Raw genomic sequence first — 50,450 nt, forward strand, 5'->3', positions numbered from 1 at the left:
GATGCCCTGTTCCGATTGTTCTATTCGCAAGCAAATCTTTTGTCTTTTGGGGGAGATACCAAGTATACCTTTGTATTGTTTGGTGGAATTCTGGGCAGTATCTATAGTTTTCTCCAGTTTATTGCAGCCCCCGTATGGGGAAGGTTTTCTGACCATTCGGGAAGGCGTGCTATCTTACTTTTCACCACCCTTGGTAACACTCTAGGATACATCCTTTGGTTGTTTTCTTCTCAGTTTTGGATGTTTGTTCTCAGTCGCGTGATTACAGGAATGATGGGTGGGAATTTGTCTGTAGCCTCTGCTGCCATGGCAGACCAGACCGATGAAAAGTCTAGAGCGGCGGGAATGGGCTTTTTAGGTGCTGGGATTGGACTTGGGTTTGTCATGGGTCCACTCCTTGGGGGAATCAGTTCCCAGTGGACATTTTTAGATTTTTTACACGAAGAGGGTAGCGCTGTTGTTTTTCCGGCTTCAGCCCTTTTTGCTATTTTGGTCTCTCTACTGACAGTCATCTTGGTGTTTGTATTTTTACCAAAGACCAAACCAGAAGTGGTTCCAGAAAAAGAAATCCATCCCTTCCTCTCTTTAAAGAAAATTGAATCTCGCAATTTAGTTCGTATTTCTCTATTGAACTTACTTTTTGTTCTTAGTTTTTCGGGATTTGAATTTGTTGTGAATTTTTTCCTATCGGATCGTTTTCAATTTTCTCCCAAAGAAATTGGATTCACTTTTTTATACATCGGAATCATCATCATACTGGTGCAAGGTGGTGTGGTTCGTCGATTGTCTGGGAAAGTTTCGGAAAAACGAATTTCTCTTTATGGAGCGGTTCTTGTTGTGATCGGAATGGGACTACTAGTGAGTTTTGGAACAAGTTTTACTGGACTTTTTATATCTTTATTCTTTTTGGCTTTTGGAAGTGCACTGGTCAATCCCGGCCTTTCTTCCTTTGCCTCTCTAGAAAGTGGGAAAGGTGATTTGGGAAAATCTCTTGGACTCTTTCGAAGTTTTGGATCCCTCGGAAGAGCCGTGTCTCCTATCGTATTCTCTTTGTTATACTTTCAAAAGGGACCTAGTTTGGCCTTTTTTGTTTCCTTTATCCTTCTTATTGGATTTGGGATTTTACTTTTTATGCAAAAAGAAAAAACAACTTAAAGAAAAGATTCTAACTTTGCGCGAAGCATAGGAAACATTACTTTTTCATCCAACTTCTCTCCTGTGAGGGAAGTGCGGAGAAGAAAACTATCTCGAATGTTGCCGTCAAAACTATTGGCGGTAAAACTAATGATGTCAATTCCTAAGTGGAAGAGAGACTCGGTAATTTGAAATAGAATTCCCGGTGTATCTTTCATGCGCAGATCCATAACCGTAAAGTCAGAAGAAATGGGATTGTAGAGTTTAAGTGTGGCTTCCGAATCTCCAATCTTACGTACTAAAACTTCTTCTTTTGCATTCTCGCGCAGATACATAGCCACAGTTTTTCCTTCGTAAAAGAGAGAATAGAGATCGGTTCGGATTTGACTCAAAAGTTCTTCTGTCATCTCCCCACCGTCCCAACTGCGAATCACAAATAGGTCTTGGACATGCCCATCACTTGCAGTTTCTGCTACTGCTTCTAAAATTTCCCAACCATGGTTGTAGAGCACGGAGGTGACCCGGTAAAGGATTCCCAAGTCATCCTGGGAAAGGGAAATTTTAAGAAGGGTCGTGTCTTTTCTTGGAACACAAGAAACATGAAGGATGGGTTTTTTGATTTCTTGCATAGTTTGCGCCATAGAACTCTCCCTTAAAATCGGCATTCTGCTTAGAACGTGAACAATCGGTGATTGGAAATGCCCAGACCGGTTCTAAAAAAGCCGTTCGCTAACGGAATTGCAAAAAGAGTGCCAAGTAGTCGTTAGTTAAAAGGAAAATTTTGCTCCCAACATGACTGATTGGACGTTCTGTGCGACTATGGCTTCTACAGTTAGTTTTGTAATGAGAGCATTGATTTCGATCCCTGCAATGAGGAAGTTTGTGGTGTTCGGTGCTTGTGCTTTACCACTAAGGTCCATCGTTAGAGTTCCTGTTTTGGATTGGCCGAGAGCGGATGCGGGGATGAGGGCTGCAATTTCAGGAGAGAGTGATGCGGAGATAGCAGCAGAATCCAAGGCTAAAGTGAGAGGACCTGACCTTGTTAGGTTCAGCGAGGAACTTCCGAAATTCATCGAAGCACCTGCACCAGCAAAGATCGTGAAGAAATAGAACATTCTAAATCCTGTACGAATGTCCAAAGGGACACTGGTAACCGTACTAGAGTAGTTAAACGTTGTGGCACCCCCCCAGGTTCCGATTGCGGGACCCAACGTCAGGGTTTGAGTTTTATTGTCGTTATAGGTAACATCGATGACTTGTCTTTGGTAGTGGAGCCCAAGTCCCATAGAGATCCCTGAGAATTCAAAAAGCCCAATCCCATCGGAATAGTTTTCTATGATATGGAATCGTAAGGTAAAACCACCAGTGGTAATGTCTCCCCCAAGCTCTACATTTTTATTTTGTGCTTCGATAGCTTTTTGTACGTCACCTTGAGCAAAGTTAAATTTGAATCCGTGAAGGTATAAATTGAATCTATGAAGGAAGGTTTTTAGTTCTGGTTCTGTATCAGAAGGTCCCCCTCCCATAAGCCAACCCAAATTGACCGCCACAACAAAGTTAGGTGCAAGGGAGGCGCCAACATTGGGGAGTTTCTGAAAACTCAAATTTTGGTAAGCAACATTGATATCTTCTTTTTGTTGACCAGCAATGGCAAGACCAGCTCCGACTTGGAACCGGTTCACAATTCCTGGACCCATCATCGAAGAATTGATATTAGAAATGACAGCGGCCTCTGACATGGTCGCAAGCACTTTGTCTGTGTATTGGATTTGTAGCGCTGTGTCTAAACTATTGATTTGGGATTGGATGGTTGTGGGTAGGATGGTGCAAGCATCCCCCGTACAAGTTACTTTTGCCTGCAAGGAAACGTTTATAAGGAGGCTTGCGCTGATTGTTAGGAAAAGGATACCAATACGGAATTTCATTTCGCCCCCATTGTACCAAATATCGGAGATTGGTCTATGCTTTCTTAACAAATGGAGGTGGTTCTATTTCCTAGTTTACAAGTCAGAATTTCTGTAGAATATTAGGACTATGGCACCCATCCAAGAAAAACGGAAACATGTCCGAGTACAACCACTAGAAAAAGAGCCAGTTGAAATCCATCTGATGGGAACTGCCCTTTTAGATGTTTTAAATGCAAGTGACATAAGTTTAGGAGGGGTTGGGATCATTGCCCCTAATCATTTTGATGAATGGGATATGAATGAAACGGTGGAGATCCTTGTGGCACTTCCAGGGGACCTGGAAGACTTTTTGGCTCGAGGTGTAATCAAACAAATTGGCAAAAAATCGAAAGAATCAGGAGTTTACGGCGTACAATTTACAGAAATTGGCCCTAAAGGAAAACAAGACCTCCAAGTTTATGTCAACAGAATGATCAGACAAGGCCGTGAGGTAAAATAGACAAGTCGGATAAAACAGATCTGATAAAAAATGATGATAGATTTTTACTCTATTATTTATTTCCTGCTATATTGTTAGAATTATTCTAATAATAATTGTTTACAGTTAAGATAGAATGTTAGCATATATGAATGTTCTAGGATTTTTATATGACAATGTTTCGATTATCAGGTGTCTCAAGGTTAGATCAACTTAAAATATATACTCCAATCTTTTTGCGAACTTTAGAAGATTCTCATAAACGAGAATTGATGATCACTGATCAAGCTTCAAAAATTCTTTCTACATTAAGAAAACTTTGTGTGCCTGATTTGAATCAAAGTTATTTCGCCTTTCAATTAAACGTAGATACGATCAAAGAAAATGAATTAAAAGTATATGGGAAAACGATGATTTCCCTTGTTCAAAATCTTTTAGACAATCAGCTAGCGATGCCGATTTTCTATTTAACTAGAATTGATGAAGTAGAGGCTGCAAATCAAATTCCTACGTTCCAATCAATGGTTGGGCCCATTCAAGTTGAGTTGGCCATTGTATCTTATTCTGGCGATCGGTTTGAAGAAAAATATGCTTTAGCCTTTAATGCAATAGCCGCAAGGTCCTTCGTAAATCTTCAAAATTTTTTGGTTGATAATTTTCAATGGGAAGCTGCTGATTTTTTCCAAATTCCAAGAGAACTTTTAAATACAAAACCTAATTCAATTATCCGTAAATTATTGGAAGAATTTGAAACTCCGTTTGGTATTCAATTAGAATTTAAAGAAGAGTTAATTGATTATCTGGAACAAGGATTTTTAAATTCTGAAATTTACTATTTCATACCCTCTGCTGGTTGGATTTACTTTGATACAACAGATGCGATTCAAAAAGAAGAGGAGTTTTGCCCTTTCTTTGAACAAATAATTGTCCCTAACCTTTTAGAATTAGAACCAAATCTCAAAGAACCTTTTGATTTAATGAAAATCAAACTTTCTGAATCAAAGTTTGATGAATTAAGGAGTAAAACTTACCTTCCTCAAATTGATTTTATGGAAACTGTAGAATCACAAATAGATAAAGAAAATGTTCCTATTATGGAGTTCGTAAAAATTTATCGTTTGCTTTGTTTTAAGGCGGAAGAAATTTCTGAAGAAAAAGCAGAAAGAGAAGCAAAACAACATTTTGATATTTTATATACAATGATGAAGATGGGTGATAATTTCATTAGTCGATTTTTATTGATTGGTCAGGATTTGTATTCAGGAAGGGACCGTGTCATTGAAGCACTTAAAAATGCAGATGATATCATGTATTGTGAATATTATTTTAATTCAATATTTTACTGGGTATTTCTTTCGAAGGATGTAGTTTCTGCTAATATCGTTATGGATAAAGTCATCGAACAATATTATGAAGGTGATCATACTTTATATATATTCGAAACTATGATGGAAAAATATCCAAATGTTAAAAAAAATTTTCTATCAAATCGGAAGTTTAAGTCCTTATATAAAGATGCAAAAAATAAAGTTTATTGGAAACAAGTTTCACTGATTCAGCGATTGTTCCGATTTTTTATCGGTGATGAATTTCCTGTAGAATGGGAGAAAAATATCCTATCTAAAGTCAAATATAGCCAAATGAAAGCTAAGTATCTTCCAAGAACTAATAAAACTAAAGCCAGCTGAATTCGATCCAGTAGTGAATATTGTCTTGTCAAATTTTTCTATTTTCTTCTATTGATAAATAACCGTTAGGGGTGCTTGGTTTCGATACTTTCCGATTTTTTGAGAGTGGGAACCGGCTGAGAAATACCCTTTTTGAACCTGATCCTGGTAATGCTTGCGAAGGGAAACGAGAAAAGTCCGAAGTTTTTTAGGATAGTTTTTATCCTTTAATGTTTTGTATTTGTATCCTTTGTTTTTCTGACCACTTCCTAGTTTCTGTTCCGGCCAAGGAAATCAAACTATGGAAACCAATTCCCAAGCTCCGATCGCTATTCCAGAAAACATAATTACCCTTTCTGACAATACCAAGTTCCGATCCTACCGAACCGAAGGTGTGTTTTGTATTCATGAAGAAGAATACGATTATAAAAAAGGGATTCCGAAACTCCGAGAGTCTTGGATCCAAACAAGAGAATCGAGGGGGGATCGAAACCATTCCCAACTTTATTATGCCAAGAGGGACATTCTCACAGAAGAGATGATTTATGTGGCTAAAAGGGAAGGGATGGCACCTGAGTTTGTATTGAATGAAGTGAAAATTGGTCGAGCTATCATTCCATCAAACAAACGTCATACGGAACTCGAGCCTATGATCATTGGTAAAAAGTTTTTGGTGAAAATCAATGCCAATATTGGGAATTCAGCCATTCTTTCCTCGATTGATGATGAAGTAGAAAAACTCAGATGGTCACTGCACTGGGGAGCCGATACGGTGATGGATTTGTCTACGGGAAAAAATATCCATGAAACCAGAGAATGGATCATCAGAAATTCTCCAGTTCCCATTGGAACAGTTCCTCTTTACCAAACTTTAGAAAAGGTAAAAGGAAAAGTGGAAGATTTAAACATCGGTGTATTTTTAGAAACCTTAGAAGAACAAGCCGAACAAGGAGTAGATTATTTTACCATCCACGCCGGAGTGTTACGGGATTACATCCACCTCACAAACAAACGGATTACTGGGATTGTGTCCAGGGGTGGTTCCATCCTTGCCAAATGGTGTAACCATCATAAAAAAGAAAATTTCCTCTATGAACATTTTGATGCGATCTCCAAGGTCATGCAAAAATACGGGGTTTCCTATTCTTTGGGTGATGGACTTAGACCCGGATGTATCAATGATGCCAACGACGAAGCCCAGTTTGCTGAGTTAAGAACCTTGGGGGAGCTTACCAAAAGAGCCTGGGCGGATGATGTCCAAGTGATGGTAGAAGGGCCGGGCCATGTTCCAATGCACCTCATTAAGGAAAATGTTCGCTTGCAAGAAGAGGTTTGTATGGAAGCTCCCTTTTATACCCTCGGACCCCTTGTCACAGACATTGCTCCCGGATATGACCATATCACCTCAGCGATTGGGGCTGCTATGATTGCTTGGTATGGAACGGCTATGCTTTGTTATGTGACTCCCAAAGAACATCTGGGCCTTCCGAATAAACAAGACGTAAAGGATGGAGTGATTGCATATAAAATTGCAGCCCATGCCGCCGACCTTGCCAAAGGCCATCCCGGTGCCAAAGAAAGAGACGATTTACTGAGTAAAGCCAGATTTGAATTTCGATGGGAAGACCAATTTGCTTTGTCCCTCGATCCGGAACTCGCACGTTCCTATCATGATGAATCCCTCCCACAAGATGGAATGAAAAAAGCCCACTTCTGTTCTATGTGTGGCCCTCATTTTTGTTCGATGCGACTGACTACAGACCTGCGAAAAGAAACTGCGGAAGAGGAAGCAACTATAGATAGCTCTAAAGTTTAGTATGAAATATATTTGCCGATGATTTCGATACGAATTGAGTCGGCTCTTTTCAGATATAAGCAATCTCCTTAAAGCAAAAACCCGGCCAAATGCGCCGGGTTCTTTCTTTGAAAACTTTTGGTTTCCCATTTTTGAAAAATGGGATTTGAGAGAAGGATCTAAATTATAATCCTAAACTGCGACCAATGATTTCTTTCATAATCTCTGTGGTTCCTGCATAAATGGTTTGGATCCTTGCATCGAGGTAAGCTCTTGCAATTGGATACTCCATCATATAACCGTAACCACCAAAGAATTGTAAACACTCGTCTGTATGACGTTTTTGCATCTCCGTTGTATACCATTTGCACATGGAGGCTTCCGCAGTTGTATTTTCGCCTTTCATGTGTTCCATGACAACTTTATCGCAGAAAACTTGCGCCATTTCTAGTTCTGTTGCCATTTCCGCCATTTTGAATTTGGTGTTTTGGAAGGAACCGATTTTTTGGCCAAAGGCTTTTCTTTCTTTGATGTATTGGAGAGTGATTTTTTGAACGAGTCTTGTTGCCTCTACCGCTGCTACAGAAAGTACTAAACGTTCTTGTGCTAGTTTTTGCATGAGGTAACGAAACCCTTGCCCTTGTTTGCCGATGAGGTTTGTTTTTGGGACAATCACATCATTGAAATACAACTCAGAAGTGTCTTGGGCTTTGAGACCAATTTTATCTAGGTTACGGCCTCTTTCAAAACCTTTCATTCCTTCTTCGATCATCACAAGGGAAATGGTTCCATTGTCGTGTTTGACGGCAGTTATGATGAGGTCAGCCAGTTGTCCGTTGGAGATAAATGTTTTTTGTCCATTCACCACAAAATGATCACCCATATCAACGGCACTCGTGCGTAGAGACTTTAGATCCGAACCTGCTCCCGGTTCTGTCATCGCCACGGCAAGAATGGATTCCCCAGAGGCACATTTAGGCAACCAACGTTTTTTTTGTTCGTCGTTTGCATACGTGGAGATGTATGGGGCAATCACGTCATTATGAAGAGAGATAAAGAATCCACTATTTCCCACTCGGGAAGATTCTTCAATGATGATGATATTGTAAAGAAAGTCAGCACCGGAACCACCATACTCGGTAGGAACATCCGGGCAGAGGAGGCCATTGTCGCCTGCCTTTCTCCAAACTTCTTTGGGTACGATATGGTTTTTTTCCCATTCTTCGTGGTGTGGTTTAACTTCAGTTTCAAAAAATTTCCGAGCCATCTCGCGGAATTGATGGTGTTCTTCAGTAAAAGGGAGGATACGCTCCATATGATTTGTGACTCCTTGATATGGAAATGTTACAGAAATGGCGAAATGAGGTCAATTATAAACAGTGTTCAGCTTCATGTACACACCGGGATTTTTCTTAATGTACTGAATGGCGTCTTCTTCGGAGAGGACGTAGAGTTCCGTTCCCGGCCAGGCGATAAAACTAAAATTGGAAGGAAGGTTTTTGGTGAGAGAATAGATCTCTCCCACAAAGTCCCCGGCACCCAGTTCCCGAATGGTTTTGTGGTTTTGCATGACCACAACCGTTCCCGAACGAACAATAAAGGCATTGTGGAAGGTATGGCCTTCTTCAATCAGGGAGGCTTCCTTTTTTACAGTTTCTAGTTTTAAGATAAGTTCCAATTGAGTGACTTGGTAACTGGTAAGACCCCGAAAGGTTTGGGATTCAGTGAGTGTTTTCCAGGTATTGGTTTCCCGGATGCTATTGAGTTTGATTAGGTTTTCGTGGAGTTTGGATCCGCGGATGAACTGGAAAAAACGAGTTTTTTCAATGGTGAGGGCGAGAACATCGGTTTCCGCATACACATCAGCTTGGCGGGCGGTATCCAAAATCAGCGAGGCTTCTCCAAAGTATTCGTAAGTTCCGTATCGTTTTATGGCCGAATGGTCTCCAGAAAGGCCTTCGAAACGAACATTCCCGGAAGCGATGATAAAAAACCTGTCCCCGTGAGTTCCTTTTTTGATGATTTGTTCTCCGCGACGAAACCTTTCTTCCTTCACAATTTGTAAAAATTCTTTGGCCTTCTCAATGGGGAATCCAGAGAAAATATCAATTTGGGAAAGGATTTCTAAAAGTTGGAAAGCCTCTTGGTGTTTTGGAGGAGTGATTTCCGGATACAAAGTATTTTCGATTCCAAACTTAGCGAGAGTTAGGTGGTTCCCTTCCGGCATATCTTTGGCTGCGATATGATAGACAGTGATTCGTTTTTGTACCTCTTCCGGTAGGGAAGCCAGATAACTGATCTTTGTGTGGAGGGGAGGGACTCCCGCTTCATGGTAGATAATTTTACGATCCCAAGGAAAATCTTTTAAGAACTGGTATCTGGTTTCAGGAAACACTCCTTTTTTGTACATCTCTTCGAAGGCTTCTGGGTCATTTAGGTGGTCAGAGGTATAATAAAAGGATTGGTCTTGGAAAAAAAATTCAAATCCCACAGAAGGAATGGAATGGAGCGCATAGTGAAAATAAAATTCTCCCCCGTTGATGATGGTAGGCCTTCCAATCACAACAGGAATAAAATCAAATAGGTCTGTGATTTCACGGCGCGGAATCTTTGTTAGACTGCAATATTTTTTAAGAAAGGATTCCATCACGGTGGCTGTGGCATAAATCGTGATTTTGGATTCTTCTAAAATCTTTTGGAAGGTTCCCGCATCATGGTCTGCATGGCAGTGGGTAAGGATGATGGAGTTGATAAACTTTGGATTTACATTGGATTCGCGTAACCACTCGGTGGAGTTGACTGGGGGATCGACCATAATCCCTTGGCCATTCAGCCAAATGATAAACCCAGAAGTGTTGTCTGTGGGGTCGAAACCATGTGAAGGCCCAAGGCAGGTGATTCCGATGAGAGGGGGTTGGAAAGGTTCTTCTAATCTTTTTCCGATATCATACTTCACATGGAAGTCGACCTCACCAGGAGTTTTAATTTTTTTATCCCCATCCACAATGAGAAATTCATTCGAGGGAAGTTGTTCGATGGTGATCTTTCCAAACTGAGCTTTGTGGTTTTCATCAAAGAGAACAAACTCTACTACCTCTTCCATGGTTTTGTAACTACGGAAATGTGCCATTTCTGCTTTGATGTCGGGGAAACCAAAACTTTCCGTTCCATCAATAAACTCAGAAGCAAGGTTTAGTTCTTGAGGTCCCATAAGTGACTCCCCGAGAACAATCGTTAGCTGTTCTTTTTGTTCAGGGGAACAAACGATAAATGTTTTTTTGCCACCACGAAAGAAGAAGTTGAAGTAAATGGGAAATTCTAACTCCGCTATGGAGATCCCTTTTTCGACATGGAAGAATTTATTCGGGAGTACAAACACCAGAGGGGTTTTCTTTTCCAACCCCATGGTGTCTTTAATTGTTTCGGGAGGGGATCCAATTTGGATGTACCCTTCCGAGGTATCGACTAAATATCCCCCTCTAGGGAGAGCGGTAAAACCATTCGGTTCAGAACTGACCATTAGGGGATAATTTATTTCCTACTTGTGATTTTCTATAAATTTTTTAATTTGCGGTTTTGGTAAAGCACCAATTGCTTTATCTACTAAAACTCCGTCTTTATAGAGAAGAAGGGTTGGAATGGATTGGATTCCCAATTCTTGTGCCGTCTTCTGATTGAAATCAACATTTAGCTTTGTAATTTTGATATCAGCCATTTCATGCGATAGTTCATCTAGAACTGGAGCCACCATTCGACAAGGTCCGCACCATTCCGCCCAACAATCCACTAAAACTACGCCTTTAGCAGTTTCTGCTTTGAAATTGGCGTCAGTGATTTCCGTTAGTGCCATATTTCGAAATCTCCTTTTGAAAAGTATTGCCCTTTCTATAAACTAGACTGGGGATTCTAGGGAAAATCGTCGATTATTGTTTCTTTTTTTTCTTTTTATCGTCGGATTCGAGGTCAGCGATCTTTTGTTGGAAGGACTCAATCAGAGTTTTTGTTTTTTCCAAATCTTCATTTTCACCAGTAATTTGGAAAATTTTGCGGTTCATCTCCAACATTTCCACAGAATGTTTCAAATCTGTGGAATCTTGTGTAGACATTTCAAATTTTGTCCTATAATCCTGGGCCGCTTGGTTAGCAAGTTCTATGACAAGGTTGAAGTGTTCTTTGCGGATGTAGTAGTAAGGATTTTCTAGATCTTGCTCTCTTTCATACGCAATAAAATCAAAAAGGTTCTTAGTACAGGCAGCAATGCGAAAATTGATATCGGGCCAAGACCATTTCCATTTGGAGTTAGTTCCAAAAGCAGCGATGGTTTTTTTCATCGCTTGCAGGAGTCCTTTGATTAGGTTCAATCTCTGGGTGGGGGTGAATCTTTCTATTTTTGCGAGCAGTTCTTTGTTTTCAGAAAGAGATCCATCAATGTTATTTCCTACTGTTTTTTCAATATAGGAAATGGTGTTATAAATTTCTTTTCGTGCTGTCTCAAGATAGTTGTTATTATTGATTTCTAAGATGGCTGTAGACAGTTCATTGATCACAATACAGGTGTTAATTGTTTTGATAGAATTGATAGCAAGGGAAAGATTGAAATAAGGTTCCATCTCCTTACTTTTTTTGGCTTGGGCTTTGTAGATATTGGCTTCTTTTTTCAGTTCTTCTAGGTAGTTTTTGAAATCTACTAGTTTGTCGTTGAAGTCAGCCTTTTTTTCCTTTGTAATTGCCATAGTCTGGTATCATTTTCGGCAGAATCGATTCGTTTTGTCCATAAAAAACATCGACCCGAGGGACATCTTACCGAAACTGGAATAGAATGGAAAACTCTCCCAGGAAGCAAAGGGACCTGCTCGATCTACTCGATACCTACAAATACATGAACCAGGCAATTTTCTGGGATTTTTTGGATTTGGATGGTCGTTGGGATTTTGCGAACGGTTGGTTGCATTTGAACCATCCGGAAGACGAGTGGAGGGTGAGGGCTTCGGAACAATTCCCCCCCATACGCCCAGAAGGCACTGACCACTAGAGTCCATTTGGATTTCTAAGGGTCAGTCATGCCAAGATTTCCAAGACCAACATTTCGGCCTTGGAAATGAATCTACCTTAATAAGTAATCTTTAAGTCAGAGATATCAATGAACTTTCTAAACAGAAGGCTATTGGTTGGTTTCTTTGTATCAAATACAAGGACTGCCACTTTGTTGAAATTGAGAAAGTTGGGTCGGTACTGAGTGTAATGGTGGCTTGTGATGGTAGCTCGATACTTGTTATTATAAATTGTATATGTATGTTTGGGAAGAGTTTCATGCACTTGGCGTTTTCTCTCATCCTCAGTTTGCGCTACATAGTTATACACTACTTGTTTTTCTTTTGTAGGACCTGTTTCTCCAAATAGGGTAAAGGGGAGTGCTTTCGCATTGTTTTTGCAAAGGTAATCGACTACTTCAGTGAATGTAGGTTCTGGCATTTCTGCTTCAAAACCTGCATAGTGACGTTTTTCCACTTCTGCCTTTTTCTTTGCATAAGTTTCTTCCCCCCAGATTTCTTTGGCAGTCACTGGTGTTGGCATTACATTCGAAAAGTATAAAGTTCTTTCGTCTTTTTCTGGATCTGCCTTTCTCCATGCAGGATAAGGAATCAGTCTTCTTTCATCCGGATTCGTTCTGTCACCTTCGTATCCAGCAAGAACGTAAATAGCATACTCGTTGTTTTCTGGAACTCTAGATTCCAATTCAACTTGGACATCCAAAAATTCGCCTTTTCCTGTATCAGCATGTCGTCTAACAAAGTTTACACCTTTTAGGCGGATCCTTGCATCATACATAGAAAGTGGATACAAGTCGCGGTTGTCTTTGGAGGCAACTGTCCCTTGAGTCCCCGTAGGATTCCCTGATTCTTGTGCGAATAGAGCACAAGTGAGTAGGGTGAATGAAATGGCGAATATTGTTTTGTTCATGTTCCGACTACCAATTTGGTTTATACAGATAGTATCGAAGAAAAGTCCCAGAAAAATTAGGGAAATTAGGCTTTTTTCGGGCGATTGTTCTCGTCCACGAAGACTACCTTGGGTTGGTAATCCAAAGGAAGCTCTTTTTCGTCCACTTGGCCGTAAGTGATGATGATGACTTTGTCCCCTTTCATCCCGAGTCTTGCCGCAGCCCCGTTCAAACAAATGGTCCCCGAGCCCCGTTCTCCCACAATCAAGTAGGTTTCGAACCGAGCTCCGTTATTGACGTTCACCACGCTCACTTGTTCATAAGGTTTCATCCCGGCCAGATCCATTAGGTCCTGGTCAACGGTGAGACTACCTTCGTAGTGGAGTTCCGCCTCGGTGACGACGGCTCTATGGATTTTGCCTTTGCAAACAGTGATGATCATTCTGACCTCTCAAATAAAACTCTAAACATTTTGCCTGATAGATTCAAAAGGCTTTTTTGGACGAGAACATGGATTTTCGTATTGATCCGATCTACAGAAAAAGGAATGGAATCGAAGAGGGGAGTGACTACATAATTTTCGTAGAGGTTGGGGTAGTGACGATTTTCATCGACCACACGGCCACGGAAAGCTTCCACAACCTTCATCATCACCCGTTTGTCTTCCCGGGACAGGACAAGCCCATCCATAGGTTTTAGGAACCGTAAAGTAAACCCTTGGATTCCATTTCCCGCTATTTTGGGAATGGCGTCAATATGGCCTCTTTCTTTTAGAAATAAAAGAGCTTCGTTCAGTTTGACGGGGTAAGGGGAGTCTTCTAAGTGGATATAGTCTCCTCTTGTGATCATCTCCGCGTGTTTTTGGAAATGAACACCATCCGAATAGTAAAGGAGTTTCGCCAAATCGAGGCGGGCTCTACCATTGGGTGATTTTTCGAGGATCCAAAGGATCGCATGATAAAGTTTCTCCATCGAAAAGGACTTCCTTCTTACCTGTTTCCTTCGATTGTTCCGTACATAAGATACGTGAAATTCCAGGAAAATTCCAGGAAAAATCGAAGGGAATCCATGCTCTTTTTAGAACACAGTCCATGTTTAACAGGGGGCATAGGTGCGAAAGCGGAAAATCTTTTGGTTTCCCCAGAGGTGCTATCCTCTTTGGGTGTGGACCTGGTCACCTTGCATCGAGGGGGAGACTTTACTGCCCATGAACCTGGCCAAATTGTGGGGTACTTGCAGATTGATTTGAAAAAAAGAAACTTAAGTTTAGGTGATTTTTTGAGGAACTTAAACCAAAGTTTGGTGATTGCGGTTCGAGAGACTTGGGGACTCGCTATGGAAGAAAACCCAAAAGCCCCAGGATTGTATTTGGGAGAAGAACCCAAAAGGAAACTCATCTCAGAAGGGATTTATGCAAAGTCTTACTTTACTAGTTTTGGATTTGCACTGAATGCTGTGAATGATCTAAAAACATTCGGTCTCATCAATCCTTGCGGTGCTAAATCTGAAGACATGACTTCGCTACTTCGGTTGGGAAAAGCTGAGGATTTCCCGAAGAAACGCACGCAGTTTGTTTTGAATTTTGCTAATACATTTCTAGACTTACTTCCTTAATTTCCTTTGTATTTTCCTCGGTAAATCCATCCAATCGGCCGAAAGGTATAAGGGGGATCTATGAAATATTCACGTTTTTTTCTATCCTTTATTCTTTTCTTTTTCCTCTGTGAGACCTTGGCCCTAAGCGCCGTGGTTTGGACTTTTTATGAATCTTTGCAGAATGCCCTGACCCAAGAGCAGTTTGTTTCTGACCATAGAGCTAGGGATTTAACACTGGCTCTGGCTAAAAGTTCCGAAGGGCGACTACAGAACGAAGGTTATGTGGAACTGGAAAAGATGTTCCATCGTTATGTGGAACAATCTAAAAATGATCCCGAAGAGTTTCGGATCAAAAAGATCAGTTTGTATTCTGTGGATGCCACTCTTCTTGTTTCTACAGACACCATTTACACACCAGATGAATTGAAAAATCGAAAACCAGATGAGATACTTCTCCATTCTACTTTCTTCAAAAAAGGAATTCGAATGAAAAAGTGGCAATGGTCGGAAGCAGAAAATGGAGAAAATCCTGTTCTTAATTCCAAACGAGATCCGAAAGTGCGCTCTGGTTTTGAATGGGTACTTTCTTATTTGCCACTAGCAAAGTCTAATACAGTAAGGCTTACCTCACCTCTGTACAAACCAGGAACATTGGATGTATCAGGTCTTGTGATTTTGGTTTATGAAAGAGGGAACTTAGGTTTACTTTTTGAAAATCAATGGAAACTAGTGGAGTGGATGGTTTTTAATTACATATTATTCGCTTTTGTTGTGAGTTTGATTTTGACAGGGGCCTTTGTTGCCTATACAATGTTAGTTGCTAAGGATTCTAATGTAACTCCAAAGGAATCTTTAGGTTTGCCCCTTTTCGAGAAAAAAACTTTAGAGACTTTCGAAACAAAAGAGAGTCAAGTAGAGTCGATTGTCGACTTAACAGAAGAACCAAACAAGGAAGCCGTTGTGACAAAAGGAGCGGCAAGTGAAGTGGAAATTCTATCAGAAGGATCACTTCTCTCAACTGTTTCCCCTGATTCTCACCAAACTCCCGTTCGTGATGCGATCTTTTTAGGATAGAATATGGAACCCAAAGATAAAGTATTTTCAATTCAACTGAAAGGTGGTTTGGACGGAACCAGTGCCGAGGATTTCTATCGTTACTTTGAATCCCAATTAGACAAAGGATACCGGAAGTTTTTATTCCAATTTGGCGCATTAGATTTTATCACTTCCAATGGAATCAGTATTCTTGTTAAAATCCATAAACAGATCACAAAGATAGGTGCGGTGTATGCCATTTATGGTGTGAAACAAGAAATCGAAGATGTTTTGAGTCTTGTGGGACTTTTTGATCGCCTTCCCATCTTTAGAGGCCACAACCAAGCAGAATCCTTTCTTTTGCAAATGGATCCCAAACAAACCGGTTCCAAAGAAACAAAACCATCACCTGTAGAAGCCACTCCATCCGTAACTCCAGCAAACGAAAACCGAATCCGTTTTTATTTTACAGGAAAATCCAAAGACAGAGATTCTTCTCTTGGTTCGAAAGAACCCATTTCCCAACTAGAATCCATTTCTGATGGAGAAGAAACAGAACAGGCTATCACGGCTAAAACCAGTTCTTCTCCGATGGAAACGGTTTTGGAAGAAAAACTCAATAGCCTTCGATTGGAAATCAAAGAGACTTTGAATCATGAATTGGAAAGAAGATTTGCAGTTTATAAAACCGCTCCCGAATCAGAAGAAAAACGGGTTACAATTCCGAGTTACATCCAATCTAAAACCAAACAATTGGAAACTGTCGAACGGATCATCCAATGCGAAGTTTGTGGGGCAAGGCTTAGGCTTCATAAATTTGGAAAACATGAATGCCCAGGTTGTTCCACTCAGTTCGAAATGAGTCCGAATGGTTCTATACGTTTTCTTGAAAAATTGAATCCCCTCTAAATTCTGGTCTTATGACAAAACAAGCCAAGGGAAGTGAGTCAAGCACCAGACGTTCGCTTGCCCTTTCTTTTTATACCTTTTTATCTCGCATTTTAGGCCTTATTCGAGACCACTTTATGGCTGTTAGTTTTGGAACAGGAATGGTTGCTTCTGCCTTTAGTGTGGCCTACCGCCTTCCCAATATGTTTCGTAACCTACTTGCGGAAGGGACCTTAAGCCAATCCTTTATGCCGATTTTTTCTGAATATGAAAAGATGGGTGTTGAGGAAGCGCGGGTGATGTCGGGAACGGTTCTTAGTTTTTTATTTCTTTGTTTGTCGGTTTTTGTGGCAGTGTTTTGGTTTTTTGCCGCTGGGTTTTTACCGGCACTTGTGGGAGGATCGCCAGAATATGGGGCTCTCGTTGTAGAACTTTCGCTCGTATTATTTTTTCTCATCATGACGGCAAGTTTGTCTTCGATTTTTATGTCGATTTCGAACTCTCATCATAATTACTTTGTTCCTTCTCTTTCCCCGATTATCCTTAACTTCAGTTATCTGATTGTTTTTATTTTTGTTTTTCCTTTTTATCACGAGATCCGAGACAAAGTTTTTGTTTTGGCTTATGGAATTGTGACGGGAGGTGTGTTACAACTTCTGGTACAAACTTGGTATGTTTACAAAAATGGATATGGTCCTATCTTCGGATTGAACTTCCGTCATCCGGCCATTCGTAAAATCTTCAAACTGATGTTACCGGCGGCCCTGGGGGGAAGTTTTTATCAAATTGGACTTCTTGTGGACATCTTTCTTGCCAACTACATCCAAAATCAAAACCCAGGACTTGGGGCAGTCGTGAGTTTGGATTATTCCCAAAGGTTAGTCCAACTTCCTACAGGAATCATTGGGGTGGCACTGGCAACAACCATCCTTCCCTCCTTATTGAAAGACCTCCGCGAGGGACGGGAGGAAAATGTTCCAAAAGAAATTGCGGATGTTTTGTCTTTTGCTTTCTTTTTAACTCTACCGGCAAGCATTGGTTTGGCGGTTCTCGGGGAAACGGTTTTGGATTCTATTTATTATGGGGGGCGCTGGGACCATTTGGCAACAATGACTGCGCTTTATCCATTGGTATTTTATTCATTCGCCATTCCGTTTTACAGCATCAATAAAGTTTTGGTTTCTTCTTATTATGCTTTTTCGGATACAAAAACCCCTTTGCGAATTCAACTAGTTTCCTTTCTCTTAAGTGTAGTGGTAAGTATTGGGCTTATGTATTTTTTAAAACATTCCGCCATTGCTTTGGCCTCAGCTCTCACTGCTTCTGTGACTTCTTCGCTACTGCTATTTTATTTAAAATCGCACCAAGTAAAAATTCCCTTCCTTACGGTTTGGCTTCGGATTTTGAAAATGGTACCGGCACTTTTTGGACTTCTTTTTTGGCTTGTTTTGTCGGAGTGGGTAGGAAAACCCATTTTGGTAACTTACCTTTCAGATGGTTGGGATCTTGGTTTTGCCAATGTGAGCAGGATTTGTCTTGTGGTATCCATTCTTCCGGCTGTAATCATTTACTTTACAGTGGCAAATCTCACAAAACTTTCCGAAGCAGAGATCATTTTAGGAAGGTTCTTACGCAGATTTCGAAAAAATTCACTATAATATCAAATTCGCAGAACTAGAGTTTGGTGAAAATGGTTTGTGGCATTCTAATCATTTAATAAGAAGCAGCTGTCTCAACTAAAAAGGTCTATCTCTATTGGTTCAAAACAAACTTTGATAGACCTTCTTACATTATTTAAATCACGAACTAGCCAGTTTTTGGTTTTACTTCTTACTTCGGAGAAAGTTTGGAAACCACTCCTTCGCAGCGTGCGCAAAGTGTTCCTTCTTTTTCGGAAACATGACGCCAACAGCGTGGGCATTCGTGAAGGTGAGGTTTACGAATTTGGATGGAATCCTTTTCTCCCTTCCATTCCGAAAACACTTCTCTAATACCACCGGCAACGAGCGTCACTTCGGATACGACAAAGAAGAGGCTTAAGTCTTCTTTGGAAAAACCAGTATCTTTGAGTAAATCTCCAGTGACCAAAACTTCGGCTTCCAAAGACTTTCCTAGTTTTCCTAATTTCCTTGCTTCCTCTAAGGCTTTTTGGACAAATTCTTTGGTTTGGAAGACGGGTGCCAGTTTAGATTCTAAATCGGAATCAATCCAAAGATTTAAGTCGGAAAAGTCGGAATAAAAAACGGAATCTTTTGCGCCAAATTCCTTCCATACCTCTTCTGTTGTGAAAGATAGGATAGGTGCTAAGATTTTGGTTAGTGTTTCTAAAATCAAGGCAAGTGTATATTCAGAAGACTTTCTTGTTTTTGAATCCTTAGCATCACAGTACATTCTGTCCCGGATGATTTCAAAATAGTCCTGAGAAAGATCCACAGTACAAAATACCAAAACTCGATGATAGACTTGGTGGAAGTGGTAGTTCTCGTAGAGTTTTTTAACATCCTCATTGAGTTTGGCAAGTTTATGTAGATAGTATCTATCGATCGGTTCTAACGCATCTTTTTTTAAGTTCCAAGTCAGTGCTTCTGCATTGGTATTGCCTAAGAGATAACGGAATGTGTTTCGAATTTTGCGATAGGCTTCCGCCACAGTTTTGATGGAGTCTTTTCCGATTTTGACATCATCTCTAAAGTCTTGGGTAGCAACCCAAAGCCTTAGGATATCAGCCCCGTATTGGTTGATGATATCGGTTGTGGGATTGATTACGTTTCCAAGGGATTTGGACATGGCATGTCCTTTTTCATCTAACACATAACCGTGGGTGAGGACAGATTTATAGGGTGGTTTTTTCCGGATCGCCATAGAAGGCCAAAGAGAAGATTGAAACCATCCCCTGTGTTGGTCAGAACCTTCTAAATATAAATCGGCAGGTTCGCAGTCAAGAGAATCACCAAATACGGCAAAGCTAGAAACGCCAGAGTCAAACCAAACATCCAAAATATCTTTGTCTTGTTTGAGTTCTTCCGACCCACATTTAGAACATTTGGTTCCTTCGGGCAAAAGGTCTTTTGCTTCTCTTTCATACCAAACTTCGATTCCTTCTTTTTTCACAATTTGGATGAAATGTTGGATGGTTTTGTCATCTAAGTGAGTAAACCCGCAAGACTTACAAGTAAACGAGGGAATGGGTACTCCCCAATTTCTTTGTCTCGACAAACACCAGTCAGGTCTAGATTCCACCATAGAACGGATACGAGTGATCCCCCAATCCGGAATCCATTGGACTTTGTCTATGGCCTTCAATGATTCTTCTCTAAGGCCTGCATGGTCGATGGAAAAAAACCATTGTGGAGTGGCCCGAAAGATAAGAGGTTTTTTACTCCTCCAACTATGTGGGTAGGAGTGAGTGAATTCGGAGTAGTGGACGAGTGCATTTTTTTCTCTGAGGAGATCCACGATTTTAGGATTGGCATCCCAAATTTTGATTCCCTTCATCATTTCAAATTCGTCCGTATAACGGCCGTAATCATCTACAGGAGATAGGGGAGGAAGGCCTGCCGCAGTTCCTACACGGTAGTCGTCGGTTCCGTGGCCTGGAGCCGTGTGAACACAACCTGTTCCCGCGTCCAATGTGACATGATTTCCAAAGAGTGGGATGGAGTCTCTCTCGATAAACGGATGTAAGAAGGTCATTTTTCCCAGATCGGCACTTGTTAAAGATTTAATTTTTGTAAGTGTAATTCCCGTTTTTTGTTCCACAGCTTCTTTTAAGCCGTCCGCAACGATGAGCCTACCATGACTGTCCGATTGGAAAAGAGAGTAGTCTAAATTTTCATTAAAACAAATGGCAAGGTTTGCGGGAAGTGTCCAAGGAGTGGTGGTCCAAATCAGGCAATATGTATCTTTTTCACCCTTCACAGCAAACTTTACATAGATGGAAGGAGAGACATGGTTTTGGTATTCGATCTCCGCTTCGGCATGTGCTGTCGCTAGATCAATACACCAATACACAGGTTTTTTTCCTTTGTAGATATATCCTTTTTCAAAAAGAGATCCAAAAACTTCTACAATCCTTGCTTCAAACTCAGGCGCCATGGTGAGATACTTTCTATCTTCTTCCCAGAAACATAAAAATCGACTGAGGTCATCCCCTTGTTTGCCAACAAATTCTGTGGCATACTCACGACATTTTTTTCTGAGGTCACTCGGACTTGTGTTTCTTGCTTCTTTGCCAAGATTCTTTAACACCTGTACTTCGATCGGGAGTCCGTGACAATCCCATCCAGGAATCATGTCGGCGTGAAAGCCAGCAAGAGATTTGGATTTCACAATGATATCTTTTAGAATTTTATTGAGAGAATGGCCCACATGGAAATTTCCATTGGCGTAAGGGGGCCCATCGTGTAATACAAACGAAGGTTTGGATTTACGAATTTCCTTCATGGTTTGGAAGACTTTTTTCTCTTTCCAAATCTTAATTTGACCAGGTTCCCGATTTGCCAGGTCGGCTTTCATGGGGAAGGAGGTCTCTGGGAGGAGAACCGTTTTAGAATAAGGATTTTCCGTTTCTGGTTTGGCCATATTAAGACCAATTTTTGGGGTCTAGGCCAAAGAGAAAACGGAAAAAAAATATTCCTTAGTTCTTAGAGTTTGACTCGAACCTTGGGTAGTTCGTCCCTAAGCCTGGCAACATCCGATTTTTCGAGTAGTGTCTTTTGTAAAACAAGATGTTTTAAGGAATTCAATTTAGAAAGATTTTTTGGGAGAGTTTTGTATTCCCGCATCAAGGTTAGGTCAAGGATCTCTAAATTCGGAAGTTTTGCGATTACTTCCACATCTGCCTCTGTTAGACGAACCTTTGTTTCATCCAATGCGAGAGTTTTTAATTTTTGCAAACGCGCTATCACCGGTGGAATTTCATTCAGTTCGGTTCTACCAAGAAGTAAAATTTCCAAGTTTTCTAAATTTCCAAATTCTTCTGGTAAAGTTTTGATTGGATTTCCAAACAGATTTAAAATTCTTAATTGTTTTAGGTTTCCAATTTCTTTTGGGATCTCTTTTAGAGAGTCGTATTGGAGGGTCAGTTCCTCTACCTTTGTCAATTTTTCAATGGATATAGGCAAAACTCCCACTTCTTTATTGGAAAGATTCAAAACCCTATCTTCTTTATGGTTTTCGAACCATTCCTCGGCATTGACAACATCCTTACTACATTGTAAAAATAAAGATGTTAGAAAAAAAAATGTAACTGTCGTAACTGTGGTGGGTACAAAAGACTTCATACAACCAACTTTATCATTTCAAATATTTATTATAGCCAAATTCTAATTCTCGGATGATAAACTGGATGTAGTCCATCTGGTCACGATCTGATTTATAAATACTGGCTTCCTTTCGGTAATACTCTGCTAGTTGGGTTCGAAATAAAATGGTGCGAAAATCTGCTTTAGCTAAGATAAGTTCCTTTGGCCTATTTTTTAATTGAAGTGCATCTGGAATTTTGATCACGACAGAAATTTGTAAGATGGCATGTTCAATCTCTGCTACAATTTTGTTTGTATCCTTCTTTTGGTCTATTGGCGGAAGTTGGACTTTGATATCCTCCACACAATCTTCGATATGGTTGCGTAACCGCTTAAAATCATAAACTTTTTCGGCTATGCTATTGAATTTTTTCGGGTAAATAAATCCTTCTGCCACCTTGGCAATGTTTAGTGATCTGCTTTCTTTCGGAGTGGATTGTGTTTGTTTTTCTACGGTTGGCTTTTGTTTTCCATCCGAGCGGTAAAGATAACCAAGTGTCAGACCAACAAGGAAACTAAAGAAAAATCCACTCACAATGTAGTCCAAAGACCCTAGTAAAAGGGAAACTACTGTGGTAATTGATGCTAATGTTAGGAAAGTAAAAACGCCGATGGGGACATGGAATTTTTCCTGGAGAGCAGAAAAAGAAATTCTTGGTTTCTGTGGAAGGGTTTGGTTCGAACTTCTTTCTTCTTCTAATTCTTTTTCTGGTATATCTTCTTTATCGATATTTTGATCGGATCTATTTTTTAAAATCACTCGGATTTGGTCGAGGATAGGGAGTTCATTTCGATAGTTAGAATCCGTTTTTGCCAGTGTGAAAGTATTGGCTTCAATTTTAGAAAGTTTTTTTTGGTCCAGAGCAAAGAGGATATGGAAGTTATCTTCTTTCATTTCCAAACATCCATAAATTTCAGAAAGGGAACTAACGATTTTAGAAATGGCTTTCGAGTTTTCTGATTCATTTTTAAATCCGAGAACTTTCACCTCTGCATATAAGTCTAGTTTGGTGAGAGTGAGTGTATTCGCTGTATTGTCTTCGATTTTTGTACCAAGTAATTTGATAAGCGAAGTGACTGCTTCTTCGGCATCTTCTTTTTTCTGTTCTCTTAAGTGTTTGTTTAGTTTATCTAAGATGAGAAGGCTTTCCCTTACTGAGTTTCCCACTCGTTTTCCCTCATCACTTGTGATTTTTTCAAAAGGAAATTCTTGCAGTAGGGTTGTGATACTCGGAACTAAACTAACACCTGTTTTTAGAAGTTCATCTGTTAGGATAGGAAAATTGTTTTCTAGTTCACTCAGTTTTTCTAAAAATCCAGCGTATTTATTTTCCGACGCATAACGTTTGAGATAAGGAAAAGAAAATGACCTTAGGCCATCTAGTTGAACGGCTAGGTGGCGTGCGTATTCCGGATGGTGTGAACCGCTGGGCAAAATGAGATGGTAACCGGAAATGATCTCCACAAGTTTTGCTGTTTCCTTTCCCCTTGTGATTACATCCAATACAAAATCTTTCATCGGAATATAGCCAAAAGACTCCATTGTTTTACGAATCATCGATTCCAATTCGCTTTCATAACTGAGTTTGGTAGGAAATAAATAAGTATTTCCTTTTTGGTCAGAACGAATGAGTCCCGATCCTGGGTTTTCTTCTTCCAAGAGTAGTTCCCGACCGGATCTGTTTTTCAAGAGTTGGTCAACCAAATCAATACTATATTTGAAACAGGCTCTACGAAAGGGAACAATATCCGTCTTTTCTTTGTTTTGTGGTGCAATCATACTGATTCGCATCATCAGTTTTTGGTCAACTTGCAAAAGGAAAGGATAAAAATAAACGACAGGTTCTTTATTGTGTTCTGTAAGGCCAGCAAGTTCCCTGAAGGCCTCGGCAATTGCGGCCCCCGATTTATGAGCTTCGGTGAGTTGGACTTGTTTGGAAAGTAATTCAGGAATGGAGTCCACTGTCAAAAGAAGAGAGGGCGTAATCTCCGCGCTGCCATGCATTTCCAAACGTCTATGGCGCACTCGAAGTTCTTCCAAAATCGCCTGAGAGGTTATCGAATAACTAGCGATATTTTTAGGCAATGGAATGAAAAATGATGGATCCATAGTCTCACCCGTAAGCGGTGTTTCTGAATCTGTGGGTTCCGGGAACTGTTCCAAAATATACCTTCTGTAAACAACTATCAAAAACTAATTTTGACAAATCAAGAGAGAAAGTTGCGATCTTTTGGTAGTTTCCCGAAAACCAGATGTTGGCGAAATCGATTTGCAATGACTTTATAATTTGTATAAGTACTTATATATCTTCTATTGTAAGCACCTTGCATCCATAAGACACTGAAGTATCGAAAAAAAATCAAAAATTATAATCGAATAATTTATTGATTAGACTTCCATCGCTTAATTTCGTCTATAACTGTATGGATATTAGATTGGCAGCGGTTCTATTGGAACGCCAAAAAAAAGTAGATACATTTTTTATCTGGGCAATTTTGGCTCATACTCCCCTTGTTTTTTTTCTCTCATTAGGATATGGTGCCACTACAGTTGTCACTTTATCGGCTGTTTCACTTTCCTTTGTTTCTTTCGTGTTTTATCGTTTGGGACGAGGTTCCTTCTTTTTAAGAGCATGGAATGGGGCAACCCTTATGATGTTCAGTGCGCTTATGATCCAGGCTCAGTTTGGCCGGATCGAAATGCATTTTCATGTATTCAGCGCTCTGGCCATTTTGTTTGTTTATGAAGATTGGCGAGTATTATTTGTCGCTGCTCTGACTATCGCCATCCACCACTTGGTTGGAAATTACATTCAAGAATTTGGTACAGTCCTTTTTGGAACCAAGGTAATGGTTTATAGTTATGGAACAGGCCTTGAGATTGTTTTCACGCATGCTTTGTTTGTTGTTTTTGAAACGGGAATTCTGATTTATTTTTCCATTCGTTCTGTTCTGGAACTCAAAAAACAGATCGAAGCACAAACCAATTTAGAAACAGTAATGGCTGGGGTAACTGCTGCTCTTGATGAAGTCTCTTCTGGAACCAAAACATTTGTTGAAAACTCTAGTTTGATCTCGCAAAAAGTGAAGGAATTTCAATCTTCCTTCCAAACCCAATCTTCTTCTATTGAAGCAATTTCGGCTGCAACTGAAGAGACTGCCGCATCCAGCCAGTTGATTTTGGAAGGTTCTAATCGCCAAATCAAAGAAGTAAAAACTGTAGAAGAATTAAATCGAAATTTATTCAGCTTAAATGAAGGATTTGTAACCTCATTAGAAGTGATGCGCTCGAAAATTCAAGAGTCAGCGGATACGGTAAAAAAGACAGAGACTGAATTTGTTGGGTTGTACCAATCTATGGAAGTGGCAGTGGATGATTCTGAAAAGATGGAGGAAATTTTGGAGCTTATTTCCGATATCGCAGAAAAGGTCAACTTACTCTCGTTAAATGCATCGATTGAAGCTGCCCGTGCAGGGGATGCCGGTCGTGGGTTTGCTGTAGTTGCTTCTGAAATTTCAAAACTAGCAGATTCAACGGCAGAAGCGACTAAAAACATATCTTCCATATCCGGAAAGATCAAATCAGCAATCCAAGTTAGTTTCAAACAGTCCAATCAAATCAACCAAACAGTCCAAAGTTTTGTGAAGTCCATTCTTTCCTCAGAAGAAGGGATGAGAGAACTCACAGTAAAAATCACAGGAACTCTATCAGCTTTTGAAAAACAAGAAGAAGCATTACAAACCCTGGATCAAATTGCGCAAGAGATGCAGATTTCTAGTAAGGAACAATCGACCAGTATGGAAGAAATTTCTTCTTCCATACTGGATTTGAATGTGAAAACCCAAACCAATTTGGGAACTAGTGCGAATATGATTGCCCTTATCGAAAAAGGAAATGTAATTTTCAATGGCTTGAAGGGATCTGTAGAAACCTTAGCTGCCGTCATTGAAGATGAAGAATCATAGAATATTCTTTAGAAACCTTGGGCTTTTGTTCCTTGGTTTTTCGTTATTATTCGTTGTTAGTTTAGGTATTGGTTACTTTGGTGAGAAATCTCGGTTTGTGGAATGTCCTTTCTGTAAGGAAAGGTTTCAATCAGAACCAAAAGGAACTTGGATTTGGATTTATCCTGGCCTTGTAGGATGTGGTAAAAAATGTCCTTTGGCCTTAGAGTCCCTTCGCCAGTTCCAAGAAAGATTTCCTGAAATTCAATCTTCCTTTTATTTTTTAGTTACCGATCCAAATGAAACAGAAGAGGCGATCCAATCCTATTTGTCTTATTACCAAAAGAGTTTAAAGATCAGGGCCCTTCATCCCAAAACAGAAGAAATTGGGTTCTATCGTAAGTTAGGTGCTTATTTGCCCATTCATCCAACTCTAAAAAAAAGAGATGAACACGGGACTCAATTTTTTTTAATCCCACCCAATCGCGATGTATTTTATTTAATACCGAAATTGGGGGAAAGGGAGTGGATGGAGATTAAAAAGGAAATTGAATCAAAATCCATTCACTGATCTTAATGAATCATGTGATAAACTTCTTTCATTTCCTCACGTAAAAGTTTCATTTTGTTAGGAACATCGGGATGAGAAATATCTTCTGGATTCAGCAGATAGTTTTCTGGTCCAAGTTCTTTAATCATCATTTTTGTTTGCCAAGTATTGTCTTGAGGCATATTGATGTCTGAAAGATAAGTATAGTTTCTTTTCAGTTCTGGCTTTACAAAGTCCAAAATGGAATTAAAATGATGGTCGTTGTAAATTTTTCTGCCATCTGCCAAACGAGTGTATCCTCGCACTACATAATCAATATAAACAACATCACATTCAAACGCTTCAAATAAATAATTGATGGAGTCCAAGGGAATGATTTCTCCACAAGTGGATATATCAATGTCTACACGAAAAGAACAAATTCCATCAGGATCGGCAGCATCTGGATAGGTGTGGACTGTGATGTGCGATTTGTCCAGATGCATACTCACTTGGGCAGAAGGGATAGGGTTCCCACCACCTTTGACATCGCTCATAAGAACCATAGCAGAAGCACCTACAGGATCGTAGTCTTGTGCGGAGACAGAAAGAATATTGGCATCAATTCGTTTGACAACCTCTTTAGAAATTTCTGTAATTTTGCTAGCATTGTATTTGTCGTGGATATAACTTACGTATCTACCTTTTTGTTCGTCATCCAAAGTGATGCAAAAATCGTAGAGGTTAAAACTCAAAACTTTTGTCAGATTGTTGAAACCGGAAAGTTTGATTTTTTCTTTATCCATTGCTACCTGCTTGTATAAAGAACAGAAATTCGGCTTTTCGGTTAGAGGCAACTGAAATAACGATAAAGTTTTAGAAAAGTCATGGAAAACAAAATGGAATGGTGGAAACAAACTTCAATTTACCAAATTTACCCTTGGTCCTTTCAGGATTCTAACGGGGATGGGATCGGCGATTTACAAGGGATTCTTGGGCGTTTGGACCAAATCCAAGATTTGGGTGTGGAAACCATTTGGTTCTCTCCCTTTTATAAAAGCCCGGGCGAAGACTTTGGATACGATATTTCTGACTATACCTCCATTGATCCCAGGTTTGGAACCATGGATGACTGTGACAAACTCATAAAAGAAGTCCACAAACGAAAGATGCGAGTGGTTCTAGATATGGTGATGAATCATACTTCGGACAAACATCCTTGGTTTTTGGAATCTAAATCCTCTAAAGAAAATCCCAAAAGAGATTTTTACATTTGGAGAAAGGGAACCAAAAAAACTCCAAACAATTGGATTTCCATGGTGGGGACTTCTGGTTGGAATTATGATGAAACAACGGGCGAATCTTATTATAGTAATTTTTTATCCTTCCAACCAGATCTAAACTATCGGAATCCCAAAGTCAAAAAAGCAATGTTTGGTGTTCTTGATTTTTGGCTCCATAAGGGAGTGGATGGGTTTCGGCTCGATATCTTTAATTCGATTTATAAAGATGAAAGTTTTCGAGATAACCCCTCAAGTTTGCGCTACTTCCCCACACCAGATAACCATGATGAGGCGTTCTTTCAAAAGAAACAATACAATTTGAATTTACCCGAGTCCTTTCAGTTTGCCAAAAAAGTCCGTAAACATATCTCCAAATACAAACAAAAACCATTTCTCATTGGTGAAGTGAGTGGATCGGACAAAGTTTTGAAATCTTTTTTAGGAGAAAAAGCAGACGGGCTAAATCTTGTCTTTCAATTTGAACTGATCCACTTTGATTTCCATGCCAGTTTTTTTAAAGAGCTTGTAGAAAAAAATGAAAGAGAATTTCCGGCTCCTTTCACTCCTACTTATGTTTTGGGAAACCACGACCAAAGGCGTTATATCGATCGGTTAGGTGGTGATATTCGTAAAGCAAAAGTTCTCTCTGCATTTCAGTTTTTGGCAAGGGGGATTCCCGTTGTGTATTATGGGGAAGAAATTGCAAGAAAGGAAGGGCGGATTCCCAACTTCCTTGGAAAAGATCCTATAGCTAAAATGAATCGGTTCGTTCCTTTGTTTTTATCCAATCTTCTTGGAATTTATATCAATAGAGACAATTGTCGCCTGCCCATGTTATGGGAGATGAGTCCCAATGCTGGATTTTCGAAGGGAAGTCCTTGGCTACCTGTTGGTAAATTTCAAGAGGATGATACTGTGATCCATCAAAAAACAAACAAAGATTCCCTTTGGAACCATTACAGATCTTTATTTCATTTAAGAAAAGGATCTGTTGTTTTGAAAGAGGGAAGTATTCGAACCAAATCTTCCTCTAACTCAGATGTTTTGTGTTTTGAAAGAATCCTTGGTGAAAAAGTTGTGATCGTTTATTTAAACTTTGGCGAGAGCGATAGTAAGGAGGTGATTCCAAAGGGATCGAAATCTTTGTATCAGTTTGCTGGGGCCAAAGAAGTAGAAGGATTTCTCCAATTGGCACCCCATTCCGGGGCAGTTTTTGAAACAAAATTAAAGAAGTAAATGCCCGTTAAGGTTCAGAATTTTTAAGATCTTTTGGATCTGTGGGTTTACGTTGATGAGTAGCAGCGTCACTCCCTGTTTTTGGTATGCCATTTTTTTGTATAAAAGAAGTCCAAGAACAGCGGAGGATACTTCTTCCACATTAGAAAAATCTAGATAAAGAGAGGAAACACCTTTCTGGAAGATACATGTCATGTCTTTCTCTAGGCCAGCGGCAGAGTATACATCCAACCGGTTCGACTCAATTCGATAACAATTTTCCTCTATTGATTTTGTGACCATATTGTCCCTCACAAAACAAAGAACGGTAAAAGGAGAAAATACCTTAGGGTTTGTGAAATAAAAAAAATTGAAAAATTTTTGGATTTTCTTTCTAATTTCTTTCAAACCCTAAAGTTTCATTTATGGATGGATATGTGAATTTCTTCTTTTGGATCTAAATTGGAAGGAGTGAGAGGATCTCCACTGATTCCATTTAATCGATATTAGGTCCCAAATAAAATAAAAGATCACTCCTGAGTCCAGTTTCGATTGTCCCCAAGTCCGAAGGCCAAAGGTATAACCAACTTCCGCAATTTTTTCTGTACGAACAGAACCCAAAATTTCAAAAAGAATTTTATACCCTCTTGGATGAAGTTTTCCTTTTGTTTCTAGATATACCGACTTTCGAATTCCAAAAAATCCACTCATCGGATCGGAAATAGGAACAGGAAACAACCACTCAGAAATTTTTGTGGCAAACTGGCTTGCTAATTTTCGGAAAATGGGAAAGTTTCCATAACCACCATCTGGGCTTCTTCTTGTCGCAACCACAATATCGTTATCCTTTAGAAGGCGAATGACTTCTGGAATTTTTGTATAGTCATGTTGGAAATCTGCATCCACCACAACTAAATTGTCTCCTTCTGCTTTTCCATACCCGTATGTGACAGCGGAACTCAAACCCCTTTCTGTAATTCTCACAAAGGGTTTGATTCTTTTGTCATACTCTGCAAGGACTTTCGCAACTTCAAAAGTCCCATCAGGGGAATTGTCATCCACAATGACGATTTCAAAATCTAAAGATTCTTTTTCTAAGATACGTGAGATTGTTTCTGCACAGTTTTTGATATTACCGGCTTCATTATAAGTTGGGAGTATAATACTTGTTTTATTTTGCATGACTGGTCATTTAACTTTTTTTGTTTTTAAAAAAGCCCCTTTGTTTGATTTTTTATACATAACTCTCCGCTTTGGCAGGAATCTGCGATCGCTTTGGAACACTCAGAAAACAATTGGTATTGTTTCGTACAAAGAATTTCGCAGGCAAATTGATAGACCTTGGGATCTTGTAACTTCTTCTGGTCTTCATTTAAACAATGACTTGCTTTTTCACAAAGGAGTTTACATCCCGAGGATTGATCTGCTGTGGCCTTTTGTCCAAACTTAGGAGCATTGTCTTTGGAAAAATCCCAAAAAGAAACAAGGACTAAAAGGAAAAGAAGGAATCCGTATTTTTTCATTTTATCTCTCCTCTTTTCCAAACAGTAATTTCTGATTGGAAGGAACGTTTATCCATCTTTAGTAAGGATCTCAAAGTTTGATTAGAATTTAAGTTCAAATGTTGTTTCCATTGAAACCAAGATGTTATTTTTTTCCAATCATCTGTAAGAGTTGTTTCACGAAAGACAATCAAAGTATCTGCATTGGGGCAGGTTTCTTTGTACGTGAGTGGGAGAGCAAAACTTACTTTAGAGTCTTTGATTCTGTTTTGAATGTCCATTGCTGTCCATGGATTCTCTGCGATCACACAAATCTCTTTTGATTGTATACCTATGAGTTGTTTGGCGGCGTCCGGGTCTGCCATAGGTCGTATTAGAAAGAACATAACAATCGGAACAAGAATGAGTTGAGGTAAAAAGATTCCGTAAAAACGAAATTTTTCATTTTGTAAGGCCAGTAAGGCTCCCACAGTGATGATAATTCCCAAAAGAGAGATTGCAAAGAGAGCAGGAAGTCTCAGAAGAATCGCTGTGATGACAAAAAGAAAGTAAAAGATAGGAATAGAATATTTATTGTATTTGGAAAGGACCAATCTTTCCCAAGTTTCTGTTTTTAAGGCAGGTAATAAAAAGAGAAAAGCGATAAAAGGAGTTACATAGTAAGGATCCTTTCGATTTGGCATTAAGTGAAATATGGTAACGGACAATAAAAATACCATAACCGAGATAGACCAAATTTGATTTTTTTGTTTCGAAGGTTTCCGTATAGAAATCCAAAAAATGTGGATCAAGGGGATTGTAAATGGAATTGTATAAAGGAGCCACCCACCCCAAATTCTAAGACCAGACTGATTGGCTGCATAAAATTTCCCCATATTTTCGGTAATAAAAAAGAAACGTAATAATTCTTTTCCAGAACTTGTAAATAGATAGAGATAAGAGATCCAAAGGATAGGAACTAAGAAGGAAAGAGCAAATAGTAAGAGTGCTTTTTTTTCTTCACGAATCGGACGAAAAGAAATATGAAAATGGCCTCTTCTTACGCGAACCATTTTTATGTATAGGTAACTGAGTAAAAATAATAAAATATAAATATGAAGGATTGGACCTTTCAGTAAATATCCGAATCCAACGAAGAAACTGCCCCAAGCAACGTAGGATGGATTTTTTGTTTTCTTTGATTGATAGAATAAAAAAACATAAAGCAGGGTAAAAAACACCATCGCACCTTCCATCATAAGAAGGCCAAAGAACTTGAGAGAAACAAATGAGAATGCAAAAGCCAGGGTTGCCAGTTTTGTTTCTTTTGCCGATTGACTGATCGATTGGTAGAGTTTGTAGAACAAAGTCAAAGTTCCCAGACCAAATAAAAAAGAAACCAATCGTTCCGAAAAATAACTCACACCAAAAATTTTATCAAAGAACATTCCCATCCAAAAGAGAAGTGGAGGTTTGTATGGATTGGGAAGACCCGATAAAACAGGAAGAGTATAACTTCCCGCATCCAAACTTTCTCGAATGGACCGAATGTGCATGATTTCGTCTCCCTGTGGGAAGGCCGCATCGGGAACACCGAGGGTCATTGCGAAAATTGCAGATAGAATCAAAAGAACAGCAAAAAACATGATGACCCCTTTTATCCATAAACGAAGATACTGACTGGTCAGTCAACGTGTTTAAATTGAAAATGTGAAATAGATTTTTTTGTGAGAAAATTCGGGAAAATAAGAAGTGGCGAAAAGCGGGAATGATCTACATAGATTTAGACTGCCCTTTCGGATTCTTGGGATTTTGTTTTTGCAAGGAAATTTGGGAGAGAAGGAGAAAAACAGCTGATTCTCGAACAAAATACTTGAATTTTGTCTAGAAATGATCGGAAAACGGGAGTCTAAGCTCCATTGTATGAATCCTTTATTTGCCGAGAACTATCAGATTTTGGAGCAAGGGATTTATCTTTTGGAATCTATTTCGAACGATAGGTATACACAAAAACAACAAAATATGGATGTTTCCATTGGAGGGCATTTTCGGCATATCCTGGAGCATTACGAATTGTTTTGGGCAGGTTTAAAAGCAGGCCATATTGATTATGACAACCGGAAACGAAATCCAGAACTAGAAACCAATCGATTGTTCGCACTGGAATCGATGATAGGTTATGTATCTAGGTTTCGAGAAGAAACTTTCTTTTCGGAAACGCTGACGGTTTCTCAAAATTATGATCCGAAAAATCCAATTCCCATAGTAACAAGTAATTTAACTCGGGAGTTGATGTTTCTTGTTTCCCATACAGTTCATCACTATGCTATCATTTCCATATTAGTGAAGTTAGATGGTGGAGAAGTTCCCGAAGGATTTGGTTTTTCTCCCGCTACTTTATTTGCAAAAGTAATCGAAAAAGTTAAATAACCTGAACTCGAAGGTTCTGCTTCTTTACCAATCAATCGGAAAGTAGTCTTTTAGAAATTTACCAATCCAATGTTTCCCTGTGTTAACACCATCAAACAGGGGATCAACGACTCGTGCGGCACCGTCCACAATATCTAAGGGTGGTTGGAAATCATGAAGGTCCTGTTTTCTTTTGGCAAGTTCCACAGGATCTTCATCTGTGACCCAACCAGTATCCACTGCATTCATAAAGATTCCATCTTTTGCAAAGTCTTCTGCAGAAGTATGGGTCATCATATTGAGGGCTGCCTTTGCCATATTCGTGTGGGGATGGCGATCTTCTTTTTTGAATCTATGGAATTTCCCTTCCATGGCGGAAACATTGATGATGTGTTTTTTTCCCGTATTGTCCTTTCGCATAAGACCAACAAGGCGGTTACAAAGGACAAAAGGTGCTACAGCATTTACCAATTGGACTTCCAACATTTCCGAGGTATTGATTTCTCCAAGCCTTAGTCGCCAACTATTTGTTTTGCGAAGATCAACTTGTTGTAAATCTGCATCTAATTGACCCTCGGGAAAAACTGCTTCTAGTTCATGGGAATTGTCGTGAGAGTAGGGGATTTGAGAGAGGGCAGCCGACGAGCGAATGCCAACTCCTGGTGTTTTATGATTCCAACTGACCGCAAGTGCCGTTGCTGCGTCTTTCATCTCCGAATCCGAACGATAGGAATCTAACTCTTGTTTGCAGTGCTGGTAAAAACTAAGTAACTTTTGTGCATCTGACGGTAACTCAAGGATCGTTAGTTTTTCTGTGTCCAGGAGGTGGCTATAAAAACCTGGCGGGCGTCTTACTGTTTGAGCCGCATTATTGATTAGGATGTCTAATCTTTCTAAATGATTTTCTAAAAATTTACAGAAAATTTCTACACTGGGAGTATGCCTTAGGTCCAATCCAAAGATTTGTAAACGATCCTTCCATAAGTGAAAATCAGATTCTTTGGCAAACCGAATGGCGGAATCATTGGGAAACCTTGTGGTTGCGATGACTCGAGCACCGGCACGTAACAAAAGTAAGGTTGCCTGGTAACCTATTTTTAAACGAGAACCTGTAATGACTGCTACGGTTCCCCTTAGGTCTGTTGTTTGGAATCTTTTGGAATAGTTGAGTTCAGCACAGTTAGGACACATGGAATCATAAAAAAAATGAAGTTTTGTGAATGGGGTTTTGCAGATATAACATGGTTTTGGGTTGGAAAGTTCTTCTGCTTTGTCCCAGGACCATCCTACCGTATTTGAAATTTGTAATGGTGCTTTAAAAACTGCTGTTTCTCTGGCTCGCCTGATGCCAGTTAAGGCAGTCTTCTGTTTTTCTTGGATTTTGAGTGTTTGTTTTTTTTCGACACGAACCGTGCGGTTTCTCTTGCGAACCTCGTTGCGATCAGGCCGAGAGATTTTGCCACAAAGGATCATTAGTTCCAACCGTTTTTCTTCGGAGATTGTTACAAGTTCCTTGGGCGAATCCAAAAGAGATTTTAAATCCTGTAACAAAGAATCAATGTCCATAGAACCAGAGTTTTGATTTGAGACAGATGAGCAAGTATCTTTGGGACTGTAAGCTGAGGAGAGGGAAGTGGTAAATCTTAAACCAGCTAGTCCTATCAGTCAAATTTAAGTTTTTAAAACCCGAATTTTCCGTTTTCCTGTAAATTGAATCGACCCGTCTAGGATGCAACTATCTGTCATTTCTAATTTTAAATCTGTTACCTGTTCTCTCATGTTCTTAAGAATCGAAATTACATCCTTGGTATCACAAGTACCGAGGGCTCGAAACAATTTCTCTTTGTCATAATAGAGTGATGTTATTTGTTGCTCCAATTGTTGTATCATAAAATCCGATTCGTTTGGAGTCGAGACATCTGAGTTTGGGTCTTCGATCAAAATTTCACGAATAGGTTTTGTTAAGAATTGTTGGATTTCAGCTAAGTCTTCCTCGTGAATCAATGGCTCTATTGCTATTAAAATATATGTAATGAGGGACGCTTGGATAATTAACTTTGAATCTGTATTTCCTGTGTTAAAATTTTGGTATTGAACTTGTGTATTGAGTTGCTTCCAAAAACATTTTAATTCAACGTATTTTGAAAATAAGAGTACTCGTAATTCCTCTTCATCCTCAACGTCTTCTAAAATTTTTAGAAAATTGTTAACAACGGAATTAAACCAAACTTGCGTAAGGTGTTCGTCCTCTTTTGACATTTCAAAACTCTTTCCCCAGTCTTCAATGTTTTCCATTACAGATCTAGTAAAGGACTCATTTTTTAAGTTATCTTTGATAATTTTTAATTCCATTGTATAAAGGTCCAGTGATTAGGTTTTATTTTAACAGTCTGTGGTTTGGAATATAGGCAGAACGAATGGATTCAATAATAATCTGCTTGGATTCGATTCGTTTGAAATTTTCTTTGAATCTGTAAAGGCGATTTAGTTCTGATTCTAATTGGTAAAATTCATGTAGAATCACATCAGTGTCGGAAGTTCCTAGTTGGGATTCTAACTCTTCTTTTTCTTTATAAAGATCTACAATTTGAGTTTCCAAGTTTTCTGCGAGTGAATTGTCCATCTGAGATTAGACTGATTATTTTTTAAGAGCAGAAATTAAATTAAATTCAACAAGGATACTCCAAGGTCTTTTACTATGTCCAATACGAACTGGCTTTAGAATTCTTGCGATATTTGATTTATCAATGAAAGTAAAACTTTCTCCTCTGTGGATGGCTTCCTTTGCCTCTTCTGTGAGTATCTCAGCGTTAGTACCTAAGGATTCAATTTCTGGGTGGGAAGCAAAATTTCCATTGTAAGTTAGGAGAGAAGTTTTACCGATACCAAATATTTTTTTGGGTGAAAGTTCAGATTGTAACTGTTCCAAAGAAAAGTCGGCACCAAGGATACCGGCAAATTTTGAATTTAAAAATAAATTGGTCATGAGGCTTGTCATTTTGACGGTTTTCCCTTCGATTGGATAATCGTAGGGTTCCATCATAACGTCTTCTCCTAAATCACGCGGGAGGGTATACCATTCATTTTCACCTGCTGTATCGTAACCTAGCAAAGGTTCAATGGAGATTCTTCCGGAATGTCTATGGCAATAAGGAACAAATCTACCGTTGGCATCATGTCCTTCTTTGGATTTATATTCTGAATCCATAAGATCAATAACATTTGGTTCACAACAGATGGCATAAGCAAGTTGTTGTTCGTTTTGGATTAAGTATTCTTGTAAGATCAGAAGCAAATGTTCTCGTTTCATTCCTATATTTGCATGAACCAAACTTTGGATTAAAAATTTTAAACCATATAAGGAAGTTGCCATAATATAAAATTTGGATTCGAGTTCTTTAGCAATATTGCTTGTCCAAAGTTCGGCGTAGTCTAAAATGGATTGTTTTTCCATTTCCATGACATCAACGTTTGCAGAAGAATTTTCTAAATTGATGCGGGATAAAATTTCAGAGATTTTTTTTGTGGCTTCGGATGTTTGGAAGGATAATTTTGTCACCTCATTTGCTACAACCTCAAACCCACGACCGTGTTCACCTGCTCGTGCCGCTTCAATAGAAGCATTTAATGCAAGTAAGTTGGTCTGTTTGGCTACTTGTTGGATGGAAGAAGCAACCGAACCTATTTCTTTGGATCTTTCACCAAAGGAATCGATAAGATCTTTCAGTTTTCTCATCCCTAGATTAGAATAATTATCTTCCATTTCTTATCCTTTATGTTCGTTCTGGCTCTTCATTTATACTATCGGATTTATGATTCGCGTTATTGATATCCCGCTTGCTGTAATCGAAATAGTTTCTCGTATTTCCCTTTATTTAAGAGGAGTTCTTCGTGGCTTCCCCATTCTGTTTTTTTGCCTTGTTCTAGAACTAAAATTTGATCTGCCATTCTTACTGTGGAAAACCTATGTGAAATCAAAATCACAGTTTTCCCTTGAGTATGTTCTCTGAAATGTTCAAATACTTTCATTTCTGCTTCTGCGTCAATTGCAGAGGTTGGTTCATCTAAGATTAGGATATCGGCACTGGTACGCATAAAGGCACGAGCCAGCGCTACCTTTTGCCATTGCCCACCAGACAATTCCCTTCCATCCTGAAACCACTTTCCAAGCCTTGTAGAATAACCTTGTTCCAAACGTGTTACAAAGTCATGGGCCATTCCTAGTTTGGCTGCAGGAATCCACTCTACTTCTGATTGGACTTTTTGAACATCTCCCATTCCAATGTTCTCTCCCACTTTGAATTGGTATTGGACAAAGTTTTGAAAGATAACTCCAAACCTTCGGCGTAATGTTTCTTCATCCCAATCTTCCAGATTTATTCCATCTAAATATATTTTACCGGATGTGGGTGAATACAAACGAGTTAATAGTTTGATAAGAGTAGTTTTTCCAGATCCATTTTCGCCAACGATAGCAAGTTTTTCTTCTGGTTTTAATTCAAAACTAACATTAGAAAGGGAAGGTTCCTTGGCACCTGGATATTGAAAGGAAACAGAATCAAAAACAATTCCCAATCTTTGGTGGTTGCCTTTTTGATTTCCATATTGTTTTAGAATCGCTAGATCTAAAAATTCCATAAGATTTTCAATGTACAAATGATCTTCATAAATTCCACCGAAAGCAGAAAGTGCATTAGAAAAAGTATTTTGACCCTGCCTAAAAATAACAAGGTACATTGTCATCTCCCCTAATGAAATTTTATGTAACAACGCCAAACATACAATCCAAATGTAGGAGCCGTAAAATGCAAATTGACTAAGTAATCCAAGGAGAAAACTAAAAATCCCTTTATAGATTGTTAGCTTTTTGTCTTCGATATAAATCCTTTGAAAATTATTTTTGTATCTATTTAAAAATTCTTTGCCTAAGTTAAAGAGTAAAATTTCCTTAGCGTTATCTTCTCTTGCCATAAGAGTTTCAAGGTAAACTTGTTCTCTTGTTTCTTTTGCCTTCCACCGAAACAATCGGAAACTATGATTAGAAAACTTCGTTTCCGCAATGAAGGAAGGAATGGCTGCAATAACTAAAATAAAGGAAGCTAATGGAGACAGTTTGATGAGAAGTCCAAAAAAACTGATAATGGTAATGGATGATTGAGCAATAGTAAAAAATCTTGTGACCATTGAGAGAGGTTTGGAAGAAGCTTCTGTTCTTGCTTGGGTCATTTTATCATAGGTTTCGGAATCTTCAAATTGAGTGAGTTCCAAACGAATGGCTTTGGATAGGATCCTTTCATTTACTTCCTGACCTAATCGAATCCTAAGTAAAGTATATGCAATATTGTATAATTTCTGAGTTCCAAAATAGAGAATGGTTAATGCTCCTTCGGTATAAACCAACCTAGCTGCATCTGATTGTAATAAATCCATCCACTGATCGGATTTTATTTGGTTTTGTAGGATACTGTCGATGATGAGTTTTCCAATCCAAACGAGTGTAGAAGGAAATAATCCATTGGCAATGGTCAGGATGGAGATGAGAGCGGTTAAACTAGGAGAACTTTTATACGCCAAATCAAAAGCAATTCGTGAAGTTTTCAAAATCCTTAAAAAGGTACCAAACATACTAGTTAGATTGTTTTTGGTGGATGTTTTCGATACCTTTTTTTACTTCGATTCATAGTGATCCAGTAGAATTCCTGATTGCCATATCCCTTTAAGATTGTGAAGATGATAACACAATATGTCAAAAGAACGGTTAGATAAAGTTCTCGGAAATTACGGACTGGGTTCACGTTCGGATGTTAAAAAAGAAATCCACCAGGGACAGGTACAAGTGAATGGTGTGGTGGTTAAAGATCCTAGTTTCAAAGTTTCTCTTACTGATGCAGTAACTTATTATGAAGAGACTTTAGTTCGAAAAGAATTTTATTACTTTATGATGAACAAAGCTCCCGATTGTATCACAGCCACAGAAGACAGCCGCGAAAAAACAGTAATGGACTATTTAAGTGAAAGGCATGAGAATATGAATTTGTTTCCTGTGGGTCGGTTGGATAAAGAAACAGAAGGGTTGTTGTTATTTACAACCGATGGTCCTCTTGCACATTACTATACATCCCCGAAACACTTTGTCGAAAAAGAATACTATGCCGAAATTTCTGCCCCAGTGACAAGTGATGACATACTCGCTTTTGAAACTGGAATCGTATTGGATGATGGTTACAAAACCCTTCCTGCAAGGCTTGCCATCCCAGATCCTAACCTACCTAACATAGTTACGGTATGGTTAAAGGAAGGTAAATACAGGCAAATTCGTAGAATGTTCCAAAGTTTAGGCAAGGAAGTCACTTACCTAAAACGAATGAAGATGGGGAAATTGGAATTGGATCCTACGCTTGCACTTGGAGCTTATCGTGAATTATCGGCGGAGGAAGAAATTCTTCTCAAAGAAAAAGTTTCCTTCATTCAATAAACCTTTCTATTTTATCAAAGAAAGCGGCAGGTGCTCGTCTGGGTCTTGAGGTGGAAAGAGAAACAAACAGTTGTTCATCCTTCATGCTTACTAATAAATTTCCATTAAGATCTACAATGTCTTGTCTAAAGTAAAATCGAATTTTTTCAAAACTTTCAATCCAACTTAAGATTTTTACATGAGAGCCTGGCTCCGGTTGTTTATGGATTACAATTTCCCCTCCCATAAAGAATGTGGTGGAGTCTGTTTCTTTGATTAAATTCAGGTCTACGATTTCTTTAAAAAATAAAAAACGCCCTTCTTCAAACACCTTCCATATTGCATCCGAAGGTAAATTCCAGAAACAGTTCATATCGCTGAAGGGGATATAATAATCATGTTCTACTGTATTTTGTAAAATGGGTTTGGGGTGAATGGTAAATTCATAAGGCTTTAGATTGAGTTCTGGAATGGCAGCGATGATGATGTTCTTTCCATCCTGAACCAATCGCGATGTTGTTTCTAATTCACAGGCTTTTTTTCCATCACCACCCCAGATGGTTTGTTTCCAAAAGAGAATTCCATGATCTATTCGATATACTTGTGATTCCACCGTAATCTCAGAATCAACGAATTGTTGACTTAAAAATCGGACATAGGTAGATCCGGGAATATAACTTATGTTTGTGTTTAACATCTGTTCTATGGGATAACCGATTTCTTTTAGGACTTCGCATCTTGCATCGTAACCAAACCTTTCATACGTTCTACTTGTGACATGACGATTCCAATCCAAATCAAAGTGGTGAGTGGTTAAGGTTTTACGAAAAATTTGGCTCATTCCACCTTTTTCCTCTTTCTAAATGAATGGTAAAGTAGAATTCGACTTTTATACTTTTCCGGGAGTTACTCATCAACTAAACAGATTGCTAACAATCCAATAATGAGAAGGATTGAAATGTCTAAGGAAAGACTCATTCCTTGGTAAAACTGAGATAACTTTAGAAAAAATAATTAGTGAAGAACTAAATCCTCTTAGAATCTCAGAATACATCCAAGATTTTCTAAATCTTTCCAAAAATTTATTATCTAGGGACAATTCGCTTGTGAATTACGTCATGGAGCAGATTAAAACAACGCAAGGACAAATTTTGATCCAAGATATATGTGAAGATATAGATTATAGCAAACGATATATTGATAAGTTGTTTCAGACTCATATAGGAGTTCCACCTAAATTGATTTCTTCTATAGAAAGATTCCAATCAATTTAAAAACATGGGCAAAAACAGATGTTATTCATTTTTAAAATCAATGTTTATTGGATTTGTATTATGATCAGTCTCATTTTATTAAAGAATTCAAAAAATACACAGGACCGAGTCCTGGCCAATTTACTTCATCGAATCATTTATTCGGAAAGTTATTTTATAAAAATCTTTAAAATAGGGTCCTTCCAATCCGATTCAAATTTCTTTCCACTTGTTTCAATAAAAAAAGGTAGCTGCCAGTTTTGCGTTGTTACCGCTTGTTTGTTGTTTGGTTTGTCCCAAGATGGATAAACACGGAATCCTCGTTTGCCTTCGTGTTTTCCGGAAAGAATTCCTTTTTCATTTAATATCTGTTTTGTGAATAAAAAATAACCAATACGATCTTTGTTATTGGTTGCAATAATATAAAGATCAATATCATCCTTGATATTAAATGGTTCGATAGGGCCGGCTTTGCTACGTTTCCATAAAGTTACAAATTGTCCGATTTTTGTTGGTGTAATTTTTGCTTTTCGAAACCTTATGTTTTTCTTTTGGATTTGGAAATGACAAGCATCGTATTCTGCGCTTTCTAGTTCAAGTTGTATGTTTTGCATCACTAAACCAAGCGAATCGAATAAACTTTCTTTTGTAATTGTCAAGAAGGTGGGAAGTGGATTTAGGTCAGTAGAATTTTGTGACATAGGGAAGCGGATTACCTTCTTTTAATGTGAAACAGATTTAAGGCCAATTATGGATAGGATCAGTGTGACAAGAAAAAATATCCGCCAGAAATCAAAAGGTTCCTTGAATAAAAAGATTCCAATCAGGACAGTTCCTACAGCTCCAATCCCTGTCCAAACCGCATAACTTGTACCAATCGGTAGGGACTGAGTCACTTTAATGAGTAATAACATACTAATCATTAATGATGTAGAAAAACCAAAATACCATAAATAGGCTTCATTTCCTGTGGTTTCTTTTGCCTTACCCAAACACGTTGCAAATAAAACCTCAAATAGTCCGGCAATAAAAAGCAAGATCCAGTTCATACTCACTCCCGAAAGGATAGGTTTTCAGTTCCATTGTGGGATGTAAATCTCATATAAATCAATCCATCCGAACTGGAATATTCAGAGTTTGAGTTTTTTTTGGAAAAATCGACTCTCGAATTTGGTGAAATTTTTCTACGGTCGCTTATTTTCTATTTAGTTGGATTTTAGGTCGGTTTTTGAAATATTCAACCATTTAGTATAATAATTGACTAAAAAAGGGTTAAATTATATATTCAACCAAATGGTTGAATTGCGTAAAAAAGAACAAATTTTAGACCGAGTGTTTGCGGCTCTTGCAGACCATTCACGAAGGCAGATGTTGGCTAGACTCCGCAAGGGTTCTTTGAGTATTTCGGAGCTTGCGGAGCCCTTTGCGATGTCTTTTGCTGGTGTCGCCAAACATATCGATGTGCTTACCGATGCACAGCTTGTTCGGAAAGTACGTGCTCCCGAAGATGGCCGCAGTTATCGATTAGAGTTACAAAATCAAACCCTATCGGAAGCAACCAATTGGATCAGCTATCATCAAGAGTTTTGGACGAGTAAGTTGGCAAAACTCGAAGCATTTTTAGAGGAGAAGGAATATGAACCCACAAGTCCTAAAAGTAGAAAAAAGAATTAGCGCGGATGCTACCCGTCTCTTTCGGGCATGGCTCAATGCGGACGATTTTTCCCGTTGGTTTTTGTCTGGAGAGATGATTGGCATTGATTCCGTCACTATGGATACAAGACCAGGTGGAAAGTTTTTAATCAATATGACTCTTGACGGAAAAATCCTTCCACATGAAGGCGAATACATTACGATCGATGAACCTCATAAACTTGTGTTTACTTGGCGTTCTCACGCAACGGAAAACAGAGATACACTTGTGACTGTTACCTTTACTGACCTAACTAATGCAGATCGTTCAAAAGGTTTAAAAGAAAAACCACAAACCTTGGTAACTTTGATTCATGAAGAACTACTAAACGACATTCAAATCAAAATGCACAACCAAGGTTGGACAAGTATTCTTGAAAGTTTGAATCAATGGATAGATGTCTAGAGGTTTCATTTATTAAAATAGAGATCAATTGCGTAGAATGGAATTAAAAATAAGGAGAGTTGTATGGGAATATATCACAAAGTAGGAATTCGGGCTAGCGAAAAGGAAGTGATCAATGCACTGACCACAAAATCAGGTTTATCCAATTGGTGGACAAAAGAAGTGGAAGGTAATTTTACTTCAGGAGGTTCTTCCGTAGGAGAGTCGATTTACTTCGGATTTGGTCATGGCAATGCGATTGAGATGAGAGTTGTAAAGTCAGAACCCAAACATCTGTTATGGGAATGTATATCTGGACCAGAAGATTGGATTGGATCTCATATTGACTTCCAATTAAATTCCGGAAAGGCAAAAGATGGAGAGATGATGACTATTCTTTTCTTCCGACACAAGGATTGGAAAAAGGAATCTGAGTTCACTGCCCATTGCAGTACGAAATGGGCAATTTTTTTACTAAGCTTAAAAAACTACATAGAAGATGGAGTTGGTAGGCCGTCGCCAGACGATATCAAAATCGACGACATCAATTGATTCTAATGTAGCGCTTTTCAAACAATAGCCTCTATATTTTTTAGTAAAAATATAGAGGCTAAAATAAAAAGGTGTTTAACTTACACTTGACGATTTATCCTTGCCTTTCATTTTAAAATTTAATGAGTCCCAAGGTAAGTTTACCAGCGATTAAAATCTACGGCGCAACTGTTATAATTTCACATAGAGTTTTGAAAGGTGAGGAGAGCAAATATGAAGATTGGATGAATCAAATATCCTCGCTCTGCAAAGCTGCGACTGGACACCTTGATTGGCAGGTTATTAAACCAATTGCAAACTTAACTTCTACCTATACCTTTATCATTAGATTTGATTCTGAAGCAAATTTAAATAACTGGATGAACTCCTTAGAGAGAAATCGTTTAATTCAGGAAATCAGTAATTCTCTTGAGAGCGGAGATCAATATGCAACAAGGAATGGCCTTGATTTTTTATTTTCTTTTGAGAATCAATTGATTAGACCACCGTTACGTTGGAAACAGTTTTTGGTTACTTGGTCAGCTATTTTTCCACTAGTAAATTTAGTTCCCATTATTGTTCTACCGATCTTACGTTATTTTACTCCTCACGAAAACAGAATTTTCGATTCTTTTTTTATTTCGGCCAGCATTGTATTTTTAATGGTTTTTGTGATTATGCCAAAGTATACAAGTTGGATCAAATGGTGGTTATACAAGCAACCTTGATTGACTCTCCCTAAAAAAGTAATGTGTTTTACTGATCTTCAACTTTAATTTGTGAGCAGGTGTCTCAAGTTGGACTCCTGCTCACAGTTCAATCTATTGCCTTTATCTAATTTACGATTGATAATAAGCCAAAATAATATAGTATTTTCTATTTTAGCTGAAATAAATTCTTCCATTGCTCCTTTCTTTTCCATGCTAAAAGACTGCAACTAACTAGTAGAAAGGAAATCATCGCGAATGGAGCCAGGCCAACGGTAGATTGCAGAAATCCTAAATATAAAATAATATTAACTATGATTGGAGATAAGATCAATAATCCAATAACAGTCATTTTTCGAAATAGAATCAGAAACCCTCCCAAAATTTCCAATCCACCCACGAGCTGCCATAGGTATCCAGTGGAAATGATGGCTGCAATAAAATTTGCCGCTTTTGGTGTCATGGGAGGGCTGGGCATAAAAGCGTAAAATTTACTAATACCAAATAGGATAAAAACAATACTGAGTAGCAGCCGAAAAACCAAATCAACATATTTCATAAATTTCTCCCAAATAGTTGTCTGGACAAATAATTTGTTGTCTAAGAATTGTGTCAAGGATTATTTGTCTGGACAATTAATGGGATAAAAAGAGAAATGATTATAAGAGTATGTTTTTATTAGATGATCAAATAGGGTTTAATTTGAATCGTGTTGCTCTTCTTTTTCGAAAAGAGTTGATTCGTTGTCTTAGGGAATTTCATCTAACACCAGAGCAGTGGCAAGTGTTAGCGATGTTATGGCAAAAGGGATCATTGAGTCAAAAACAAATCATTGAATTAACACTGCAGGATGCACCTTCAGTATCTAAAATGATTCGCCGGATGGAGTCCGCAGGATTAATACTCGTGGCGGTATCAAAGCTAGACAAAAGGTCTACAGTAATCACTCTCACAGCGGAAGGGCACTCATTAGAGAAAATTTTACCAAAAAAAATTTTGACCCACTTTAACCCGATATTGAATTCAATGCCCCAGAAAAATAGGAAGTTTTTTTTGCTTTTATTAAAAGAATTTAGAAAAATTCTTGGGGATGATATTATCGTTAAGAAAAATTGATTAGGTTATTTATCGACAGACGTAAGAGAAATATAATGATTTATTATATCTTGTTTAATTAAGGAGATCAAAATCTATCAAAGTGAAAAATCGTTGCCAATAGATTCACTTTGTTGATAAAAGAATGAGAACGATGGAATTATTTGAATTTGCTATGTCGGGAAATTGTTACAAAGTTAGGCTGATGTTATCTCTTTTGAATCTCAAGTATGAAAGTTATCTTGTCAATGGATCTGAACTTGAACAAAAGTCGGAAGCTTTTTTAGCAAAAAATCCCTTTGGACAAGTGCCTGTTCTTAAGGATGGAAATGTAATCCTTAGAGATAGCCAAGGAATTTTGGTATACCTAGCTCGTGCTTATGGTGAAGCGCATTGGTTTCCCAATGATCCGCCCAAAGCTGCTGAAGTCGTTGCATGGCTTTCTACAGCGGCAAATGAAGTTTCGCGAGGTCCAGGTGCATTACGAGCGCATTATTTATTTGGGCGCTCCACCAATTTAGAGGAAACAAAATCGGTCACAGAAAACCTTCTATCTATATTAGACAATAGACTTACGAGTTATGATTGGTTGGTTACGGACTCAGTCACCATCGCCGATATAGCTGTATATCCGTATATTGCACTGAGTAACCAAGGAAAAGTAGATTTATATCAATATTCCAATATTCGGAAATGGCTAAATAGTATTGAACGTTTACCTCGTTATCTTCCTATGTAAGGTGTAAAATTCAGACCATTTCATAGAATATACCCATTTAGGTTTCTTTTATAATGGTTCTTTTGGTCAAATTACTTTTTACTGTTATTTTTTCGTAGTGGAGAATCGGGCCATTTTGACATAAGTAGAGAAAGGTTAGTCAAACAATGTTTGTTCATAATCAAGGTCTTCGGTACTAATTTCGTTCGGTTGAAATTGGGTAATTAGTTTTTTTACTTGAGACTCTGAGTTTAATTTTGGATCAAGCCAAGCATTCAGGTTTCCTTTTCGGATCACAATTGGTTGCCTATTTTTATTATTTCCAGAGTTATGAATTTCTGCAGTTTTTTTATTGGCAGCCTGTGTTATTATGGTTACCCATGTAGAGCCATTTGGGTAAGCACCCCAAATACCACCAAAAAAAGAATTCTTATCTATAAACTCAATTTTGAATTTATGTTTTTCGCCGCTACGTTGCATCTGCCATTCAAAGTAAGATATTACTGGTATTAGACAGCGGTTGGTTGAGTAATTTTTCCAAAAGCTAGAGGAAAAAATATGTTCTGATTGAGTCGTTGTAATCGGTCGATTTGCAAACGCTTGTTTTGTTCCCCATGTCCCAGAAGAAAGAAAAATTTTGCCTTCAACCTCTCTTAGATACCAACAGTGATCGTTGGGTTTTACCGCTAAGCCGTCTTTTTTATGTTTATGATAATCTTCTTCGTATAGATTCGTTTCAAATGACAATTTTTGCCATTGGGTCTTGTATTCTTCTGGGGCTACCAATCTATTTGTAAATAAATTAGACATATTAGGATTTCAGTAAATAAGTGATACTTTTTCAAATACTTTTTACTATCTATAAGGAATCCTGATATCTCTTTTTTTAAATTCGCAACCAATAAGTTGAGAATGAGATTTGCACGATTGCGTAGACGATTTCAGTATTTGTATTGCTTTTACTTTTTTATTTTCCGGATTCAAAATCTCTAGGATCCTATGCATCAATTGTAAATTAAGATTCGGAAGAAAGCAAATTTACCATTATTGACTCTATTATACCTTGATTATTCGATAAAAAGCTTTTTTCTTTTGAGATCAACTTATACCCGAAGAGAACCACGAAATCCGCGAGCAGCGTAATATGATTCTGCACCATTATGATATATGAATACATTGCCATAGCGGAAGTCAGCGAATAGAGCACCATCTAAATTTCTAATACTTGCGGGTGTTAGAATCCAACTTGATGTTTTTGTATCGAAGTTTCCTAGTTTCTGTAAGTCCCTATACTGCTCCTCAGTTAAGAGCTCTATTCCCATTGCCAAAGCCATATCTAAAGCACTATCTTTAGGTTTATTTTCTTTTCTTGAGTCGAGGGCTTTACGGTCATAACAAACACTTCGTCTACCTTGGGGACTCTCTGGTGAGCAATCAAAAAAGATGTAATCACCCGTTTTTTTGTCATAGCTAATAACATCAGGTTCGCCACCAGTTCGTTCCATTTCATTTAGTGACCAAAGTTTTTTGGGATTTACTTCCAATTTCTTCTCGATGTTTCCCCATTCTAAATCTTTATGACGGTTCTTATTTTTTTCAAACCTTGTTTTTAAAACCAATAGTAGGTCTTTTGTTTGTTGCATCAAAATTTTCTGTTTGCTGCTCATATTTTTGTATTCTCTCTTCTCACAAGAAAGTTTTTTAGACACTTCGTCTTATCTATTATTCTGAGCATAAATCATTAAGCTCAAGCAAAATACTGGAATAAAAGCTATGTTTGGTGGAAAATCTAATCAACTTAGGCTGACTGGAGAATCTATTGATTGCGAAAAAAGATTTAGTTTATTTACTTTTTACTCTAAGAATGTTTAAAATTTAATTTTCTTAAGTTTGAATTTACAGCAATTTTTATGAAATTGGAATTATAAGTTGCGAGCCTAATTTCTTGAAATAACTAAATGAGCAATTAAGATATCTATCGAAGCCTCTGCCTTCTTAAGAAGGCGCTCAATAGTGGATATGTTGGAGGTTTCTAATCAGGAAATTTGCAAAGTTCAAGAATTTTTTTTTACACCTCAGATTTTCTAGTTAGTTTTGATCTTAAGGATTTCAAGAATAGTTTCTTCCACAATTTTAGCTGGCGAATTTTGGGGAGTTTTCTTTTTATCCTTAAATCCCTCTTTTCCCTCTAAAGTGAACCGTTCTTTCCATTTGTATCCACACTTGGTAGCGATTCCATACTGAGCACAGAGCTGAGTAAAATTGACATCCTTCTGGAGGCTCTCCAGAACGAATTGATATCTTAAATCCACGACATTATTCTCCTTCCAAGGCCATCCCAAAAGCCCTCCCGTAAAGGTGATCTTATGGGATTAGAAACCTGAAAGTGTTATCTATGTCTTGCTACAAAAGTGTTACCCATGTCCTGAGGCATACATTTAAGGCTTGCGCATAACGAACGAGGCCTTGTGCCGAAGCGATAAGGCGCTGTTATGCGACGGTCGTGTTATACACTAATAAGATTTTCGTGAAAAACTTCTTCTAATCTTATAATAGTTTTGAGAGTAGGGTTAGATTTATGCGGATCTTCAAATTTTTGATAAGTTTGATAAGCAATATTAAGTTTTTGAGCAATTTGTTTTTGACTTAAACCCTGTTTTTCTCTACTTTTCTTAAGCCAGATAGCAAAGGATACATTTTTATCCGGAGTAATGAATTTGATGTCCTTTCCTTTCAACTTAGAAGGTTCAGGAATGTTTAATTTTCTAGAATCTATAGATTCTAAATAACCAGTTAGAGCTTCTTGAGCATTTAAGATTGCTTCGTTTTCATTGTCTCCAAAAGTGAAACATCCTGGTAAATCAGGAAATTCAACATTAAAGACTTTTTCTTTTGAACTGTATTTAATAATAGCTGGATATGAGATTTTCATTCGAGTCCTGCCTGTTTAAGTATTGCATTCATAGTTCCAGTAGGAATATCCCGATTACTGTGAACAGGAACCGAGAGAGTTTTATCTTTTTTCTTTAGAATATGGTGTGATCCACTGATTCTGTCTAATTCCCAACCGTCATTTTTCAGAATTTTTACTAATTCTTTTCCCGTCACAAGTAATAATACAGCATTTGGGCTGTATTTGTCAATCGGTTATTTCTTCTATTTTTTAGCCAAGTTAATATTTTCACGACTGTTCGCATAACGAACTAGACTAACCGACGTAGGCTGGCCCTGAGTCCCGGAAACGGGACGTTAGGGACTGGAACGACACTTGCGTAAGCAAGGGGAGTGTCAGAAGCCTATGTGGCGCAGCCCAAGCGAGGGCTCGTCCCGAAGCGAAGCGGTTAGTTGCTGTTATACGACGTGTGGCTTATACACTAGCCAAAGTTTTCTTTCCTTTCTTGATAATAATTTCTCCACCTAAAGTGTGAATTAGCTTAGAAAGAACAAGTAGGGTAGGGTTGTCTTGTTTACCACTTCTAATTTCTTGAATAACAGTGCTGGAAACATTAGCTTTTTTAGAAAGTTCCCTTACTGAGACTTTTTGAGATTCCATTAATTCAATTAGTGTTTCAGAAAGATTGAGAGCATCATATTCCTTATCAAATTTGGCTTTGAAGGATTTATCTTTCATTAAACGATCAAATGTAGATTTAGTAGTAGATGCCTTTTTTATTTCTTGTTTCATAATCTTCCCTTCTTTTGATAGCTCTAATCTTTTCATTTTTTGGCAGTTTATCCGTTTTTTTGACAAAAGCGTTTGTTATTATAATTTTTTTCCCTTTAACAAAAAAGCATAGGAACCTGTGTGGAATAGGTTTGAAAGCGAATAGAGAATCTCCTTCAAAATTGAATTTGGTTTTGTCTTTGATTTCTCCAAAATCAGCAAATCTTTTGAACAAAACTAAAGTTTTAATTTTTAAATCATCAGGCAGTTTATTGAAATATTCTAGAATATCTGATTTTTCTTTTTCATCAAAATACCATTCAATAGTGAATTTTTCGCCCTTATAAGCTGTAAATTCGTTCACTTTTTAGGTGTAACGGAATAACGTTACAATATCAATACTTTTTTTATTTTCTTTAACCCTAATTATTATTTTTCAATTACTTTTGCCATGTGTCGCAGACCGAGCGAGGCCTTGTGCCGAAGCGAAGCGTTAAGGCGCTGTTAGGCGAAGTGATGTTTTAGTATTATTTCTACAGAAATTTTTAATTCCGGTATTTTGTTTTTACAGATATTAAAAATTATTTCGTGGTCAAGACCTTCATAATGATGAGAAATGACGTCTCTCATTTTAATAATTTTTTCCCAGTCTGTATCGGGATATTTACTTAGAAATTTACTGTCTAATTTTGCAACTGATTTAAGATTATCTCCTATTGCTTGTAATCTCATAGCAATTGAGTCTAGAATAGTAATACCATCTTGAGAATTAATTAAATCATCAGGAAATTTAATTTTTGAGAATCTCGTTTCGATGATAACAATCGATTCTAAAATAAATTCAAACCTTTCGCAGATTTCTTCAGACATTTATAATATCTTGCTGAATTCTATTTAAAAAAGAAGGTTTAATATGATTCCTTTTTCTAACAAGGTCTACATTTCTTTCGAAAAGTTTTTCCAAATATATTTTTAAACCAACAAATGAATCAAAATCAGGACTTTGCATTTCAACAAGTAAGTCCACATCACTATCAGAATTAACTTTATCTTTTGCAAAGGATCCAAAGATTCCGATTTTCAGAACTCCAAAATTATTATTTAGAATTGGTTTGATTTTGGTTAATTGTTCAATCAATTCCTTTTTGGATTCTACCCTCATATGCTAATTATCCAAAATCTAAAGAAAAAGTCAATAATTGAGATATAGAATTTCTTTGTGAATTTCCTTTCTTTTATCAATTTCCTCGAATTTTTGAGAATTAAAGGGGTAGGTTCAAGAATCTAGCGCACAAGCGCCCGTATTTCATTTTCAGGTGTATTCCAATTCAAAGTTTTTCTAGGT

General features: G+C 38.2%; 54 protein-coding genes and 1 pseudogene (1 of these 55 cut by a window edge). 20 read left to right on the top strand and 35 right to left on the bottom strand.

Features of this window, described 5'->3' with window-relative positions; all coding sequences use genetic code 11:
• Window positions 1-1,155: the 3' portion of an MFS transporter gene (locus JWG40_RS03370; RefSeq protein ID WP_205284443.1), read on the top strand. 126 nt of this gene lie to the left of the window's left edge; only the last 1,155 of its 1,281 coding nucleotides appear in the window; its start codon lies beyond the left edge, outside the window; the stop codon is at window positions 1,153-1,155.
• On the opposite strand, the gene JWG40_RS03375 is transcribed toward JWG40_RS03370, so the two are convergent.
• On the bottom strand, window positions 1,152-1,775 hold the full coding sequence (locus tag JWG40_RS03375; RefSeq protein WP_205284444.1) for a hypothetical protein: 624 nt from the start codon (window positions 1,773-1,775) through the stop codon (window positions 1,152-1,154). The two genes, JWG40_RS03370 and JWG40_RS03375, sit on opposite strands and share 4 nt — an antisense overlap.
• Window positions 1,776-1,901: 126 nt before the next feature.
• The gene (locus JWG40_RS03380) at window positions 1,902-3,059 is read right to left on the bottom strand and encodes an Lsa36 family surface (lipo)protein (protein ID WP_205284445.1); all 1,158 of its coding nucleotides are present in this window, start codon (window positions 3,057-3,059) and stop codon (window positions 1,902-1,904) included.
• 109 nt (window positions 3,060-3,168) lie between these two features.
• On the opposite strand from JWG40_RS03380, the gene JWG40_RS03385 reads away from it, so the two are divergent.
• From JWG40_RS03385 to thiC, 3 genes are all read left to right on the top strand, one after another.
• Complete coding sequence (locus JWG40_RS03385) at window positions 3,169-3,540, top strand: PilZ domain-containing protein (protein WP_205284446.1); 372 nt, start codon at window positions 3,169-3,171, stop codon at window positions 3,538-3,540.
• A gap of 149 nt (window positions 3,541-3,689) precedes the next feature.
• Window positions 3,690-5,207 (top strand): hypothetical protein, encoded by a 1,518-nt coding sequence (locus JWG40_RS03390; RefSeq protein ID WP_205284447.1) that lies wholly within the window; start codon window positions 3,690-3,692, stop codon window positions 5,205-5,207.
• A 280-nt stretch (window positions 5,208-5,487) separates the two neighbouring features.
• Window positions 5,488-7,002, top strand: coding sequence for a phosphomethylpyrimidine synthase ThiC (thiC, locus tag JWG40_RS03395; RefSeq protein WP_205284448.1), 1,515 nt, complete (start codon window positions 5,488-5,490; stop codon window positions 7,000-7,002).
• Between the two features lie 163 nt (window positions 7,003-7,165).
• Here thiC and JWG40_RS03400 read toward each other — a convergent pair whose 3' ends face one another.
• The 7 genes from JWG40_RS03400 to JWG40_RS03430 all read right to left on the bottom strand — a co-directional run bounded on the left by JWG40_RS03400 (window position 7,166) and on the right by JWG40_RS03430 (window position 13,894).
• On the bottom strand, window positions 7,166-8,296 hold the full coding sequence (locus tag JWG40_RS03400) for an acyl-CoA dehydrogenase family protein (RefSeq protein ID WP_205284449.1): 1,131 nt from the start codon (window positions 8,294-8,296) through the stop codon (window positions 7,166-7,168).
• A 51-nt stretch (window positions 8,297-8,347) separates the two neighbouring features.
• Complete coding sequence (locus JWG40_RS03405) at window positions 8,348-10,501, bottom strand: cAMP/cGMP-dependent 3',5'-cyclic-AMP/GMP phosphodiesterase (protein WP_205284450.1); 2,154 nt, start codon at window positions 10,499-10,501, stop codon at window positions 8,348-8,350.
• An 18-nt stretch (window positions 10,502-10,519) separates the two neighbouring features.
• The gene (gene trxA, locus JWG40_RS03410; protein WP_002975272.1) at window positions 10,520-10,831 is read right to left on the bottom strand and encodes a thioredoxin; all 312 of its coding nucleotides are present in this window, start codon (window positions 10,829-10,831) and stop codon (window positions 10,520-10,522) included.
• Between the two features lie 73 nt (window positions 10,832-10,904).
• Window positions 10,905-11,714 (bottom strand): hypothetical protein, encoded by an 810-nt coding sequence (locus JWG40_RS03415; RefSeq protein WP_205284451.1) that lies wholly within the window; start codon window positions 11,712-11,714, stop codon window positions 10,905-10,907.
• A 376-nt stretch (window positions 11,715-12,090) separates the two neighbouring features.
• Complete coding sequence (locus JWG40_RS03420) at window positions 12,091-12,942, bottom strand: hypothetical protein (protein ID WP_205284452.1); 852 nt, start codon at window positions 12,940-12,942, stop codon at window positions 12,091-12,093.
• Window positions 12,943-13,007: 65 nt separating this feature from the next.
• Window positions 13,008-13,364, bottom strand: coding sequence for an aspartate 1-decarboxylase (panD, locus tag JWG40_RS03425; protein ID WP_205284453.1), 357 nt, complete (start codon window positions 13,362-13,364; stop codon window positions 13,008-13,010).
• Window positions 13,361-13,894, bottom strand: coding sequence for a type II toxin-antitoxin system antitoxin SocA domain-containing protein (locus JWG40_RS03430; protein ID WP_205284454.1), 534 nt, complete (start codon window positions 13,892-13,894; stop codon window positions 13,361-13,363). The genes panD and JWG40_RS03430 overlap by 4 nt, the downstream gene beginning before the upstream one ends.
• Here JWG40_RS03430 and lipB point away from each other — a divergent pair.
• From lipB to murJ, 4 genes are read left to right on the top strand one after another with little or no spacing between them, the layout of a single operon-like run.
• Window positions 13,877-14,536 carry a lipoyl(octanoyl) transferase LipB gene (gene lipB, locus JWG40_RS03435; RefSeq protein ID WP_205284455.1) on the top strand — a complete coding sequence of 220 codons (660 nt, stop codon included), beginning with the start codon at window positions 13,877-13,879 and terminating at the stop codon, window positions 14,534-14,536. The genes JWG40_RS03430 and lipB overlap by 18 nt on opposite strands.
• Window positions 14,537-14,596: 60 nt before the next feature.
• Window positions 14,597-15,592, top strand: coding sequence for an LIC_12071 family protein (locus JWG40_RS03440; protein WP_205284456.1), 996 nt, complete (start codon window positions 14,597-14,599; stop codon window positions 15,590-15,592).
• A 3-nt stretch (window positions 15,593-15,595) separates the two neighbouring features.
• Window positions 15,596-16,462 (top strand): STAS domain-containing protein, encoded by an 867-nt coding sequence (locus tag JWG40_RS03445; protein ID WP_205284457.1) that lies wholly within the window; start codon window positions 15,596-15,598, stop codon window positions 16,460-16,462.
• 11 nt (window positions 16,463-16,473) lie between these two features.
• Window positions 16,474-18,099, top strand: a complete 1,626-nt coding sequence (gene murJ, locus JWG40_RS03450; protein WP_205284458.1) for a murein biosynthesis integral membrane protein MurJ — start codon at window positions 16,474-16,476, stop codon at window positions 18,097-18,099.
• Between the two features lie 172 nt (window positions 18,100-18,271).
• On the opposite strand, the gene ileS is transcribed toward murJ, so the two are convergent.
• The 3 genes from ileS to JWG40_RS03465 all read right to left on the bottom strand — a co-directional run bounded on the left by ileS (window position 18,272) and on the right by JWG40_RS03465 (window position 23,908).
• The gene (ileS, locus tag JWG40_RS03455) at window positions 18,272-21,022 is read right to left on the bottom strand and encodes an isoleucine--tRNA ligase (RefSeq protein WP_205284459.1); all 2,751 of its coding nucleotides are present in this window, start codon (window positions 21,020-21,022) and stop codon (window positions 18,272-18,274) included.
• Window positions 21,023-21,084: 62 nt separating this feature from the next.
• Complete coding sequence (locus tag JWG40_RS03460; protein ID WP_205284460.1) at window positions 21,085-21,723, bottom strand: leucine-rich repeat domain-containing protein; 639 nt, start codon at window positions 21,721-21,723, stop codon at window positions 21,085-21,087.
• A gap of 13 nt (window positions 21,724-21,736) precedes the next feature.
• Entirely contained in the window at window positions 21,737-23,908 is a 2,172-nt protein-coding gene (locus JWG40_RS03465; RefSeq protein WP_205284461.1) for a hypothetical protein, read from the bottom strand.
• Window positions 23,909-24,180: 272 nt separating this feature from the next.
• Here JWG40_RS03465 and JWG40_RS03470 point away from each other — a divergent pair, with 272 nt between their 5' ends.
• A complete protein-coding gene (locus JWG40_RS03470) occupies window positions 24,181-25,710 on the top strand; it encodes a methyl-accepting chemotaxis protein (protein ID WP_205284462.1) in 1,530 nt (509 codons plus the stop codon).
• Window positions 25,697-26,260, top strand: coding sequence for an SCO family protein (locus JWG40_RS03475; RefSeq protein ID WP_205284463.1), 564 nt, complete (start codon window positions 25,697-25,699; stop codon window positions 26,258-26,260). The genes JWG40_RS03470 and JWG40_RS03475 overlap by 14 nt, the downstream gene beginning before the upstream one ends.
• Window positions 26,261-26,262: 2 nt before the next feature.
• Here the strand turns inward: JWG40_RS03475 and speD are convergent, their stop codons facing one another.
• The gene (gene speD / locus JWG40_RS03480) at window positions 26,263-27,024 is read right to left on the bottom strand and encodes an adenosylmethionine decarboxylase (RefSeq protein WP_205284464.1); all 762 of its coding nucleotides are present in this window, start codon (window positions 27,022-27,024) and stop codon (window positions 26,263-26,265) included.
• An 81-nt stretch (window positions 27,025-27,105) separates the two neighbouring features.
• Here speD and JWG40_RS03485 point away from each other — a divergent pair, with 81 nt between their 5' ends.
• Window positions 27,106-28,737 carry an alpha-glucosidase gene (locus tag JWG40_RS03485; protein ID WP_205284465.1) on the top strand — a complete coding sequence of 544 codons (1,632 nt, stop codon included), beginning with the start codon at window positions 27,106-27,108 and terminating at the stop codon, window positions 28,735-28,737.
• Here JWG40_RS03485 and JWG40_RS03490 read toward each other — a convergent pair.
• From JWG40_RS03490 to JWG40_RS03505, 4 genes are all read right to left on the bottom strand, one after another.
• Window positions 28,726-29,019, bottom strand: a complete 294-nt coding sequence (locus JWG40_RS03490) for an STAS domain-containing protein (protein WP_205284466.1) — start codon at window positions 29,017-29,019, stop codon at window positions 28,726-28,728. The two genes, JWG40_RS03485 and JWG40_RS03490, sit on opposite strands and share 12 nt — an antisense overlap.
• Window positions 29,020-29,139: 120 nt before the next feature.
• Window positions 29,140-29,898, bottom strand: coding sequence for a polyprenol monophosphomannose synthase (locus tag JWG40_RS03495; protein ID WP_205284467.1), 759 nt, complete (start codon window positions 29,896-29,898; stop codon window positions 29,140-29,142).
• Between the two features lie 26 nt (window positions 29,899-29,924).
• The gene (locus JWG40_RS03500; RefSeq protein ID WP_205284468.1) at window positions 29,925-30,239 is read right to left on the bottom strand and encodes a hypothetical protein; all 315 of its coding nucleotides are present in this window, start codon (window positions 30,237-30,239) and stop codon (window positions 29,925-29,927) included.
• Window positions 30,236-31,843 carry an ArnT family glycosyltransferase gene (locus JWG40_RS03505; protein ID WP_205284469.1) on the bottom strand — a complete coding sequence of 536 codons (1,608 nt, stop codon included), beginning with the start codon at window positions 31,841-31,843 and terminating at the stop codon, window positions 30,236-30,238. Before JWG40_RS03505 ends, JWG40_RS03500 begins: the two co-directional genes overlap by 4 nt.
• A gap of 277 nt (window positions 31,844-32,120) precedes the next feature.
• Here JWG40_RS03505 and JWG40_RS03510 point away from each other — a divergent pair, with 277 nt between their 5' ends.
• On the top strand, window positions 32,121-32,627 hold the full coding sequence (locus JWG40_RS03510) for a DinB family protein (protein ID WP_205284470.1): 507 nt from the start codon (window positions 32,121-32,123) through the stop codon (window positions 32,625-32,627).
• Window positions 32,628-32,651: 24 nt separating this feature from the next.
• Here the strand turns inward: JWG40_RS03510 and JWG40_RS03515 are convergent, their stop codons facing one another.
• The 6 genes and pseudogenes from JWG40_RS03515 to JWG40_RS03535 all read right to left on the bottom strand — a co-directional run bounded on the left by JWG40_RS03515 (window position 32,652) and on the right by JWG40_RS03535 (window position 38,207).
• Window positions 32,652-34,172 (bottom strand): SDR family oxidoreductase, encoded by a 1,521-nt coding sequence (locus JWG40_RS03515; protein ID WP_205284471.1) that lies wholly within the window; start codon window positions 34,170-34,172, stop codon window positions 32,652-32,654.
• A 105-nt stretch (window positions 34,173-34,277) separates the two neighbouring features.
• Window positions 34,278-34,958 carry a hypothetical protein gene (locus JWG40_RS03520; protein ID WP_205284472.1) on the bottom strand — a complete coding sequence of 227 codons (681 nt, stop codon included), beginning with the start codon at window positions 34,956-34,958 and terminating at the stop codon, window positions 34,278-34,280.
• 25 nt (window positions 34,959-34,983) lie between these two features.
• Window positions 34,984-35,229, bottom strand: coding sequence for a hypothetical protein (locus JWG40_RS03525; RefSeq protein WP_205284473.1), 246 nt, complete (start codon window positions 35,227-35,229; stop codon window positions 34,984-34,986).
• Window positions 35,230-35,244: 15 nt separating this feature from the next.
• A complete protein-coding gene (locus JWG40_RS03530; protein ID WP_456298538.1) occupies window positions 35,245-36,066 on the bottom strand; it encodes a PDC sensor domain-containing protein in 822 nt (273 codons plus the stop codon).
• A 39-nt stretch (window positions 36,067-36,105) separates the two neighbouring features.
• A pseudogene (locus tag JWG40_RS20175) lies at window positions 36,106-36,369 on the bottom strand (methyl-accepting chemotaxis protein); the annotation flags it as partial.
• Window positions 36,370-36,428: 59 nt separating this feature from the next.
• Window positions 36,429-38,207, bottom strand: coding sequence for an ABC transporter ATP-binding protein (locus JWG40_RS03535; RefSeq protein WP_232369135.1), 1,779 nt, complete (start codon window positions 38,205-38,207; stop codon window positions 36,429-36,431).
• A 142-nt stretch (window positions 38,208-38,349) separates the two neighbouring features.
• Here JWG40_RS03535 and JWG40_RS03540 point away from each other — a divergent pair, with 142 nt between their 5' ends.
• A complete protein-coding gene (locus JWG40_RS03540) occupies window positions 38,350-39,081 on the top strand; it encodes a pseudouridine synthase (RefSeq protein WP_205284476.1) in 732 nt (243 codons plus the stop codon).
• Here the strand turns inward: JWG40_RS03540 and JWG40_RS03545 are convergent.
• A complete protein-coding gene (locus tag JWG40_RS03545) occupies window positions 39,071-39,901 on the bottom strand; it encodes an acyl-CoA thioesterase (protein ID WP_205284477.1) in 831 nt (276 codons plus the stop codon). The genes JWG40_RS03540 and JWG40_RS03545 overlap by 11 nt on opposite strands.
• A 486-nt stretch (window positions 39,902-40,387) precedes the next feature.
• Between JWG40_RS03545 and JWG40_RS20135 the strand changes: the two genes are divergently transcribed.
• Complete coding sequence (locus JWG40_RS20135; protein ID WP_408611482.1) at window positions 40,388-40,504, top strand: hypothetical protein; 117 nt, start codon at window positions 40,388-40,390, stop codon at window positions 40,502-40,504.
• On the opposite strand, the gene JWG40_RS03550 is transcribed toward JWG40_RS20135, so the two are convergent.
• Together JWG40_RS03550 and JWG40_RS03555 are read right to left on the bottom strand one after the other, a co-directional pair.
• A complete protein-coding gene (locus JWG40_RS03550) occupies window positions 40,484-41,014 on the bottom strand; it encodes a MepB family protein (protein ID WP_205284478.1) in 531 nt (176 codons plus the stop codon). The two genes, JWG40_RS20135 and JWG40_RS03550, sit on opposite strands and share 21 nt — an antisense overlap.
• Window positions 41,015-41,035: 21 nt before the next feature.
• Complete coding sequence (locus tag JWG40_RS03555) at window positions 41,036-41,362, bottom strand: DMT family transporter (RefSeq protein WP_205284479.1); 327 nt, start codon at window positions 41,360-41,362, stop codon at window positions 41,036-41,038.
• Between the two features lie 244 nt (window positions 41,363-41,606).
• Here JWG40_RS03555 and JWG40_RS03560 point away from each other — a divergent pair, with 244 nt between their 5' ends.
• The 6 genes from JWG40_RS03560 to JWG40_RS03585 all read left to right on the top strand — a co-directional run bounded on the left by JWG40_RS03560 (window position 41,607) and on the right by JWG40_RS03585 (window position 45,462).
• The gene (locus JWG40_RS03560; RefSeq protein WP_205284500.1) at window positions 41,607-41,987 is read left to right on the top strand and encodes an ArsR/SmtB family transcription factor; all 381 of its coding nucleotides are present in this window, start codon (window positions 41,607-41,609) and stop codon (window positions 41,985-41,987) included.
• The gene (locus tag JWG40_RS03565; protein WP_205284480.1) at window positions 41,950-42,411 is read left to right on the top strand and encodes an SRPBCC family protein; all 462 of its coding nucleotides are present in this window, start codon (window positions 41,950-41,952) and stop codon (window positions 42,409-42,411) included. The genes JWG40_RS03560 and JWG40_RS03565 overlap by 38 nt, the downstream gene beginning before the upstream one ends.
• 63 nt (window positions 42,412-42,474) lie before the next feature.
• Window positions 42,475-42,942 (top strand): SRPBCC family protein, encoded by a 468-nt coding sequence (locus tag JWG40_RS03570; protein ID WP_205284481.1) that lies wholly within the window; start codon window positions 42,475-42,477, stop codon window positions 42,940-42,942.
• A gap of 122 nt (window positions 42,943-43,064) precedes the next feature.
• The gene (locus tag JWG40_RS03575; protein ID WP_205284482.1) at window positions 43,065-43,649 is read left to right on the top strand and encodes a putative antibiotic biosynthesis monooxygenase; all 585 of its coding nucleotides are present in this window, start codon (window positions 43,065-43,067) and stop codon (window positions 43,647-43,649) included.
• A gap of 648 nt (window positions 43,650-44,297) precedes the next feature.
• Window positions 44,298-44,744: a MarR family winged helix-turn-helix transcriptional regulator gene (locus JWG40_RS03580; protein WP_205284483.1), complete on the top strand. Its 447-nt coding sequence runs from the start codon at window positions 44,298-44,300 to the stop codon at window positions 44,742-44,744.
• Between the two features lie 133 nt (window positions 44,745-44,877).
• Entirely contained in the window at window positions 44,878-45,462 is a 585-nt protein-coding gene (locus JWG40_RS03585; RefSeq protein WP_332470264.1) for a glutathione S-transferase family protein, read from the top strand.
• A 135-nt stretch (window positions 45,463-45,597) separates the two neighbouring features.
• Here JWG40_RS03585 and JWG40_RS03590 read toward each other — a convergent pair whose 3' ends face one another.
• The 9 genes from JWG40_RS03590 to JWG40_RS03630 all read right to left on the bottom strand — a co-directional run bounded on the left by JWG40_RS03590 (window position 45,598) and on the right by JWG40_RS03630 (window position 50,267).
• Entirely contained in the window at window positions 45,598-46,251 is a 654-nt protein-coding gene (locus JWG40_RS03590) for an SOS response-associated peptidase family protein (protein WP_205284485.1), read from the bottom strand.
• A 293-nt stretch (window positions 46,252-46,544) separates the two neighbouring features.
• Window positions 46,545-47,108 carry a DUF4256 domain-containing protein gene (locus JWG40_RS03595; protein ID WP_205284486.1) on the bottom strand — a complete coding sequence of 188 codons (564 nt, stop codon included), beginning with the start codon at window positions 47,106-47,108 and terminating at the stop codon, window positions 46,545-46,547.
• A 417-nt stretch (window positions 47,109-47,525) separates the two neighbouring features.
• Window positions 47,526-47,753, bottom strand: a complete 228-nt coding sequence (locus tag JWG40_RS03600) for a leucine zipper domain-containing protein (RefSeq protein WP_332470265.1) — start codon at window positions 47,751-47,753, stop codon at window positions 47,526-47,528.
• A gap of 194 nt (window positions 47,754-47,947) precedes the next feature.
• The gene (locus tag JWG40_RS03605; protein WP_205284487.1) at window positions 47,948-48,373 is read right to left on the bottom strand and encodes a type II toxin-antitoxin system HicB family antitoxin; all 426 of its coding nucleotides are present in this window, start codon (window positions 48,371-48,373) and stop codon (window positions 47,948-47,950) included.
• On the bottom strand, window positions 48,370-48,549 hold the full coding sequence (locus tag JWG40_RS03610) for a type II toxin-antitoxin system HicA family toxin (protein WP_332470266.1): 180 nt from the start codon (window positions 48,547-48,549) through the stop codon (window positions 48,370-48,372). The genes JWG40_RS03605 and JWG40_RS03610 overlap by 4 nt, the downstream gene beginning before the upstream one ends.
• 259 nt (window positions 48,550-48,808) lie before the next feature.
• Window positions 48,809-49,126 (bottom strand): helix-turn-helix domain-containing protein, encoded by a 318-nt coding sequence (locus JWG40_RS03615; protein WP_205284488.1) that lies wholly within the window; start codon window positions 49,124-49,126, stop codon window positions 48,809-48,811.
• Window positions 49,092-49,469 carry a type II toxin-antitoxin system RelE/ParE family toxin gene (locus JWG40_RS03620; protein ID WP_205284489.1) on the bottom strand — a complete coding sequence of 126 codons (378 nt, stop codon included), beginning with the start codon at window positions 49,467-49,469 and terminating at the stop codon, window positions 49,092-49,094. The genes JWG40_RS03615 and JWG40_RS03620 overlap by 35 nt, the downstream gene beginning before the upstream one ends.
• A 140-nt stretch (window positions 49,470-49,609) precedes the next feature.
• Window positions 49,610-49,975 carry a HepT-like ribonuclease domain-containing protein gene (locus tag JWG40_RS03625; protein WP_205284490.1) on the bottom strand — a complete coding sequence of 122 codons (366 nt, stop codon included), beginning with the start codon at window positions 49,973-49,975 and terminating at the stop codon, window positions 49,610-49,612.
• Complete coding sequence (locus JWG40_RS03630) at window positions 49,968-50,267, bottom strand: nucleotidyltransferase family protein (protein WP_205284491.1); 300 nt, start codon at window positions 50,265-50,267, stop codon at window positions 49,968-49,970. The genes JWG40_RS03625 and JWG40_RS03630 overlap by 8 nt, the downstream gene beginning before the upstream one ends.
• Window positions 50,268-50,450 lie beyond the last annotated feature (183 nt).

The sequence above is a fragment of the Leptospira abararensis genome (assembly GCF_016918735.1).
Classification (GTDB): Bacteria; Spirochaetota; Leptospiria; order Leptospirales; family Leptospiraceae; genus Leptospira_A; species Leptospira_A abararensis.

Excerpts from the sequence above, each read along its gene's own strand:
- JWG40_RS03445 (WP_205284457.1), top strand. The coding sequence starts at position 15,596 with ATGGAACCCAAAGATAAAGTATTTTCAATTCAACTGAAAGGTGGTTTG.
- JWG40_RS03615 (WP_205284488.1), bottom strand. The coding sequence starts at position 49,126 with ATGAAACAAGAAATAAAAAAGGCATCTACTACTAAATCTACATTTGAT.
- JWG40_RS03385 (WP_205284446.1), top strand. The coding sequence starts at position 3,169 with ATGGCACCCATCCAAGAAAAACGGAAACATGTCCGAGTACAACCACTA.
- JWG40_RS03390 (WP_205284447.1), top strand. The coding sequence starts at position 3,690 with ATGACAATGTTTCGATTATCAGGTGTCTCAAGGTTAGATCAACTTAAA.
- JWG40_RS03570 (WP_205284481.1), top strand. The coding sequence starts at position 42,475 with ATGGGAATATATCACAAAGTAGGAATTCGGGCTAGCGAAAAGGAAGTG.
- JWG40_RS03540 (WP_205284476.1), top strand. The coding sequence starts at position 38,350 with ATGTCAAAAGAACGGTTAGATAAAGTTCTCGGAAATTACGGACTGGGT.
- speD (WP_205284464.1), bottom strand. The coding sequence starts at position 27,024 with ATGGATAAAGAAAAAATCAAACTTTCCGGTTTCAACAATCTGACAAAA.
- ileS (WP_205284459.1), bottom strand. The coding sequence starts at position 21,022 with ATGGCCAAACCAGAAACGGAAAATCCTTATTCTAAAACGGTTCTCCTC.
- JWG40_RS03460 (WP_205284460.1), bottom strand. The coding sequence starts at position 21,723 with ATGAAGTCTTTTGTACCCACCACAGTTACGACAGTTACATTTTTTTTT.
- JWG40_RS03545 (WP_205284477.1), bottom strand. The coding sequence starts at position 39,901 with ATGAGCCAAATTTTTCGTAAAACCTTAACCACTCACCACTTTGATTTG.
- JWG40_RS03400 (WP_205284449.1), bottom strand. The coding sequence starts at position 8,296 with ATGGAGCGTATCCTCCCTTTTACTGAAGAACACCATCAATTCCGCGAG.
- JWG40_RS03505 (WP_205284469.1), bottom strand. The coding sequence starts at position 31,843 with ATGTTTTTTGCTGTTCTTTTGATTCTATCTGCAATTTTCGCAATGACC.
- JWG40_RS03550 (WP_205284478.1), bottom strand. The coding sequence starts at position 41,014 with ATGTCACAAAATTCTACTGACCTAAATCCACTTCCCACCTTCTTGACA.
- JWG40_RS03590 (WP_205284485.1), bottom strand. The coding sequence starts at position 46,251 with ATGTCTAATTTATTTACAAATAGATTGGTAGCCCCAGAAGAATACAAG.
- JWG40_RS03490 (WP_205284466.1), bottom strand. The coding sequence starts at position 29,019 with ATGGTCACAAAATCAATAGAGGAAAATTGTTATCGAATTGAGTCGAAC.
- murJ (WP_205284458.1), top strand. The coding sequence starts at position 16,474 with ATGACAAAACAAGCCAAGGGAAGTGAGTCAAGCACCAGACGTTCGCTT.
- JWG40_RS03555 (WP_205284479.1), bottom strand. The coding sequence starts at position 41,362 with ATGAACTGGATCTTGCTTTTTATTGCCGGACTATTTGAGGTTTTATTT.
- JWG40_RS03530 (WP_456298538.1), bottom strand. The coding sequence starts at position 36,066 with ATGGAAATGGAAAAACAATCCATTTTAGACTACGCCGAACTTTGGACA.
- trxA (WP_002975272.1), bottom strand. The coding sequence starts at position 10,831 with ATGGCACTAACGGAAATCACTGACGCCAATTTCAAAGCAGAAACTGCT.
- JWG40_RS03565 (WP_205284480.1), top strand. The coding sequence starts at position 41,950 with ATGAACCCACAAGTCCTAAAAGTAGAAAAAAGAATTAGCGCGGATGCT.
- JWG40_RS03420 (WP_205284452.1), bottom strand. The coding sequence starts at position 12,942 with ATGAACAAAACAATATTCGCCATTTCATTCACCCTACTCACTTGTGCT.
- JWG40_RS03525 (WP_205284473.1), bottom strand. The coding sequence starts at position 35,229 with ATGGACAATTCACTCGCAGAAAACTTGGAAACTCAAATTGTAGATCTT.
- JWG40_RS03380 (WP_205284445.1), bottom strand. The coding sequence starts at position 3,059 with ATGAAATTCCGTATTGGTATCCTTTTCCTAACAATCAGCGCAAGCCTC.
- JWG40_RS03515 (WP_205284471.1), bottom strand. The coding sequence starts at position 34,172 with ATGGACATTGATTCTTTGTTACAGGATTTAAAATCTCTTTTGGATTCG.
- JWG40_RS03440 (WP_205284456.1), top strand. The coding sequence starts at position 14,597 with ATGAAATATTCACGTTTTTTTCTATCCTTTATTCTTTTCTTTTTCCTC.
- JWG40_RS03630 (WP_205284491.1), bottom strand. The coding sequence starts at position 50,267 with ATGAGGGTAGAATCCAAAAAGGAATTGATTGAACAATTAACCAAAATC.
- JWG40_RS03605 (WP_205284487.1), bottom strand. The coding sequence starts at position 48,373 with ATGAAAATCTCATATCCAGCTATTATTAAATACAGTTCAAAAGAAAAA.
- JWG40_RS03595 (WP_205284486.1), bottom strand. The coding sequence starts at position 47,108 with ATGAGCAGCAAACAGAAAATTTTGATGCAACAAACAAAAGACCTACTA.
- lipB (WP_205284455.1), top strand. The coding sequence starts at position 13,877 with ATGATAAAGTTTCTCCATCGAAAAGGACTTCCTTCTTACCTGTTTCCT.
- JWG40_RS03580 (WP_205284483.1), top strand. The coding sequence starts at position 44,298 with ATGTTTTTATTAGATGATCAAATAGGGTTTAATTTGAATCGTGTTGCT.
- JWG40_RS03415 (WP_205284451.1), bottom strand. The coding sequence starts at position 11,714 with ATGGCAATTACAAAGGAAAAAAAGGCTGACTTCAACGACAAACTAGTA.
- JWG40_RS03520 (WP_205284472.1), bottom strand. The coding sequence starts at position 34,958 with ATGGAATTAAAAATTATCAAAGATAACTTAAAAAATGAGTCCTTTACT.
- panD (WP_205284453.1), bottom strand. The coding sequence starts at position 13,364 with ATGATCATCACTGTTTGCAAAGGCAAAATCCATAGAGCCGTCGTCACC.
- JWG40_RS03375 (WP_205284444.1), bottom strand. The coding sequence starts at position 1,775 with ATGGCGCAAACTATGCAAGAAATCAAAAAACCCATCCTTCATGTTTCT.
- JWG40_RS03495 (WP_205284467.1), bottom strand. The coding sequence starts at position 29,898 with ATGCAAAATAAAACAAGTATTATACTCCCAACTTATAATGAAGCCGGT.
- JWG40_RS03500 (WP_205284468.1), bottom strand. The coding sequence starts at position 30,239 with ATGAAAAAATACGGATTCCTTCTTTTCCTTTTAGTCCTTGTTTCTTTT.
- JWG40_RS03510 (WP_205284470.1), top strand. The coding sequence starts at position 32,121 with ATGAATCCTTTATTTGCCGAGAACTATCAGATTTTGGAGCAAGGGATT.
- JWG40_RS03405 (WP_205284450.1), bottom strand. The coding sequence starts at position 10,501 with ATGGTCAGTTCTGAACCGAATGGTTTTACCGCTCTCCCTAGAGGGGGA.
- JWG40_RS03475 (WP_205284463.1), top strand. The coding sequence starts at position 25,697 with ATGAAGAATCATAGAATATTCTTTAGAAACCTTGGGCTTTTGTTCCTT.
- JWG40_RS03560 (WP_205284500.1), top strand. The coding sequence starts at position 41,607 with ATGGTTGAATTGCGTAAAAAAGAACAAATTTTAGACCGAGTGTTTGCG.
- JWG40_RS03430 (WP_205284454.1), bottom strand. The coding sequence starts at position 13,894 with ATGGAGAAACTTTATCATGCGATCCTTTGGATCCTCGAAAAATCACCC.
- JWG40_RS03485 (WP_205284465.1), top strand. The coding sequence starts at position 27,106 with ATGGAAAACAAAATGGAATGGTGGAAACAAACTTCAATTTACCAAATT.
- thiC (WP_205284448.1), top strand. The coding sequence starts at position 5,488 with ATGGAAACCAATTCCCAAGCTCCGATCGCTATTCCAGAAAACATAATT.
- JWG40_RS03585 (WP_332470264.1), top strand. The coding sequence starts at position 44,878 with ATGGAATTATTTGAATTTGCTATGTCGGGAAATTGTTACAAAGTTAGG.
- JWG40_RS03575 (WP_205284482.1), top strand. The coding sequence starts at position 43,065 with ATGAGTCCCAAGGTAAGTTTACCAGCGATTAAAATCTACGGCGCAACT.
- JWG40_RS03625 (WP_205284490.1), bottom strand. The coding sequence starts at position 49,975 with ATGTCTGAAGAAATCTGCGAAAGGTTTGAATTTATTTTAGAATCGATT.